At 40.0% G+C, this 57,671-nt stretch carries 53 protein-coding genes (2 of these 53 only partly in view); 4 read left to right on the top strand and 49 right to left on the bottom strand.

The window, feature by feature from the left end:
- The 29 genes from G593_RS0101360 to nadA form a co-directional block, all read right to left on the bottom strand.
- A protein-coding gene (locus G593_RS0101360; RefSeq protein WP_029730481.1) for an NAD(P)/FAD-dependent oxidoreductase crosses the window boundary here: on the bottom strand, nucleotides 1–761 show its 5' portion. 478 nt of this gene lie to the left of the window's left edge; the window shows 761 of its 1,239 coding nt (coding positions 1–761); the start codon lies at nucleotides 759–761; its stop codon lies off the left edge, out of view.
- 22 nt (nucleotides 762–783) lie between these two features.
- A complete protein-coding gene (locus G593_RS0101355) occupies nucleotides 784–2,070 on the bottom strand; it encodes a methionine gamma-lyase family protein (protein WP_005332713.1) in 1,287 nt (428 codons plus the stop codon).
- Entirely contained in the window at nucleotides 2,064–3,023 is a 960-nt protein-coding gene (gene miaA / locus G593_RS0101350; protein ID WP_029730480.1) for a tRNA (adenosine(37)-N6)-dimethylallyltransferase MiaA, read from the bottom strand. Before miaA ends, G593_RS0101355 begins: the two co-directional genes overlap by 7 nt.
- 34 nt (nucleotides 3,024–3,057) lie before the next feature.
- Nucleotides 3,058–5,121 carry a DNA mismatch repair endonuclease MutL gene (mutL, locus tag G593_RS0101345; RefSeq protein WP_029730479.1) on the bottom strand — a complete coding sequence of 688 codons (2,064 nt, stop codon included), beginning with the start codon at nucleotides 5,119–5,121 and terminating at the stop codon, nucleotides 3,058–3,060.
- A gap of 3 nt (nucleotides 5,122–5,124) precedes the next feature.
- The gene (gene mutS, locus G593_RS0101340) at nucleotides 5,125–7,767 is read right to left on the bottom strand and encodes a DNA mismatch repair protein MutS (RefSeq protein ID WP_330360776.1); all 2,643 of its coding nucleotides are present in this window, start codon (nucleotides 7,765–7,767) and stop codon (nucleotides 5,125–5,127) included.
- A 187-nt stretch (nucleotides 7,768–7,954) separates the two neighbouring features.
- Nucleotides 7,955–8,404, bottom strand: a complete 450-nt coding sequence (locus G593_RS0101335) for a putative ABC transporter permease (RefSeq protein ID WP_005336413.1) — start codon at nucleotides 8,402–8,404, stop codon at nucleotides 7,955–7,957.
- An 85-nt stretch (nucleotides 8,405–8,489) separates the two neighbouring features.
- On the bottom strand, nucleotides 8,490–9,929 hold the full coding sequence (gene miaB, locus G593_RS0101330; RefSeq protein WP_029730477.1) for a tRNA (N6-isopentenyl adenosine(37)-C2)-methylthiotransferase MiaB: 1,440 nt from the start codon (nucleotides 9,927–9,929) through the stop codon (nucleotides 8,490–8,492).
- A complete protein-coding gene (locus tag G593_RS19190; protein ID WP_005332682.1) occupies nucleotides 9,895–10,071 on the bottom strand; it encodes a DUF4250 domain-containing protein in 177 nt (58 codons plus the stop codon). Before G593_RS19190 ends, miaB begins: the two co-directional genes overlap by 35 nt.
- 8 nt (nucleotides 10,072–10,079) lie before the next feature.
- Complete coding sequence (locus tag G593_RS0101320; protein ID WP_005336416.1) at nucleotides 10,080–10,634, bottom strand: 5-formyltetrahydrofolate cyclo-ligase; 555 nt, start codon at nucleotides 10,632–10,634, stop codon at nucleotides 10,080–10,082.
- A complete protein-coding gene (locus G593_RS0101315; RefSeq protein ID WP_005336417.1) occupies nucleotides 10,612–10,833 on the bottom strand; it encodes a DUF896 domain-containing protein in 222 nt (73 codons plus the stop codon). The genes G593_RS0101320 and G593_RS0101315 overlap by 23 nt, the downstream gene beginning before the upstream one ends.
- Nucleotides 10,834–10,963: 130 nt before the next feature.
- Nucleotides 10,964–11,341: a hypothetical protein gene (locus G593_RS0101310; protein WP_005332679.1), complete on the bottom strand. Its 378-nt coding sequence runs from the start codon at nucleotides 11,339–11,341 to the stop codon at nucleotides 10,964–10,966.
- Between the two features lie 83 nt (nucleotides 11,342–11,424).
- Complete coding sequence (locus G593_RS0101305; RefSeq protein WP_022278502.1) at nucleotides 11,425–13,086, bottom strand: putative polysaccharide biosynthesis protein; 1,662 nt, start codon at nucleotides 13,084–13,086, stop codon at nucleotides 11,425–11,427.
- A 13-nt stretch (nucleotides 13,087–13,099) separates the two neighbouring features.
- Complete coding sequence (ybeY, locus tag G593_RS0101300; RefSeq protein ID WP_022278503.1) at nucleotides 13,100–13,594, bottom strand: rRNA maturation RNase YbeY; 495 nt, start codon at nucleotides 13,592–13,594, stop codon at nucleotides 13,100–13,102.
- Nucleotides 13,591–14,595: a PhoH family protein gene (locus G593_RS0101295; protein ID WP_005336426.1), complete on the bottom strand. Its 1,005-nt coding sequence runs from the start codon at nucleotides 14,593–14,595 to the stop codon at nucleotides 13,591–13,593. The genes ybeY and G593_RS0101295 overlap by 4 nt, the downstream gene beginning before the upstream one ends.
- Nucleotides 14,596–14,600: 5 nt before the next feature.
- A complete protein-coding gene (locus G593_RS0101290) occupies nucleotides 14,601–15,875 on the bottom strand; it encodes a sporulation protein YqfD (protein ID WP_022278504.1) in 1,275 nt (424 codons plus the stop codon).
- Nucleotides 15,876–15,892: 17 nt separating this feature from the next.
- Nucleotides 15,893–16,171, bottom strand: coding sequence for a YabP/YqfC family sporulation protein (locus tag G593_RS0101285; RefSeq protein ID WP_005336429.1), 279 nt, complete (start codon nucleotides 16,169–16,171; stop codon nucleotides 15,893–15,895).
- A gap of 149 nt (nucleotides 16,172–16,320) precedes the next feature.
- Entirely contained in the window at nucleotides 16,321–17,046 is a 726-nt protein-coding gene (pflA, locus tag G593_RS0101280; protein WP_005336431.1) for a pyruvate formate-lyase-activating protein, read from the bottom strand.
- 133 nt (nucleotides 17,047–17,179) lie between these two features.
- Nucleotides 17,180–19,432 (bottom strand): formate C-acetyltransferase, encoded by a 2,253-nt coding sequence (gene pflB, locus G593_RS0101275; RefSeq protein WP_029730476.1) that lies wholly within the window; start codon nucleotides 19,430–19,432, stop codon nucleotides 17,180–17,182.
- A gap of 413 nt (nucleotides 19,433–19,845) precedes the next feature.
- Complete coding sequence (locus G593_RS0101270) at nucleotides 19,846–20,058, bottom strand: FeoA domain-containing protein (RefSeq protein WP_005336435.1); 213 nt, start codon at nucleotides 20,056–20,058, stop codon at nucleotides 19,846–19,848.
- A 73-nt stretch (nucleotides 20,059–20,131) separates the two neighbouring features.
- A complete protein-coding gene (locus G593_RS0101265) occupies nucleotides 20,132–23,938 on the bottom strand; it encodes a penicillin-binding Tp47 domain C-containing protein (protein ID WP_029730475.1) in 3,807 nt (1,268 codons plus the stop codon).
- Nucleotides 23,939–23,991: 53 nt separating this feature from the next.
- Complete coding sequence (locus G593_RS0101260) at nucleotides 23,992–24,498, bottom strand: Gx transporter family protein (RefSeq protein ID WP_044993880.1); 507 nt, start codon at nucleotides 24,496–24,498, stop codon at nucleotides 23,992–23,994.
- Between the two features lie 28 nt (nucleotides 24,499–24,526).
- Nucleotides 24,527–24,916: a NusG domain II-containing protein gene (locus G593_RS0101255; RefSeq protein ID WP_005336440.1), complete on the bottom strand. Its 390-nt coding sequence runs from the start codon at nucleotides 24,914–24,916 to the stop codon at nucleotides 24,527–24,529.
- A 55-nt stretch (nucleotides 24,917–24,971) separates the two neighbouring features.
- Nucleotides 24,972–25,871 carry a 4Fe-4S binding protein gene (locus tag G593_RS0101250; protein ID WP_242827011.1) on the bottom strand — a complete coding sequence of 300 codons (900 nt, stop codon included), beginning with the start codon at nucleotides 25,869–25,871 and terminating at the stop codon, nucleotides 24,972–24,974.
- A gap of 1 nt (nucleotide 25,872) precedes the next feature.
- The gene (locus tag G593_RS0101245) at nucleotides 25,873–26,301 is read right to left on the bottom strand and encodes an FMN-binding protein (protein WP_005336444.1); all 429 of its coding nucleotides are present in this window, start codon (nucleotides 26,299–26,301) and stop codon (nucleotides 25,873–25,875) included.
- Nucleotides 26,301–28,025, bottom strand: coding sequence for an FMN-binding protein (locus tag G593_RS0101240; protein WP_029730472.1), 1,725 nt, complete (start codon nucleotides 28,023–28,025; stop codon nucleotides 26,301–26,303). Before G593_RS0101240 ends, G593_RS0101245 begins: the two co-directional genes overlap by 1 nt.
- 11 nt (nucleotides 28,026–28,036) lie before the next feature.
- Nucleotides 28,037–29,131, bottom strand: a complete 1,095-nt coding sequence (locus G593_RS0101235; protein ID WP_029730471.1) for an FAD:protein FMN transferase — start codon at nucleotides 29,129–29,131, stop codon at nucleotides 28,037–28,039.
- A 214-nt stretch (nucleotides 29,132–29,345) separates the two neighbouring features.
- Nucleotides 29,346–30,197, bottom strand: coding sequence for a carboxylating nicotinate-nucleotide diphosphorylase (gene nadC / locus G593_RS0101230; protein ID WP_029730470.1), 852 nt, complete (start codon nucleotides 30,195–30,197; stop codon nucleotides 29,346–29,348).
- A 43-nt stretch (nucleotides 30,198–30,240) separates the two neighbouring features.
- Nucleotides 30,241–31,470 (bottom strand): L-aspartate oxidase, encoded by a 1,230-nt coding sequence (locus G593_RS0101225; protein WP_029730469.1) that lies wholly within the window; start codon nucleotides 31,468–31,470, stop codon nucleotides 30,241–30,243.
- A gap of 10 nt (nucleotides 31,471–31,480) precedes the next feature.
- Nucleotides 31,481–32,386, bottom strand: coding sequence for a quinolinate synthase NadA (gene nadA, locus G593_RS0101220; RefSeq protein ID WP_029730468.1), 906 nt, complete (start codon nucleotides 32,384–32,386; stop codon nucleotides 31,481–31,483).
- A 207-nt stretch (nucleotides 32,387–32,593) separates the two neighbouring features.
- On the opposite strand from nadA, the gene G593_RS0101215 reads away from it, so the two are divergent.
- A complete protein-coding gene (locus G593_RS0101215; RefSeq protein WP_005336456.1) occupies nucleotides 32,594–33,949 on the top strand; it encodes a threonine/serine ThrE exporter family protein in 1,356 nt (451 codons plus the stop codon).
- Nucleotides 33,950–34,083: 134 nt separating this feature from the next.
- On the opposite strand, the gene G593_RS0101210 is transcribed toward G593_RS0101215, so the two are convergent.
- Nucleotides 34,084–34,842, bottom strand: coding sequence for a DUF4866 domain-containing protein (locus G593_RS0101210; RefSeq protein ID WP_029730466.1), 759 nt, complete (start codon nucleotides 34,840–34,842; stop codon nucleotides 34,084–34,086).
- A 121-nt stretch (nucleotides 34,843–34,963) separates the two neighbouring features.
- Here G593_RS0101210 and G593_RS0101205 point away from each other — a divergent pair, with 121 nt between their 5' ends.
- Entirely contained in the window at nucleotides 34,964–35,845 is an 882-nt protein-coding gene (locus G593_RS0101205) for a LysR family transcriptional regulator (RefSeq protein ID WP_029730465.1), read from the top strand.
- Between the two features lie 3 nt (nucleotides 35,846–35,848).
- Here the strand turns inward: G593_RS0101205 and G593_RS0101200 are convergent, their stop codons facing one another.
- The 4 genes from G593_RS0101200 to G593_RS0101185 all read right to left on the bottom strand — a co-directional run bounded on the left by G593_RS0101200 (nucleotide 35,849) and on the right by G593_RS0101185 (nucleotide 40,128).
- The gene (locus tag G593_RS0101200) at nucleotides 35,849–36,994 is read right to left on the bottom strand and encodes a glycerate kinase family protein (protein ID WP_022278914.1); all 1,146 of its coding nucleotides are present in this window, start codon (nucleotides 36,992–36,994) and stop codon (nucleotides 35,849–35,851) included.
- Nucleotides 36,995–37,044: 50 nt separating this feature from the next.
- Nucleotides 37,045–38,436, bottom strand: coding sequence for a GntP family permease (locus G593_RS0101195; RefSeq protein WP_005336469.1), 1,392 nt, complete (start codon nucleotides 38,434–38,436; stop codon nucleotides 37,045–37,047).
- 191 nt (nucleotides 38,437–38,627) lie between these two features.
- Nucleotides 38,628–39,755 carry a CdaR family transcriptional regulator gene (locus tag G593_RS0101190; protein WP_022278916.1) on the bottom strand — a complete coding sequence of 376 codons (1,128 nt, stop codon included), beginning with the start codon at nucleotides 39,753–39,755 and terminating at the stop codon, nucleotides 38,628–38,630.
- A 28-nt stretch (nucleotides 39,756–39,783) separates the two neighbouring features.
- Nucleotides 39,784–40,128 carry a cupin domain-containing protein gene (locus tag G593_RS0101185; RefSeq protein ID WP_022278917.1) on the bottom strand — a complete coding sequence of 115 codons (345 nt, stop codon included), beginning with the start codon at nucleotides 40,126–40,128 and terminating at the stop codon, nucleotides 39,784–39,786.
- Nucleotides 40,129–40,237: 109 nt separating this feature from the next.
- Here G593_RS0101185 and G593_RS0101180 point away from each other — a divergent pair, with 109 nt between their 5' ends.
- Complete coding sequence (locus G593_RS0101180) at nucleotides 40,238–40,516, top strand: type II toxin-antitoxin system HicB family antitoxin (RefSeq protein ID WP_022278918.1); 279 nt, start codon at nucleotides 40,238–40,240, stop codon at nucleotides 40,514–40,516.
- 112 nt (nucleotides 40,517–40,628) lie between these two features.
- On the opposite strand, the gene rlmH is transcribed toward G593_RS0101180, so the two are convergent.
- The 15 genes from rlmH to G593_RS0101105 form a co-directional block, all read right to left on the bottom strand.
- Nucleotides 40,629–41,108: a 23S rRNA (pseudouridine(1915)-N(3))-methyltransferase RlmH gene (gene rlmH / locus G593_RS0101175; protein ID WP_029730464.1), complete on the bottom strand. Its 480-nt coding sequence runs from the start codon at nucleotides 41,106–41,108 to the stop codon at nucleotides 40,629–40,631.
- Between the two features lie 14 nt (nucleotides 41,109–41,122).
- Complete coding sequence (locus tag G593_RS0101170; RefSeq protein WP_022278919.1) at nucleotides 41,123–41,896, bottom strand: ZIP family metal transporter; 774 nt, start codon at nucleotides 41,894–41,896, stop codon at nucleotides 41,123–41,125.
- 481 nt (nucleotides 41,897–42,377) lie between these two features.
- Nucleotides 42,378–43,766: an NADPH-dependent glutamate synthase gene (gene gltA / locus G593_RS0101165; RefSeq protein ID WP_022278972.1), complete on the bottom strand. Its 1,389-nt coding sequence runs from the start codon at nucleotides 43,764–43,766 to the stop codon at nucleotides 42,378–42,380.
- Nucleotides 43,766–44,653, bottom strand: a complete 888-nt coding sequence (locus G593_RS0101160; RefSeq protein WP_005336477.1) for a sulfide/dihydroorotate dehydrogenase-like FAD/NAD-binding protein — start codon at nucleotides 44,651–44,653, stop codon at nucleotides 43,766–43,768. Before G593_RS0101160 ends, gltA begins: the two co-directional genes overlap by 1 nt.
- A 218-nt stretch (nucleotides 44,654–44,871) precedes the next feature.
- A complete protein-coding gene (locus G593_RS0101155; protein WP_029730463.1) occupies nucleotides 44,872–46,053 on the bottom strand; it encodes an iron-containing alcohol dehydrogenase in 1,182 nt (393 codons plus the stop codon).
- A 123-nt stretch (nucleotides 46,054–46,176) separates the two neighbouring features.
- The gene (locus G593_RS0101150) at nucleotides 46,177–47,472 is read right to left on the bottom strand and encodes a chitobiase/beta-hexosaminidase C-terminal domain-containing protein (protein ID WP_029730462.1); all 1,296 of its coding nucleotides are present in this window, start codon (nucleotides 47,470–47,472) and stop codon (nucleotides 46,177–46,179) included.
- Nucleotides 47,473–47,494: 22 nt separating this feature from the next.
- Nucleotides 47,495–49,954, bottom strand: a complete 2,460-nt coding sequence (locus G593_RS0101145) for a DNA translocase FtsK (protein ID WP_029730461.1) — start codon at nucleotides 49,952–49,954, stop codon at nucleotides 47,495–47,497.
- Nucleotides 49,955–50,009: 55 nt separating this feature from the next.
- On the bottom strand, nucleotides 50,010–50,681 hold the full coding sequence (locus tag G593_RS0101140; protein WP_029730460.1) for a ClpP family protease: 672 nt from the start codon (nucleotides 50,679–50,681) through the stop codon (nucleotides 50,010–50,012).
- 49 nt (nucleotides 50,682–50,730) lie between these two features.
- Nucleotides 50,731–52,011: an O-acetylhomoserine aminocarboxypropyltransferase/cysteine synthase family protein gene (locus G593_RS0101135; RefSeq protein WP_022278969.1), complete on the bottom strand. Its 1,281-nt coding sequence runs from the start codon at nucleotides 52,009–52,011 to the stop codon at nucleotides 50,731–50,733.
- A 22-nt stretch (nucleotides 52,012–52,033) separates the two neighbouring features.
- Nucleotides 52,034–52,765 carry a YebC/PmpR family DNA-binding transcriptional regulator gene (locus G593_RS0101130; RefSeq protein WP_022278968.1) on the bottom strand — a complete coding sequence of 244 codons (732 nt, stop codon included), beginning with the start codon at nucleotides 52,763–52,765 and terminating at the stop codon, nucleotides 52,034–52,036.
- Between the two features lie 44 nt (nucleotides 52,766–52,809).
- Nucleotides 52,810–53,547 (bottom strand): hemolysin family protein, encoded by a 738-nt coding sequence (locus tag G593_RS0101125; RefSeq protein ID WP_005336489.1) that lies wholly within the window; start codon nucleotides 53,545–53,547, stop codon nucleotides 52,810–52,812.
- A gap of 26 nt (nucleotides 53,548–53,573) precedes the next feature.
- Entirely contained in the window at nucleotides 53,574–53,921 is a 348-nt protein-coding gene (locus G593_RS0101120) for a type II toxin-antitoxin system PemK/MazF family toxin (RefSeq protein ID WP_005336494.1), read from the bottom strand.
- A gap of 143 nt (nucleotides 53,922–54,064) precedes the next feature.
- Entirely contained in the window at nucleotides 54,065–55,234 is a 1,170-nt protein-coding gene (alr, locus tag G593_RS0101115; protein ID WP_022278966.1) for an alanine racemase, read from the bottom strand.
- Nucleotides 55,235–55,237: 3 nt separating this feature from the next.
- A complete protein-coding gene (locus G593_RS0101110; RefSeq protein ID WP_005336496.1) occupies nucleotides 55,238–56,752 on the bottom strand; it encodes a bifunctional ADP-dependent NAD(P)H-hydrate dehydratase/NAD(P)H-hydrate epimerase in 1,515 nt (504 codons plus the stop codon).
- An 80-nt stretch (nucleotides 56,753–56,832) separates the two neighbouring features.
- Entirely contained in the window at nucleotides 56,833–57,474 is a 642-nt protein-coding gene (locus G593_RS0101105) for a redox-sensing transcriptional repressor Rex (RefSeq protein WP_005336497.1), read from the bottom strand.
- Nucleotides 57,475–57,665: 191 nt separating this feature from the next.
- Between G593_RS0101105 and G593_RS0101100 the strand changes: the two genes are divergently transcribed.
- On the top strand, nucleotides 57,666–57,671 hold the 5' end (the start) of the coding sequence (locus tag G593_RS0101100) for an ABC-F family ATP-binding cassette domain-containing protein (protein ID WP_029730459.1). It continues 1,920 nt past the right edge of the window; the window shows 6 of its 1,926 coding nt (coding positions 1–6); it begins with the start codon at nucleotides 57,666–57,668; the stop codon falls past the right edge of the window.

The raw sequence follows: 57,671 nt of genomic DNA, 5'->3' as shown, positions 1-57,671 counted from the left end.
TCATATAAAGCCCTGGAAATATAGCGGCTGACTTGAAATACAGGAATTCCGGATATGCCATAATTGGTAATCTGAAGTTCACCGGTATCTGAGGCAGCCATACGCCCATGGATCAAGGCTGTTACTTTTGCATCTGTCCTGACTCCTGAAGCTTTTTGAAAGGCAAAATCCTTTACTTTTAACTGCACCAGTGCCGGAACAACCGGCACAACAGAATGCCCCAGTGATTTGACAAGGGTATAACCGCTGCCATCAGAGCCGAGTTTCGAAGAAGCCTTTCCGCCGGCTGATAAAATGATGCGGTCAGCTTGAATTTTTTCGCTGCCGGTCTCAATCTGGAATCCTTTTTTTGTCCGGCATATGGATGTCACTGCGTTCTCACGTCTGATGTCTGCGCCCAGCTCTTTTAAACGATTATCCAGAACAGAACGGACGACAGATGCCTGATCACATCTTGGATAAATGTATCCATTTCTGGATTTCATCAGAAGTCCCAGATTTTCGAAAAAACGAATGGTATCCGAATATCCAAAGGCTTTTAGAACAGAAGAAATCAATTGCGGCTCATCACTTCGGAAATAATCCAAAGACATGTTTTTATTTGTCAGATTACAGCGCCCATTTCCGGTAGACAAAATTTTCTTTCCAAGAATATCCTTCTGATCAAAGATAATGACCTGAATGTCTGGATTTGTCTCAAGGGCGGTGATGCCCGCCAACATACCGGAAGCACCGCCTCCGACAATTGCAAGTGTTTTCATATCTGAACTCCTTAACTTTATATTATAACTCTGTTACAAGGTCTTCTCTTACCAGATACTCTAAAGACATTAATATTCCAAGCTTTGCATGCTGCCATGTAAGTCCGCCCTGGAAATACACTGCATATGGCTCTTTGATCGGACCATCGGCACTCAGCTCGATAGAGGATCCCTGAACAAATGCTCCGGCTGCCATAATAACATCACTGTCATATCCTGGCATCGGCCATGGTTCTGGTGTGACATAGGAATCAACCGGGGCAGCAGCCTGGATTCCCTTACAGAATGCGATGACACCTTCCGGTGTTCCAAGTTCTACTGCCTGAATAATATCGTGGCGGCTCTCCGTACCATTTGGAATGACACTGTAACCTAATTTTTCGTAGATGTTTGCTGCAAAGATGGCTCCTTTTAAAGCACCTGCTGTCACAGTCGGTGCCAGGAAAAGTCCCTGGAAGAAGGACTGCATGACACCGAGAGATGCACCAACTTCCTTTCCAAGTCCTGGAGAAGTCAGGCGGTATCCACAATTATCAATCAGATCTTTTCGTCCTGCGATATATCCGCCAATTGGCGCAAGTCCACCGCCCGGGTTCTTGATCAGGGAACCAACGACCATATCTGCACCCACATCACTTGGCTCAATCGTCTCTACAAATTCACCGTAACAGTTATCGACCATACAGATAACGTCTGGTTTGATACTCTTTACAAATGCAATCAGTTCTCCAATCTGTGAGACGGAAAAGCTTGGTCTTGTCTGATATCCTTTGGAACGCTGGATTGTGACAAGCTTTGTCTTTTCATTGATTGCTTTTTTGATATTGTCATAGTCAAATGCACCGCCTTCCAGAAGATCTACCTGGCGATAGGAAATTCCGTACTCCGCAAGAGAACCGTTCGATGGGCGGATTCCAATGACTTCTTCCAATGTGTCATAAGGTTTTCCGACTGGAGATAGAAGCTCATCGCCCGGGCGCAGATTTGCAGCCAGTGCCAGTGCCAGTGCGTGAGTTCCGCATGTGATCTGCGGTCTTACAAGAGCACTTTCTGTATGAAAAATCTCTGCGTACACTTCTTCCAGTGTGTCACGTCCCGGGTCGTCATAACCGTATCCGCTGGCGTATTTGAAACAGCCGGCATTGACTTTACATTTCTGCATTGCATGCACGACTTTCAACTGATTGTACTCTGCCACTTTGTCGATGGCATCAAAACGTTCTTTTAAAGTTCCTTCAATCTGGCTTCCGAAATCGTAAACCTCTCTGCGGATTCCCATTTCCAGATACATATCTTCTATATTTAACATGATTGTTCCTCCAAAATATCTTTTTTAATGGATTCGAGCATCACTTCCAGAATCTTATCTTCATCATAATTGTAATCTTTTTTATTAATCCATGTCACATGCTTCTCTCGCTTGAACCATGTAATCTGACGTTTTGCAAAATGTCTTGTATCTCGTTTGATTTTGTAAATGGCATCTTCTAATGTGCATGCTCCGTCCAGATAGTCCAGAATTTCTTTATATCCAAGTCCCTGCATAGAAACCATACTGCGGTCATAACCACGCGCTTTTAAAGCCTTAACTTCTGCGACAAGCCCATCTTCTATCATCTGGTCGACTCGTAGATCTATACGGCGGTACAGGTTCTTGCGGTCATCATTTAAGATAAAATATACAAATTGATAGGGCGACTCTTTTTGCCGCTCTGTTTCATTGTGTTCAGAAATTTTCATTCCGGTTTTCTGATAAAATTCCAATGCCCGAATGACCCGCTTTATATTATTTGCATGGATAGTATCTGCCGACTTTGGGTCCACTTCGCGAAGTTTTTCATGAAGTGCCTTTGCGCCATGTCCTTCTGCAAATGTTTCTAATTCTGCGCGGAGCGAGGTGTCATTATCATTATCTGTAAAATCAATATCATAAAGTAGTGCCTGAATATAAAATCCGGTTCCGCCTACTACGATTGGAATATGCCCGGCAGCATAGATCTTTTTCATAGCTTCTTTTGCCATCTGTTGAAAACAGACAACATGAAATTCATCGTCTGGTTCCAGTTCATCTACTAAGTAATGTGGGACATGCTGCATTTCTTCCAGACGGATTTTTGCTGAACCAATATCCATATATTTGTAGACCTGCATGGAATCTGCAGAAATAATCTCACCACCGATTGCTTTTGCAAGACCAATGGAAGCCTTTGTTTTACCGACTGCAGTAGGTCCGGTGAGAATGATTAAAGGTTGTTTTTGCATGATATATCATCCCTTACATTTTTCATATTCGATATTAAACAATACGTTTGAATTTCTTTTCCAGTTCGCGCCTTGACATGGCGATAATGGTAGGTCTCCCATGTGGACAGTGATAAGGATTGTCCAGTGACAGAAGTTCCGTGATCAATGTGTCTACTTCTGCAGCGCTCAATCGCATATTTCCTTTGACAGCTGCCTTACAGGACATAGATGCAATCTTTTCGTCAATCAGATTAGATGGCGCATTTCGGTTGATTTCATCAGACAGACTGTCAATCATCTCCATGAGCAGTTCTTTTTTTGCAATACTGAACAGATTGTCCGGTACAGCGCGGACTGCATAGGAATCCTGTCCGAATTCTTCTATCTCAAAACCAATCCGCGTGAACTGATCCATATAAAGCCTGAGAAGTTCTGCCTCCTGCATAGACAGATTCAGTACGATTGGCGGACTAATAAGCTGAGAAGTAAACTCCCGTGTCTTCATGCCCTTCAATGTCTGTTCATACAGAACTCTCTCATGAGCTGCATGCTGGTCGATAATATATAAGTTATCATGAAATTCTACCAGCCAGTAAGTATCAAAGACCTGGCCGATAATCTTATGTTCCGCTTTTGCCTGTGGCTCCAGAAGTTTTTCTTCAAAGAAATTGAGCTGCTGTGGTTTTTCCGCAGGAACTTGTCTTGCAGTATAATTTGGCATCTCTGCAATCTGAGAGCCTTGTGCCTGCATATTTTGTTGTGGTTCATATGAGCTTTGTGCCTGCACATTTTTCTGTGGCTTACAGGAGTCAGGAGCTGGTATATTTTTCTGTGGTTTATAGGAGTCCTGCACTGATACATTTTTCTGCGGTTTACAGGAGTCTGTATAGGATGAAGCATGTGTTGTTTCTTGCTTGTTTTCGTGCAGCGCTTCATGGTAAGAATATACTCTCTTCTTCATCTCATTCATAAAGTATTGCAGCTTTTCATCTTCATTTTGTGGTGACTGCAAAGAAGTTCGCAGCTTTTCGGTATGTTCTGCCTCACTTTTTTTCGGCAGATCCTTCTTCGACTCTTTCGGTTCTTCTGGAATTTTTATATCATCCAATGTCACTTCGGGAATCAGCTCCCGTTCATGTAGTCCGTCATCGACAGCCGCAAACAGGGTATTATAAATCTCCTGCTGATTATTAAAACGGACATCCATTTTGGTCGGATGCACATTAACATCTACATGTTCTGTGTCTACGTCCAGGTAAAGTACGACAAATGGGTATTTGTGCTGCATAGTAAAATCTTTATATCCGTCTTCAATTGCCTTGGAGATGATACTGCTTTTAATGTATCTTCCATCTACGAAATAATTTTCAAAATTACGGTTGCCGCGGGAAATCAAGGGCTTTCCAAGATATCCGGTAATGTGGATTCCTTTTCTTTCAAAATCTACTTCAATCAGATTCGATGCAATCTCCCGTCCGTATATATGATAGATGACATCCTTCAAATTTCCATTGCCGGAAGTATGAAGTTTAACCTGACCGTTGTTGATAAAACGAAAGGAAACTTCCGGATGAGACAACGCCAGTCTTGTAACCAGGTCTCCGACGTGACTTGCCTCTGTCATAGCAGTTTTTAAAAACTTTCTTCTGGCAGGTGTGTTGTAGAAAAGCTGTCGGATCAAAAATGTCGTGCCATCCGGGGCACCGGCATCTTCAAGTGATTCTTCCTTTCCACCGGCAATCTTATATCGCACGCCAAATTCTGCTTCCTTTGTCTTGGTCAGAAGCTCTACCTGTGAGACCGCTGCAATACTGGAAAGTGCTTCACCACGGAAACCAAGAGATGAAATGTGTGCAAGATCCTCTGCACTTCGGATCTTACTTGTAGAATGGCGTAAAAATGCAGCACGGACATCTTCTTTATCAATTCCGATTCCGTTGTCAGCGATTCGCATAAATGTAATGCCACCTTCCTTGATCTCGACAGTTACAGCAGTCGCACCGGCATCAATTGCATTCTCAGCAAGCTCTTTGACTACGGATGCCGGACGTTCTATGACTTCCCCGGCGGCAATTTTATCAATTGTAATCTGGTCTAATACCTGTATCTTACTCATGGTCTACCACCTGTTTTTTAATTTGTTCTGAAGCTGATAAAGGGTATTGAGTGCTTCAATTGGTGTCAGGTTTCCAAGATCAAGCTCTTTTAACTCTTTTAATACGTCATCATCTTTCACTGTATCGAACAATGACATCTGAGCCAGATCCACGTCATCATATTTTTTCGCCTTAGGTTTTGGGGCACCCAGAACAGCAATATCTTTGATCCGGCTTGTAATATCCGTCTGAACCAGTTCTTCTACAATTTCCTTTGCCCGGTCAGTAACAGACTCCGGCACCCCTGCAAGCTTCGCTACCTGGATACCATAACTTTTGTCCGCACCACCTTTGACAATTTTTCTAAGGAAAATGATATCGTCGCCGTTCTCTTTAACCGCAATGCAATAGTTATTCACGTTATCTATTTTGCCTTCCAGCTCGGTCAGCTCATGGTAATGTGTGGCAAATAAAGTTTTAGCACCAAGAAGTTTGCTGTTACTGATATGTTCGATGACTGCCCAGGCAATGCTGAGCCCATCAAATGTACTCGTTCCACGACCAATCTCGTCAAGTATTAAAAGACTCTTGCTAGTGGCATTTCTTAAAATATTTGCGACTTCCGTCATCTCAACCATAAATGTACTCTGACCACTTGCCAGATCATCAGAAGCTCCTACACGGGTAAAAATACGGTCTACCAGACCGATGTCGGCTTTGGCGGCAGGAACAAAAGAGCCAATCTGAGCCATCAGGACAATCAGGGCCGTCTGGCGCATGTAGGTAGACTTTCCGGCCATGTTCGGTCCGGTTATAATGGCAATCCGGTCTTTTTTATCGTTCAGATATGTATCATTGGAAATGAACATATCATTTGGAATCATTTTCTCAACTACCGGGTGACGGCCCTCTTTGATGTCAATGACACCTTTTTCATTTATCTTCGGACGCACATAATTATTTTGCTCTGCAACAAGAGCCAGAGAAGCCAATGTATCAATCTGGGCGATCACTTTGGCAGTTTTCTGGACACGGACAACATCTTTGGCTACACGGCTCCGGATATCACTGTAAAGCTCATACTCCAGAGAATAAAGCTTATCTTCCGCACCGAGAATCGTATCCTCCAGTTCTTTTAATTCCGGAATAATATAACGCTCTGCATTGGCAAGGGTCTGCTTTCTTGTATAATAATCCGGAACCAGATCTTTAAAAGAATTGGTTACTTCCAGATAGTAGCCGAATACTTTATTGTATTTAATCTTTAGATTTTTGATGCCGGTTTTCTCACGCTCGTCACTTTCCAGTTTTGCAAGCCAGTCTTTCCCGTCAGACTTAGCCGAGCGGAGCTTATCGACTTCCGGATTATACCCGTCGCGGATAATACCGCCTTCCTTCATGGCAAGCGGCGGATCTTCTTTGATTGCATCTTTGATCAGTGTGCACAGATCTTCCAGCGTATCTAAATCTTCATAAAGTTCTTTCAAAAGCGGACTTGTCATCTCACTTAAAATATATTTGATATGAGGCAGCATAGAAAGAGAACTTTCAAATGCAATCATATCTCTCGGGTTCGCAGACTGATATGTAATCTTGCTGACCAGACGCTCAAGATCGTAGATTGGCGACAGATATTCCCGGATCTCTTCTCTTGAAATCGCGTTATCTAAAAGCTCATTGAGAGCATCCAGACGTTTCTCAATATCATATTTCTGAACCAGTGGCTGTTCAATATACTTTCGGAGATTTCTGGCACCCATGGCGGTTTTCGTCTTATCCAGTACCCAGAGAAGGCTCCCTCTCTTCTGCTTCTCTCTTAAAGTCTCACAAAGTTCAAGATTCCGTCTTGTAGCACTGTCGAGAAGCATATATTTTCCGGCAGCATATGGAATCAGGCGTGACATATGGGAAAGAGATGTCTTCTGAGTCTCTTTCAGATAGATCAAAAGGGCTCCGGAAGCAATGATCCCACAGTCATAATCTGCAAGGCCAAGACCAGTCAATGATCCGACTTTGAAATGTTCTTTTAATGTATCCTGACAGATCGCATCATCAAAATACCATGGATCCAGTGAATAAATGGTAATTCCAAGGCGGTTCTTCAAATCTTCGATGTTCATGCCACTCATGAAAAATGCTTCATTACAGATAAGCTCCGACGGCATAAGTTTATAAATTTCGTCAAACAGTTTTTCTTCTGTATTAATCTCCGTAACAAAATAATCGCCGGTCGTAACATCAGCGACAGACAACCCAAAACGATCTTCCATGTAAACAACACACATAATGTAGTTGTTCTTTGTCTCGTCTAATGCCTGCATATCCAGGTTCGTTCCAGGTGTGGCAATCCGGACAACCTCACGTTTGACGATTCCTTTTGCAGTTGCCGGATCTTCCATCTGTTCGCAGATGGCGACCTTGTAACCTTTAGATACGAGCCGATTCAGATAACCGTCTACTGCATGGAACGGGACACCGCACATCGGTGCACGTTCTTCCAGTCCACAGTTTTTTCCGGTAAGGGTGATGTCCAGTTCTTTTGATGCTACCAGCGCATCATCAAAGAACATCTCATAGAAATCTCCCAGTCTATAAAATAAAATGCAGTCTTTGTATTCTTCTTTTGTTTTCATATACTGCTGCATCATAGGTGTTAATTCAGCCACTTTTTTATCTCCTCTTGTGTAATACTTGTGAATTCAGGAATGCCATTGGCAATCTCGAAACTTCGGCATCTTTATATTATAACATCTCATCCTGTTTCATGAAAGTCGAAATTTTAGACAAACAGGAAAAAATTAGTTATCACTACCTGCCACATGTTTATCAAATATCAAAACGGATGATGTAATACTACCAAATGCGGTAATGTGGCATTGGTTCTTTATAGAACCAATGGAGCAGATATCCGGACAGAAGGATACCCATAGTACATAAAAAAGAAAAAATAAGCGCAAAGGGAAGGCAAATCTGCCCCCATAACTGCAATGGCATATCCGAATAATCCCAAACTGCCAGGTGATACCATTTGTTTACGATAATTCCAGTGATAAATTCCATACTCACAACAAAGATCGTACAACGTGTAATTTGTCTTGGCAGAGTGTCCTGCCAATTTGTCAGCCGCCCCTGCCATGTAAAAAACTGCATGCACAGTCCGCCAAGCATGAACATACTTATATGTGAAAAACCGCGAAATAAGACTTCAATCCCATAATAAATGCATCCTCCGACAGCCCATAGTACAAGATATTCACTTATATTTTTTAAATAAATGTTTTTCTTTGATAAGCTATTCTTCATATAAAAACGCCCTCACTATCTGTTCTTACAAAATAGTGTGAGCGTTTTCTACTCGTTTTATCAATAGCATCACTGGTATATTTTTCTATACCTGTTCTCCAATATAATAGAAGCCTTTACATTGATCCAGCTTCACATTGACATAATCGCCGATCATAGATGCATCTCCCTGGAAATGAACAAGAATGTTATTGCTGAGTCGTCCGGTCACCATATGATCATCATGGTCACTGACAGATTCAACCAGCACTTCCTGAATGGTTCCTTCGTGTACAGCACATACCTCTGCTGCAATTGTCTGAACCTCTTTCAGGAGACGGTCAAAACGATCTTTTACAACATCCTCCGGAACCTGATCTTCCATTGTGGCAGCAGGCGTTCCGGTTCTCTTGGAGTAGATAAATGTAAACGCACTGTCGTATCGCACTTTTCTTACGATATCTAAAGTTTCCAGGAAGTCCTCTTCTGTCTCACCAGGAAATCCGACAATAATATCTGTTGTCAGAGAGATATCCGGCACAGCGGCACGGATTTTATCTACCAGTTCCAGATACTGTTCTTTTGTATAATGGCGGTTCATCTTCTTTAAAATACGACTGCTGCCGGATTGTACGGGAAGATGAAGGTGTTTACAGATTTTTTCACTCTTACCCATCACTTCGATCAATTCATCAGAAAGATCTTTTGGGTGGGAAGTCATAAAGCGGATTCGATGAAGTCCCTCAATTTGCTCGATTTTTTGTAGTAGTTCTGCAAAGGACAACGGTTCTTCCAAGTTCTTTCCGTAAGAATTTACATTTTGTCCAAGAAGCATAACTTCTGTGACACCATCAGCTACAAGACGTTCGATTTCCCGTACAATTGCTTCTGGTTTGCGGCTTCTCTCACGTCCTCTTACATATGGCACGATACAGTAACTACAGAAATTATTGCAGCCAAACATAATGTTGACTCCGGATTTAAAGGAATATTTCCTGTCGTTTGGAAGATCTTCGACAATCTTATCAGTATCTTTCCAGATATCAATGACCATGCGGCCACTTTCGTAAACTGCAGTAATTAGTTCCGCAAATTTATAAATGTTATGGGTGCCGAAAATAAGATCTACGAAGCGATAGCTTGTACGAAGCTTTTCTACAACTTCAGGTTCCTGCATCATACAGCCGCACAGGGCAATCTTCATATGTGGATTTTTCTTTTTATGTGACTTTAACTGACCAAGGCGTCCGTAAACTCTTGTATTCGCATTTTCCCGGACGGTACATGTATTAAAGATTACAAAATCTGCCTCTTCTTCCGCCGCTTCTTCGTAGCCTATTTCAAGTAGAATTCCACGTAATTTTTCCGAATCGCGCGCATTCATCTGACACCCAAAGGTTGTGACGCAGAAAGTCATCGGCCTTCCTGCTTCTTCTGCTTCTTTTCTTACGTATTCTTTCGCTTTTTCTATGAAATAATATTGTCTTTCCGGTTCCTTATGCGGTGCAGGATCAGACAAATTGATTCCTGATGTTATCGTATTCATAATCAATCCCTTTCAACGTATCTGTAATAGATGTTTTCGTGATTTCGCGGTCTTCGCATAGTGCGTCCAGCGATGGATATTTATCTCTGAGTTCTGTATTGATCACGCTAAGAAGCATGACTGGATCTTTTGGTAATTCCATATATAATATTATCCTTCCTGATAAATGTTTGTTTCTGTCACAAGAAGCTGTGGCTTAATATCTTGTTCCTCTGCCGGGACTTCAAATAAGACTTGCATATCAAAAGCCAGTGCCAGTGTATGAAGCTGAGGATGTGACTCCAGATATCGGTCATAATAACCGCCTCCATAGCCGACACGATTGCGGTTTGTATCAAAGGCAACTCCTGGCATGATCATAAGTCCGTCGTCTGCCGATGCAGGTATTCCGGCATCGGGCTCGAGAATACCATAAGCACCAGGTTTTAATTCATCAAAAGAAGTAATTTCATAAAAATCCATTGTTTCGCCGTGAACTTTCGGAACCCAGACAGTTTTTCCGAGTTTCCAGGCTTCCAGCATAAGTGGCCGAGTCCCCACTTCCCCTCCAAAATCTATATAACAATAAATATCTGTTGCTTCCCGGAATATATCCAGTTCGCATGTCTTGCGACAGATTTCAGCCGTCTGTGACTGCCAGATCATAGGATCCAGTTCTTTGCGTTGCTTACGGATAATCTGCCTAATGGACTTTTTTGTTTCCATATTTTTCACCTAGATTCGTAATACTTCCATCTGCCTCTTTGACAGAAATGTTGTCAAGCTGTCCCCTAAGATTACGGCGGACGCTGTCAATATATTCTTTTCTTAAGATAAGCTGTTCTTTTAATTCTGCATCGCTTAATCCGACCTCTTTGGATTTGTGATAGAGTTCATTAATACGGGCAATTTTGCTTTCGTCCATGTGCTTTCGTTCCTTTCTTAATAAAGACGTCATCTATTTATCTTACACTATCCGGAACAAGAAGTCTACAGAAAAATCAACGATACATTTGTACATTCGTTGTATATTTACGATATTTCTGTTGTATACATTAACTGGAATAATTTTCGAGAAAGCCATAAAGCTCAGCGGTACTTTCAATGTACTTTCCATTTCTGATTTCCTGTCTTAAAAGTTCTGGAAGTTCATCATAATGAATGTCTGTATACTCATAAGGTGTTTTCTTATCGCTGAAATACACAACAATGTATCCGTTCACTTCCATCAGATAATAGCAGTCATTTTTGGAAGCCTTGCTGCCGGTCGTGACAGAAGATGAATCTTCATTTTCCATGGTCTGCTGCTCTTCTATTTTTAGTTTTTCAGCTCTCGCCTTTGCTTTTTGATAACTGAACTGATATGCAAATGTCATGGCAATGATCAGGCATGCACAACAACTTAAAAAGCCAATACTGTACTTACTTTTCATGGAAATATCTCCTTTTTAAGTACAGTATTGACTTTATTATTTACTTCTATTCATGATCCGTGTCATGCAGCATTAAGAACAGCCTAGGAACGGAATAAATGAGCTTTCTTGCATATTTTGACTAACATTGGTCCCTTTGGCATGGAAGATAGCTCTTTTTCTGTTACACCTCCAAGAAGTACAAGCGCAACGCCGTAAACTGCAACAGCAACACACAATGCAATGACAGTTGCAATTCTTGTTCCTACGAACAATTCAAATAACAAATGTACAACAAGTGTAACGATCCCCATAATGATCGATGCAATTGCCGGTATGACAAATGTTTTCTTCTGCTCCTGAACATATCCGATTCGTTCTCTCAATGCGTGTGCATTTAAAATACAGGTAGAAAGAGAAAAAACAATCTTGCTCAAAACAACTGCATAAATGCCCCATTTGAAAACAACCATCATAAGGAACAGGGAGATGATATGTATAACAAGAGAGATGGCGGCACTCTTTACCGGTACCATCATATTATCGAGTCCCTGAAGCACTGCATTCGTTACAGTAGAAAGATTGTAAAATACAACAGAGATTGCTCCCATCTGTAATAATACACCGCCAAGAGTATTATTCTCCGTAAAGAATAATAAATCCAGAAGTGGTTTTGCCAGTACGATAAATCCGGCTGCACATGGAATCGCAATAATCATATTAAAACGCGTAAAAATATCAATCTTTTCATGAACCTGTCTACGGTTTCCGGTCTTTGCAGTAAGAACAATGCTTGGAATCAAGGAAGATCCAAAGGCACTGGAAATCGCAAGAGGCACATTCATCAGTGTATCGTATTTTCCGGTTACAATACCAAGAAGGGCGGCATATTCGCTTTCTTTATGCCCCTGAATAGACATAATTGTCCCAAACATAGCATTATCTACAACACCACAAAGATTGTAGACCGTTGCACTTAAAATAACAGGTGCAATCGTTAACAGAAGCACTTTAAAAACTCTCTTATAACTTTCAGTTTTATTTCTACGATCACGCTCCATCTGACGGCGGAATTTCTTCCGGAAAGCTAAAAATAAGAAAAATAAAAATAATAACGCAGCAAGTGCTCCCATCACTGTACCTAGTGTACCGCCAGATGCTGCATAAGCCGCACCATAAGAATCGTTATTTTTCTGGGCAGCAACTTCTTTACCAACCTTAAGGAGCATGTAAGCACCGACTACGCTGACAACTGCATTGACAATCTGTTCGATGATCTGGGAAACAGCCGTCGGAACCATGGATCCATTTCCCTGGAAAAATCCACGGAATACCCCAAGAATTGCCACGATCAGAATGCACGGAGCCAGTACTCGCAAAGCTAACGCACTCATTTTCATTGCCATCAGATTCGATGCGATAAAATCAGCGCCAAAGAATATGATGGCACCGACGATACCGCCTGCTGCAATTGCAAATGTCATGGCACCCCGAAAGACGCGATATGCATTTTTATATTGTCCTGTTGCAAGTCTTGCAGAGACAAGCTTGGATACTGCAAGGGGCAGACTGTAAGAAGTCAGTGTAAGTGCGATCGCGTAAATCTGAAATGCGACTCCGTAGTAGCCCATACCTTTATCACCCAGTATATTTACGAGGGGAATTCGGTACACTGCTCCGATAATTTTAGTTATGACTCCGGCTATAGCCAGAATGGAACCCTGAACGAGAAAGTTCTTCCCGGTTTCACTTTTGTTTTTACTCATAATTTACTCCATGTTAACGTAATATATTTAGCTCATTTAAAATTTCACGCTGAAGAGTCTCCATTTCAATACGTTCCTCTTCTTCCATATGATCATAACCGGAAAGATGAAGGACCGAGTGTGCAATCAGGAAAGCGTATTCACGTTTGACGGAATGACCGTATTCTTCAGCCTGTGCGATAACTTTTTCTTTGGAAATCACAATATCTCCAAGCAGAAGCTCACCTGTCTCCGGATCGAAGCAGTCTTCTTCACTTTCAAAATGAGAGAAGTCTCCCGGAGTTTCATATTCCAGCATCGGGAAAGAAAGTACATCTGTTGCACGATCAATGTTACGGAAATCCAGGTTCATCTCATGAATCTCATCGTTCATAGTGAGTAAGAGATTGACCTGAACTTCATATGGACAATGAATATATTCCAATGCGCCATTTATGACTTCACGGGCAAGCGCCTGGCAATCAAAAGGGAGCTTTAATGCTCCTTCTTCTTCATAAAATAATGTCATGATTTTCTCCTTTTCTCTCGGCTGCGATTTCTTGATTTGTTCTGTGTCTTTGTCTCGTACTCTTCGTAAGCTTTTACAATTTTCTGGACAAGCGGATGGCGGACAACATCTTTGCTTGTAAGACGGCATACTCCAATGTCATTGATCTTGCCGACAACACGGACAGCTACATCAAGTCCGGAAGTCTGACCACCTGGCAAATCCTTTTGTGTCTCATCACCGGTAATTACAACTTTTGAGCCAAATCCAATTCTTGTTAAAAACATCTTCATCTGCGCCGGAGTTGTATTCTGAGCCTCGTCCAGAATGATAAATGCATTGTCTAATGTACGTCCACGCATGTATGCAAGTGGTGCAACTTCAATCAGCCCTTTTTCAGAATTTTTTAAAAAGCTTTCTGCTCCCATAATCTGATAAAGAGCATCATAAAGCGGACGCAGATAAGGATCGATCTTGCTTTGCAGATCTCCCGGAAGAAATCCAAGCTTTTCTCCCGCCTCAATGGCAGGCCTTGTCAGAATGATTCTTCCAACTTCATTATTTTTAAATGCAGTGATTGCCATAGCCATGGCCAGGTATGTCTTTCCTGTCCCGGCAGGACCTAGTCCAAAGACAATCATTTTTTCCCGAATTTCATCTACATACTGTTTTTGCCCAAGTGTCTTTGGTTTTATCGGCTTCCCCTGTAAGGTGTGACAGATAATATCTTTATCAATTTCCAAGACATTATCTTCACTGTCTTCCATGACAAGTGCCAGCGTATAATTCACATTTTGTTCTGAAATCGTGTTACCTCGACGGGATAATTCAAGAAGCTGTGAGAGTACATTTCTTGCGCGCTCTACAGCATTGCTGTCCCCCATGATCTTGACAACACCATCTCTGGAAATCAGTGTCACATGAAGGGAGCGCTCAATCTTTTTTGCAAAAGCATCAAATTGACCGAATACATTTGCTTCATGCTCAGCCGGGATTTCAAGAACAGTTTCCATAATTCCCATATATCTTATTCTCCTAATTGTTCAATTTGTTCTTCCGGATCATTCGGAAGCTGCGGAATCTCAGATTGTCGGGACTGTCCGGTATTGCAGATGATGGTCAGTGTACCAGATATAGCTCCCTCTTTTGACCCTGTGTCTATTTTAACATCATTCTGAATAATTTCTACCCCCTTTTTATCTAAATCTTCACAATATCTTAAGAAATATCTGTTCAATTTGTCTTGAAGCTGTTGATCTGTATATTTTTTCATAACAGGTTTATAAGGGGTCAGACCTACAACGCCGATATATACCGGCAGATAAAAATGATCTAGAAGTTTCAGCCGTGACTCCATTGTGCTTTTTGAATAATGTTCATACGGAGACCAGATGAAAAATGGTGACAGACGATATTTACCAATGCGAAAATACAGATAGAACAAACGGGGGAACTTTACACTTGTTTTTTTTACGTATTTTCTGGGCAAAGTATTCTCGTAATGAATCTGAGTCTGGATGAAAATATCAGCATCTGAATGACAGGACTCATATCCTGTGATCTCTTTTGCATCATTAAGAATAGGAATCTGACCGGAAACAAGAATATCACCTGGATTTACAGATGTTCCCTCCCGCACCATAGGAATACCTTTTCGAGTGATAATGCGTACAATAGTCCCTGTGCAATCTGAAACAAGGTCCGTCCCAGCATCAGAATTTGGATATATATCCTCTTTTATATCTGTTTTATTATCTATTTTAGCATCTTCGTTTTCTTTGATTTGAATGATCAGTCTGGTTCCCTCTATAGATGCAGATACCCAGATGATGTCGTCAAATCCTTTCCGAATATCTTTTACAATACGGTCGCAATCAATGTTTCCGCGCCGTATGCCGGTATTCACATGATTCTCCTTTAGAAATGTTCTTATGACTTCTTCGGTCTGTGTATGTGTGCCAAGGATTTCAATATCCCAGATATAACCAGACATTATCAATAGCAAAACGGTGGCAGCAAATATGCCAGCAAAGAAAAGCTTGCGTCTTCGATGGTCAAACAGATAAAAAGGAAGTCCATATTTTTTTACAATCGTAATTTTTGTGGAAGTTTTATGAGAAATGTGACGCAGCTTTTTGAAATCTTTTACCCATAGATTCATTTCGTAAGAGCCATCGCTGGCTGATAAATCCCAGATTTTTATTTTTCGGTAATTGCATGCGTTAATAAAACGTTCCATACGATGACCGGTAATCCGGATTCTTACATATCCGCGAATATATTGATATATTTTTAAAAGCAATGAATGAATCCTCCACCTTATGTCTGATATTCAATATTCTGAATTTTCCCCGTAATTTTCATATCATCATTTGTATAAGAATCAACTTGAAGGTGATTTCCGGTAATTCGTATCTGACCGATTTTTGTCTGAACTCTAACGAGTTGATCTGTATATTCAATCAGTCCCCGATAATTTTCAATTCGCATTTCAGAATGTCCCAGAATTTCAACATTAGGCATTCCAAGAACAACATCTTCTGGAAATTTGGATGCTTTGGCAGCTTTTCTTTTGCTATTTTCCAAATCTATACTCATAAAACTCCATTTTTCAGTTTATGAAAATATCGTTTGTAATAATGTATGAATGAAGGTATGTCTTTCATTACTGAAGTAAAAAAGAAACACACAGCTTTAAAATATCATAAGCTATATGTTTCTTTTATCAAATTATAAATTGGTATTATTTAAAATGCTCCAAGACGTTTTCTGGCATTCTCTACACGCTCAGCAGTCGGAGGATCAATTCCTTCTAATGGATACTCCATACCAAGTTCTTTCCATTTGTATGCACCAAGTGTATGATATGGTAGAACTTCTACGCGTTCTACATTATGAAGAGTCAGAATGAATTCATGCAGTCTGTCCAGATATTCATCTTTGTCGCTGCGCTTAGGAACAAGAACATGTCTGATCCAGACAGGCTTCTTCATATCAGACAGATAAGTTGCCAGATCTAAGATGTTTTTATTCGTATGCCCTGTCAGACGTATATGCTCCTTTTCATCAATGTGTTTGATGTCAAGCAAAATGAGATCTGTATATTGCATTAATTCATTAAATTTGCTAAAGAAAGGTTCTTCTCTTGTGAAAGGATTACCACTTGTATCTAGTGTTGTATGAATTCCATTTTCCTTTGCTTTTTTAAAAAGTTCAGTCAGAAAATCAATTTGAAGAAGCGGTTCACCACCACTGACAGTAATGCCACCTTCATCCCCCCAGTAAGAACGATATCTGAGGGCTTTTTTGATCAGGTCATCCGTAGAAGTCAGTGTACCCGCTTTCATATTCCATGTATCCGGGTTATGACAGAACTGACAACGCATGGGACATCCTGCAGTAAAAATGACAAAGCGAACTCCTGGTCCATCTACAGAACCAAAACTTTCTGTGGAATGAATGTATCCTTCCATAATAACAATCTCCTATCTATATATTTTTAAAAATGTATTTTCAATAATGGTTTATTATTTTGAAAATTTACATAATTAATTATAAGACCCCGCGAAGAGCATTGTCAAACACGAGGTCTTATATGTGTGAAAATTACATTTCTTTATGGCATGTTCTGGAAATTACATCTAACTGCTGCTCGCGAGTCAGGTCGATAAATTTTACAGCGTATCCAGATACACGGATTGTAAAGTTTGCGTACTCTGGTTTCTCTGGATGCTCCATAGCATCGATCAGTTTCTCTGTGCCAAATACATTGACATTCAGATGATGAGCTCCCTGATCAAAGTATCCATCTAATACGTGTGCAAGATTTACACTTCTCTCTTCATCATTGTGTCCAAGTGCTCCTGGGCTGATTGTCTGTGTATTAGAAATTCCATCTAATGCAAGTTCATATGGAAGCTTAGCAACAGAATTCAAGGAAGCAAGGAGTCCTGCTTTTTCTGCACCGTATGATGGGTTAGCTCCTGGAGATAATGGCTCTCCTGCTTTTCTTCCATCTGGAAGAGATCCTGTAGCCTTACCATATACAACGTTTGATGTAATTGTAAGGATAGATGTTGTCGGTGTAGACTCTCTGTAAGTATGGCATTTGCTTAATTTGTGCATAAATTTCTTCAGAAGCCAGATTGCAATGTCATCTGCACGGTCATCATCATTACCATATCTTGGGAAGTCTCCCTCAATTTCAAAGTCAACGGCAATTCCGTCCTCGTCACGGATTGGTTTAACCTTTGTGTATTTGATAGCGCTTAAGGAATCTACTACATGTGAGAATCCTGCGATACCTGTAGCGAATGAACGTTTTACATCTGTATCGATGAGGGACATCTGCGCTGCTTCATAGTAATATTTATCATGCATGTAGTGGATCATGTTCAGTGTATCAACATACAACTTGGACAACCACTCCATCATCTCGTCATATTTAGCAAGTACTTCATCGATGTCAAGGTACTCAGATGTGATTGGCTGATAGTTTGGTCCAACCTGTGCTTTTGTCTTCTCATCAACACCACCGTTGATTGCGTACATTAAGCATTTTGCAAGATTTGCACGAGCTCCGAAGAACTGCATCTCTTTACCAGTCTCTGTGGCAGATACGCAGCAGCAAATGCTGTAGTCATCACCCCATACCGGACGCATAACATCGTCATTTTCATACTGGATAGAACTTGTCTCAACAGAAATGCGAGCAGCAAATTTCTTGAAGTTCTCTGGCAGTCTTGAAGAATAAAGAACTGTTAAGTTCGGCTCTGGAGAAGGACCCATGTTCTTTAATGTATGGAGGAAACGATAATCATTCTTTGTTACCATAGAACGTCCATCTTGTCCAAGTCCGGCTACTTCCAGAGTTGCCCATGTCGGATCTCCTGAGAACAGTTCGTTGTAAGAAGGAATCCTTGCGAATTTAACCATACGGAACTTCATTACAAGATGATCAATCAATTCCTGAGCATCTTTCTCTGTAAGCTTACCGTTTTTAATATCACGATCAATATATATATCAAGGAAAGTAGACACACGTCCAACACTCATAGCAGCACCGTTCTGAGTCTTGATTGCTGCAAGATAACCAAAGTATAACCACTGTACAGCCTCTTTTGCATCTTTTGCAGGCTGTGAAATGTCATAACCGTAAGCAGCAGCCATTTCTTTCATATCACGAAGTGCTCTCATCTGATCAGCAAGCTCTTCACGAAGACGGAAGTCTGTACCTTTCATGCCGTGTCTTGCGTAACGCTCAAAATCATACTGTTTTTTCTCAAGGAGAAAATCAATTCCATACAGAGCTACACGACGATAATCACCAACGATACGTCCACGTCCGTAAGTATCTGGAAGTCCTGTAATGATTTTGTTATGACGAGCTTTTTTCATCTCTGGTGTATAGATATCGAAAACTCCCTGATTGTGTGTTTTATGATATTTAGTAAAGATTTCATGAAGTTTTGGATTTGGCTCATATCCATAAGTTGTACAAGCCTGCTCTGCCATCTTAATTCCACCGTAAGGCATGAATGCTCTCTTAAGAGGCTTGTCTGTCTGAAGACCTACAACCTGCTCAAGGTCTTTCATACTCTCGTCGATATACCCTGGGCCATATGCTGTCAGTCCGGATACTACATCTGTTTCCATATCAAGAACGCCGCCTTTTGCACGCTCTTCTTTCTGAAGCTCCTGAAGTCTTCCCCACAATTTGTTGGTTGCTTCAGTTGGTCCTTCCAGGAAAGAGTCATCTCCTTCATATGGAGTGTAGTTATCCTGGATAAAACTTCTAACATCTACAGAATGTGTCCAGTTTCTTCCTTTAAATCCTGCCCACTGTTCGTACTGTGCCATATCTTTACATCTCCTTTTCCTAAATATGTATTTCTTTTTACGGGCACAGTATAGCATCGGTTTTTTTCGATTGCAAGTATTTAAATGAGTACAATTAATCAAAAAGCTCTTGTACTTGATTTTGTGCAATTTCACTGAGAAATTGCATTTTAGAGAGTACAATTCATGTGTTTTGTATGTAATTTTATACAAGAAATAATTGTTAAACTATTGACAAATTCAAATAAAAGTAATACGGCTATCCTCAAAATATATGATATCATAATTTAGATTTTTCCTTGATATCTGCATATGTAAATGATAAAAATGCTGTTCAGATATAAGAAAAAGAAGCATGAAACACCTTAAATGGATTCACATACTTCTTTTTTCTTACGACAAATACTTTTTTAAGAGTATCATAAAATACAACTTTAAACCTGTATTCTTGCCGCTGCATCATCGCTAATTGCGATTCTTTTGTGTTTGTTCCCGATAATCAGACCACCATTGAACTTTTTAAAGACTCGGATTTCACTGCCCTCCTCAATCTGACAGTTACGGATGATATCCAGAACCTCGGGGAGGCCGAACATCCATTTGATGGTATATACTTTACCGGGTGCTGCTGTTGACAAAGCCTGCATACTCGCACCTTCTTTGCTTTTTTCTTATTGTAGATCGAGAAATAAATGTTAGTCAACAGCAACACTATGCATACTATTTATCATCTCTTCTTTTTCTTCTCTTCAGTGCAAATCCACCTGCTCCAAGTGAAGATACTGCCAGTGTCAGCCAGCCAAATACAGATGCCGGATCTCCTGTCTTAACTTTTCCACTTGTTTTTTTCGTATCAGTTCCAGAAGTATTCTTCAGTTCAGATGTCTGTGCTGCCGGAGTCTTTTTCTCCTTAGCAGAACCTGCTTTTACAAGTGCACTGATAGCTTTGTTCAGATTTTCTGTTGCAGCATCTACAGTTGCCTGATCCTTCTTCTCATTTAATGCAGCTTTTGCAGCACTAAGTGCATTCTGAAGTTCTTTCCAACTGTCTGCTGTATAGTCAGCTTTTTTTAAGTCTTCTGCTGCTTTGATTGCTTTTTCAAGTGAAGTTGTAGAAACTACATTCGGGTCAACAGGTGTTTCAGCTTTCGTAAGAGCATTGATAGCTTTGTTCAGATTATCCATAGCAGCATCTACATCGGACTGAAGAAGTGTATTTTCACTTGTTGTTAATGCTTTTGCAGCTGCTAATGCATCTGTGTAAGCTTTCCAGCTGTCAGCTGTATAATCTGCTTCATTGTAATTGGAACCTTCTGCTCTTCCGATTGCTTCATTTAATTTTGTAAGATCAGCCTCTTTTTGTACAAGTCTGTCAAGTGCATCTGTCATATGCTGGAGCTGGGTTTTAACTTCCGCACTTAATAAAGAATCTTTTTTCAACAATTCTTCCGATTCTGTCAGCTCCGTCTCCATAGAACTCCAGCTGTCAGCTGTATAATTTACTTTATTCAATCCTTTCGCTTCGTCTACTTTTGCCTGTAATGCATCAATATCTTTCTGATCAGCCGCTTTTGGCTGTGCGATATTTTCTTCTCTTACCTGGAATGTATAAGTGTAGTCTTCATATCCAAGTGCGTATATAGTCAAACTCCAGTAACCGGTCCCATCTGTTCCTGACGGGAGCTGGCAGCGGACGGAATCTGTCAGACCAAGCTGGATTCCCATGGATTTATGCATCCAGTTATCAGCAGCAAATTTAGTACCATAGCTTGCTTTAGCATTAGTGTAAGTTGCATCATCTCCATAATAAGTCCATTTTACTGCCTGCATATTAGCGCCAAGGTCACCATAATCTCCATTGAAATCAACACGAAGAAATTCTCCGAAGCTTCCATCTCCTTCTTTTACTGTCGGCTCAAGGTCTGTTGCAGTTTTTAACTGGATGTCCTTTAATCCGGAATAGGTTCCATTTGCTCTTTCGCTGAATGAGAATGTTCCATCCGCATTTTTTGTAGCAGTTTTCAAACCATTTGTATTTTCTGTCACATCAGCGGTTGCTGTATAAGACTTAAGATTTACTTCACCATATCCACCGGCTAATGTGCCATCTTTTTCTACAATAGTATATTTTTCTTTGAAAGCTTCATAATCAGAAGTCTTTACTTTTACAGGAACATATTTTAGCCCTGTAACTTTGTAATCTTTTATGTTTGCTTTCACATTTGCAAATGCAACTTCCTGTCCGTCTGTTGTTACAAAGGTGTCTTTATCCTTCCAGTATGCCAGATTATATGTAGTTCCATCTTTTGTCTCAATCACAGCTGTACACTGGAAACTTCCTCTATGCAGTCCGTGATTTGTAGTTGCTCTTGTTACAACGTCAAAAGCTCCCTTATCTGCTTCTCCACGGGAATCCAGCTCTTCGGAAGATTCAGTACTTCCGGCAGCTAGTACGCCTTCGGATGCCCAGTATTCAGACCAGCTAAGACCTGCATACACATAAGTATAGTCACTGCCTGTAACTGGTACCTGATATGTAAATGTATACGCTTTATATCCATCTTCTACGACGGTGATTGTAAAAGCATCTCCTGGTTTTTTATCTTTGAAAGCATCTTTTGTAAGGTCTAAGGAACCATCTTCATTAATTAGTTTCACAGCTCTTCTTCCACTTGCTGCATAGGACGTTCCATTCACAGTTACAGACTTAATTGATTTCAGATAAGTCTTAAAATCTTCATCGGATGCAGCATCTGTTTTCTCTAATGCCGGTGCATCGTTCTTTTCATTATACTGAACCGGAACAGCTTCTGTATACATATTAAATGTAGTAGAGATATCGGCATATTTTCCGGATTTATCTTTTAATGTAAGTGTATATCTTCCCTTTTTAGGCTTACTGTTAAAAACAAGTGTTCTTGTAACATTTCCTTTTGCATCAGTTGTCACATTTACAGTATAAGAATCTTTAGCAACAACCGTTTTGTCTGAATCTGTTAATTCATATTCCTCCTGAAAATCCTCTGGAAGATTCGTAACTGTAACAGAACTCTGAATATTTTCCACATCTATAGAAGCATCAGCAGCTGAAACTTCACCATCAAATTTTACTGGCACTTTCTGATCCATTGGAAGTTCATAAATACCGGCATCTGTATAATAAGTAACTTTGTTAATGGTCTGTCCCATCATAGCTTTGTACGGCTCATAGGAAAGTGTGCATCCATGTGTTGTTGTCACAAAGCCAGTACTCCATGCAAGTTCAGAGTTTCTCCAGATATTTTCTACCTGGCGAAGGCCATAGTTTCCACCTTCTTTTGTGCTGATCACAACACCAAAAACTGTTTTCATAGAATCTGGCAGATTATCGAAATTCAATTGATAATCTCCATACTTTGTATTTGTAGTGAATTCAGACTTTACATCATTCAGTGTTGTCTTAGAAGCACCTTTCACTTCACTAAATGACAATGTTCCATCTGCATTTACAGTTGCCTCTTTGTAATAAGATGGGGCTTCAGATAAAATATAATAAGAATAGGAGGCACTTTCAAACAAAGCATCTTTTCCTTTATACTCTGTTGTACTTGTCTTTCCTTTATTCGTTACAGTAATAGAAACAGAGCTTTTATCGGTAATCTGAGTATAATTTTTCAGAGCCTCCAGATTACTGATTTTAACCGGGAATGTAATACCTGTAATGTCGCTTCCATTCGGATCAACGTGATAAGAACCAGCTGCAAGATTTGAATTTCTTGTTTTGTTTAATGTTGCGGAAGATACACTATCAACGCTTGTTACTCCGTCTGACTCATAAAATGCAGCATAGGGAATGTTCATAAGAACATAACTTTCTGTTGTAACTTCAGCTTTTTTCAGTCCCTGAATCGCAGTATTCAAATCAGAAGCAGCTTTATCCACAGCATCCTGGGATTTCTTTTCAGAAAGTGCTGTTTTTGCAGATGCAAGTGCTGTTTTTAATGCACTCCAGGAATCTGCTGTATAGTCACTTTCAGTTAATGCCTCGGCACTTTTAATAAATGCTTCCAGGGATGTTGTGTCCACAGTCACTGCTACGCTCGCCTCAGGAGCTGACTGGATGGCTTCTAACGCAGCTTCTTTAATTGCCTTAGAAGTTCTGGTTGCACCAGATACAGTATCCCAGCTGTTAATGGAATCTTCTGTTGCGTCTGTGCCTGCTAATTTTGTTTTAATTCCTTTCGACTTGTTATAAGCCTTGTTGAAATATGAATCATTTCCAGAATCATATCCGGTTTTCGGTGATACAGAAATATCTTTCAGCTTACCATCTTCTACAGATAAAGTGACCTCAACATCATATTCATTCCAATTATCATCGACATCCTCTTCTGTTTTTGTAACGTGTGCTGTTTTTGTGTAGGTTCCGTCTGCAGCCACTTGATTCTTTGTAACAGCAAGTGCAGGTACTGCAGGGCAGATACTTGCTGCCATGGAAGCAGCCATCATAATAGTAATTACTTGGGTTTCGACATTTTTCTTCTTCATTGTCTCCTCCTTAAAATTAGTTATTGATAAAATTTATTAATAGTTAGAAACATCTAACCATTAATCAAAAAATTAGGCTTCAGGATTTTCAATATTCTTTCAGATACAATTCCAATCAATAAGCCTGTAATGGTTCCGGCAATCAGAAGTGCCGGGAAGTAATAAAAGATATGGAAATTACTTACTACAAGTGAAGCCGCTATTAACTGGCCGATATTGTGTGTAATTCCACCACTGATACTTATCACTAATACAGATAAGTTTGTTTTCTCTTTCATTAATATCATAATCAGATAGCTGAGCATTCCACCGGTAAGACTGTAGATCAAGGACATGCCATTTCCAAATAACAGCCCCATCAGTAAAATACGGGTCACGGAAATAATTAATACATCTTTTTCATTCAGATAATATAATCCCGCTACGATCACCAGATTCGCAAGTCCCAGCTTCATTCCGGGCACTCCGAAATTAATCGGCAAACTCGCTTCAACATAGCTGAATATCATCGCAAGTGCTGTAAAGACTGCACAGTAAGATATTTTTTGACTTCTTGTCATTCTCTTTTCACCCCATTTCGTTGAAAGATTAATTTGATACAATATCGATTTCCTCAGATGTCTCATTTTCAGAATCATTCGATATTTCTACGACCAGTTTGTGTGGCAGGCAGACCAGAGTCTGGTGACTATGGCTGATATGTCCCTGCTCCATACAGTAGCCGTCCGGACAGTCAGCCTCTTCCATCCAGACTTCATGATTCTGAATCCGGACTATATTCATTCCGTATTCATTTTTAATCTGTATGGTCTTGTCCTGATCGAGGCTAAAGGTGCCATATACTTTATGATTCACCGTGACCGTTACTGTATTCCCACTGCTTCCATATGCTTTCTGTATTCCCAAAAGCGCTACGGCAAGAAGTAATACACTGATAATGAGTATAAAATCTTTTTTTCTGTTTACAGTTATTTTCATTTTTCTTCTCCAGATGGATTCTTCATAGTGTCAGAATAAATCATCAAATAATTCTCTAGATTCCAAGCAAGATAAATATGCCGAGTAACAATAATGCCTTGAGTACAGTAAATATAATTTCGTTTCCGCGTAGAGTTATCTTTCTGAAGTGGTCATTTACAGCACAATGTACATTACTTTTCGGGCAGACATCCATACATTTCTGACATTGAAAACAATCAGCGCTGATTTCCCAGGAGCCATTATCCGGGAGCTGTATATCTGAAGGACATTTCCGTGTACATCCACTGCATTTTGGAATGCAAGAACTGCGGTCTCTTCTAAGTGAAAAAATCGGCAGTACCGGAAGCAGGGAAAAGATTGCTCCCATTGGGCATAAAAATCTGCAAAAAAAGCGTTCTTGTACACACATGCCAACTAAGATCAGTAATAAAATAATCAGTCCCGGTATATAGTTTGCGAGTTTCAGATTACCTGCATGGATCATGGAAAATACATCCCACGGGCTTGTTCCCTGTGCTTTGGAATAAATTCCGGCATAGCACATCAACACAATCATGAGTAATATCAAATATTTGCATACAGATAAGCGAGTACTTATCATCTGGCTGAGAACAACCGGTTTTTTCTTAAGCTTTTTGCAGCACCAGACATACCCTGTGTGTACTGCATCTCCCAATGTGCCAAATGCACAGGCAAAGCCACAGAAGAATCTTCCGAAAATAATCGTATAACCACAGAGGACGATCAGAACTGTAACAAAGGATGATACTGAAACCATTTCCCCCGCACCAATCTGGGTAAAAATATACTTAATTCCTGCAAAGGCCGCAGTATATGCAGAAGGAAACAATAAAAAGAAGAAAAGTTGTATTCCTGTCCGTAACCATATATGTATTTTTTTTACTTGTTTTATTGTAAATCTATCTGTCAGATATTTTTCTAATATATTCACATTAATTTCCTGCCTTTTGTAATGCATCTGCGACTGCATCCTTGATTCCTGTTGAGCTGAATGTTGCACCACTCATTACGTCAACTTCCGGTGTCTGGGCATCCAGAATTTTTGAGATGACACCTTTTGCAGTTTCCAGATAGGTTCCGTCTTCATTTTCAGCACTGATAATTTCTATATTTTTCAACTGACCATCTTCAATAGTTACTTTTACATCGATTGATCCACCAAATCCGGCTCCTTCTCCTTCATAAGTACCATCTGTATAAGAATTCTGTGACTGTCCAGTATTCGCTGTGTCTTCATCCAGTGATGCCTGAAGCTTTGCAATCTGTTCATCCTTTGCACGGACATTTAACACTTCATTGTAGCCGAATAGCATCAGTACAATCACTGCAAGTGAACTAGCTCGTATAATAAAATTTTTCATTATTTTTTTGCCCCTTCCAACGCATTTTTGCAAGCTTCCATAATTGCATTCGAAGAACAGGTCGCGCGAGATACTACGTCAATGTTGTCCGCAACACCAGAATTCAAAATCTGGTCTACTACACCGGTCGTTCCGCTTTTACCATAAGCAGCTTTCTGAATATAAGACTGATTATCACTGGCACCATCACCTTGAATATCTGTGATTGCGACAATTTTATCGTTTCGTACAGTAATCTTTAGTGTAAGATTATATGGTTCAAAATCCGCATCATCATCCGGCACACAAAGAGATCGTCCTTCGTAAATACCATTGTTATAAACAATGCCTTCGTCTTCTTTCCCATCTTTCTTCTCCAGAAGACGTATAGCCTGTTTCAGATTTTGAAATGCCTGATCAACTGTTGTCTGATCCGGCTCAGATTCCAGCACTGCTTTAGCATCCTGGATACGAACCGTAAGGACAGCCCATGTACTTTCTGTATATTGCTCTTCCTGAAGTGCTTCTGCTTCCTCCAGTGCTTTTTCTAATGCAGTAGTATCCGGTTTTGTATCTGCGGTTTCACCGTTTGTGACTTTTTCTGCCTCTTTCAGGGCATTTTTCACGGCACCGATCAAGCCGTTGGAACTGTAAGTTGCACCAGATACAATGTCTACATCTGTGCTCTGCTGCTTCATAATATTTTTAACAACTGTCATTGCACGGTTAAAGAAATCTGCATCATCATTTTTCTCCGTTACAAGAATCGCCTTTATAGTGTGATTCTGTATTACAACTGCAACCTTCACATCGCCATTGTAGCCTTCGGCAGATCCATAATAAATCCCTTCGTTATACGGAATCGTACCTGTGATTCCTTCGGTATTGTTATCCGTCGTGCTGTCGGTATCTAAGTTTGATGATGTATCTGCCAGGTCGATTGCAGCCTGCTTTAGCGCATCTCTCACTGCTTGAATCAATCCGGATGAGCTGTAGGTCGCGCCAGATACTGTGTCAACATTGGTTGTCTGCCCGGCTATGATCTTATCCAGAAGCACGGCAGCTTTTTTTATGTACTCACTGCCGTCTTTTGTTTCTACGATTTCAATTGCATTAATCTTTCCACCGGAAATGGTCACTTTTACTTTCAGTGTTCCACCAAATCCGGTTCCAGTTCCGTAATAAGCTCCGTCCTTATATGCGGCCGCATCCGTTACTGCTTCTACTGTTTTCGAACTTCCTTCTGCTGCCTGATTGCCGGATTGAGATTGCCCGGTTTCACCGCTGTCTTCTTCTCCGGTCAGCGCATTTTTTACAGCACCTATAATTCCATTCGAGCTATATGTGGCGCCCGAAACAACATCCACATCCAGAGATTGCTTTTCAATAATCCGGTCAATCACAGCTTTCGCCCGGTTAAAAAATGCTGCATCATCAGAGAAACTCAATATGTCAATGGACACGATTTCTTTATTCTGAATCTGAACTGCGACTGTAATCTCTCCTGCGTAACCGGTTCCGGTTCCTTTGTATACGCCGTCCGGTAGATTAAAAGAGCCTTTTACTGTCTCAGCTTCATCATTTGTCTGACCAGCCTGTTCTTCATTTACTGTTTCCTTCGCCTGAACTTCATAAGTCGGAGGTGAGTAGTTTCCAAGTGTAGTTCCAACACAGGCAGCTACCAGTACAATAGAAGCAGCCGGAGCATATTCTTTTATTTTCTTCATGATTTTTTCTTTTTCCATAATCATTCCCTTTACTTTTCAGATAATTTTTTGACAATATTCGTAGTCAGATCAGAACTGAATACATCTGCAATTCCCTCTGACACGTATAACTCGTTGTCATCTGTCATAAGAATCATATCGAATTTATCGCTGTGTTCTTTCCAGAAATCACAGGCTTTGTCTTTTCCCATTATGAATAATGATGTTGATAATCCATCTGCAAGGGTTCCGTCATCACTTACAATCGTCACAGACTTCAATCCATTTTCAGCCGGATAACCCGTTGCAGGATCAATAATGTGATGATAAATCTTTCCATTTTCTTCAAAATACCTCTCGTATCCGCCAGAAGTGATAACAGCCTTATCTTCCGCCTCAAGAACCCCCAGATAGTCATTGGTATCATCCGGGCTCTGTACTGCAACACGCCAGAATGAGCCGTCAGGCTTCGCTCCCAGCAACTGCACATTTCCTCCAAGGCTTACCATGCCGCTTGTAACGCCACATTTTTTGTAGATACCCATAATTCTTGAGGATGTATATCCTTTTGCAATCCCACCAAAATCAATCTTCACACCGGCTGGCAAAGCGACTTTCTTTGAAGCTTTGTCATATTGAATTTTAGAAGCATTCACATTTTCAAGAAGCCCTTTTAACTCTTCATCAGACGGGATTCTGTAATTCTGCGTTGTAAATCCCCATGCATCCATAACTGGATAAATTGTAATGTCAAACACGCCGTCAGTATCTGTATACAATTTTTCTGATTCATCTAACAGTATTTCTGTATCTTCTGAAATCGTTCCTGTACCGTTCTGATTCAGCGCATAGATTTCACTATTTCCATCACCTGTAGACAACAAATTATCTAGACGTTCAATCTCTGCTTCGGCTTTATCAAGCGCATTTTCGGCATTGTCACCATATGCAGTCAGTGTCATATAAGTATCCATCGCAAAGACATCTCTGCTTTGTGGTTCATCAGTACTTGAAGCCTGCGCCTCTGAAGAGGCGTTCTTGTCTGTGACAGATTGATCCACTATTGTATCAGAAGTTTTTGAATTGCATGAAGTTATCATAAAACAGACAATGGTAAATAAAATAATTTCTTTAATTCGTTTCATATAGTTCATATTCCATTCTTCTTTAATCATTTTCAAAAAAGTTAGTATTCTCTAACCATTAGACAATATAGCATATACTTAAAAAGGACGTCAAGAAAATACGCACTAATTGAAAACATTTCTCAATTAGCGCGTATTTTTCATTTACACTTATTAAAAATATTTATGGCTTGTGTAATAATTTCTGATTTGTGCAGATAAACAGACTTCTTTATTAAAGTACATGAAGTCCTTTTAAGGAAATATCAAGAATCGGTGCAGAATGGGTCAGTGCTCCACTGGAAATATAATCCACACCAAGTCCGGTCAGTTTTTCAATATTTTCCTTTGTAACATTTCCGGAACATTCTGTCTCGGCATGTCCATCAATGATTAATAAAGCTTCTTTCATCTCGTCATAAGACATGTTGTCTAACATAATGATGTCTGCACCTGCTTCTACCGCTTCCTTTACCATGTCAAGATTTTCTACTTCCACCTCGATTTTCCGAACAAACGGTGCATAATCCTTTGCCATCTGTATTGCTTTTGTGACGCTTCCGGCTGCACCAATATGATTATCCTTCAAAAGGACGCCATCAGATAGATTATAGCGGTGATTATATCCGCCTCCGACGCGAACTGCATATTTTTCGAAAATACGCATATTCGGAGTTGTTTTTCTTGTATCCAAAAGTTTCGTTTTAGTTCCGGCAAGCAATTTTGCAACAGTATTCGTGTATGTGGCAATTCCACTCATGCGTTGCAGATAATTTAAAGCTACCCTTTCTCCAGACAACAGAACTCGAATATCTCCGGTCACTACAGCAAGAAGCTCTCCCACTTTTACTTCATCACCATCTTTTTTATAAAATTGTACCTTTATTTTTTCGTCTAAAAGTTCAAAAACACGCTGGAACACATCCAGACCGGCTATGATTCCATCTTGTTTGCAGATCAGGTTAACTTCTCCTTGAACAGCTTCTTTCATGACTGAATTTGTGGTGACATCTTCGCTTGATATATCTTCTCTTAAGGCTTCTTCGATGAGATGGTCAGCCTGTAGTTTCATCGTAATTGTATTCATGACTCTCTGAAAATCTCCTTTTTTATAGCATTTTATTACTGTTTTATGCGGTTACCTTATTCATCTGTTTTTCAGACATGATTTTCCTGGCAGCTCTTTTAGCAAATACAAGACTCTCCAAAAGAGAATTGCTTGCAAGTCGGTTCTTTCCATGAACACCGTTGCAACTTGTCTCTCCTACTGCATATAAATTTGGCATAGATGTATGACTATCGGAGTCAACCCAGATTCCCCCCATAAAGTAATGCTGAGCCGGCACGACTGGAATCCACTCTTTTGTCGCATCATAACCTTCTTCCAGGCAATGCAGGTAGATATTCGGAAAATGACTTAGGATTATTTCCTTTGGAATCTTTTCTAATGACAGCCACACATGATCTGTCCCATCCTTCTTCATCTGTTCCTGAATGGCTTTTGTGACAACATCTCTTGGGAGCAGTTCATCTATAAATCGATTTCCGTTTTTATCATACAGAAGAGCGCCTTCACCACGCACAGATTCGGAAATCAAAAATCTGCGTCCCGGTTTTTTAGAATAAAGTGTTGTTGGATGGACCTGTACATAATCTAAATGTTCCAGTCTGATGCCATGCTTTTTTGCAATATCAATGGCATCTCCAGTTAAATGTGGAAAGTTTGTAGAATGCTTATAACGACCTCCGATACCGCCGCTTGCAAAAATAGTCTGATCAGCGCGGATATAAATCTTTTTATGATCAGATGTTTCAGCCTCAATCCCGGCACATGCCCCTTTGGAAATGAGGATGTCAGTCATCGTCGTATATTCCATAATCTGGATATTTTTACGTGTCTTTATCTGTGCAAGAAGCTTACTTGTGATTTCTTTACCAGTAATATCTTCATGAAACAGAATTCGAGGTCTGGAATGGGCGCCTTCTCTTGTGTACAGAAGTTTACCATCTTCCTTTGCAAAATCCACACCATACCCGATCAGATCATGAATTACATCCTGTGAACCGCGGATCATAATATCTACAGACTCTTTCCTGTTTTCATAATGACCAGCCCGCATTGTGTCTTCGAAATAACTGTCATAATCATCGTCATCATGTAACACACAGATTCCTCCTTGTGCGAGAAATGAATCGCTGCTTTCAAGATCTGATTTTGTAATCATAATAATGGATAAATCTTCGGACAGATTCAGGGCTGAAAAGCAGCCGCCTACGCCTGTGCCGACAATGACCACATCGGCTTGCAAATTATTTTCCTTACTTTTACTTACATTTTTCATATTATCTGTTTGATTCATATTCAAATGCCTACTTTCCAAGCTCTAACATACGTTCCAGAGGTTTTTTTGAATTTTCACGAAGGCTGTCACTGACATGAACTTCGTTCTTGCCGGTCTTCAATACATGAAGCACTTTTTCCAAAGTATTCTTTTTCATGTTCGGACATACTGGAACAGTCTTCGGATAGTAAAAATGTTTATCCGGATTATTCTGAACGAGTTTATAGTGTACACCCTCTTCTGTACAGATGATAAATTCATTACATGGACTTTCCGTTGCATATTTAATAATTCCTGAAGTACTTCCTATATAATCGGATAATTTTAATACTTCTGTATTACATTCCGGGTGAGATAACACCAGTGCATCCGGGTGTTCTTCTTTTGCTTCGCGGACTTCATCAGCTTCCATACGCTCATGTGTCGGACAGAATCCTTCATTATAGATAAAATGTTTCTCCGGAACTTGATCTGCTACAAAATGAGCCAGATTCCGGTCCGGAATAAAGTAGATATTCTTATTCGGTAACGCTTTTACTATCTTGACAGCATTTGCTGACGTCACACATACATCGGAATATTCTTTTAAAGCTGCTGTAGAATTAATATAGCAGACCACTGCTACATCTTCATACTCTTCGCGGACTTTTTTAATAGATTCTACATCTGCCATATGTGCCATCGGGCAGTCAGCAGCCGGATCCGGCATCAGAACAGTTTTGTCCGGATTTAAGATCTTTGCGCTCTCGCCCATAAAAGAAACGCCGCAAAATACAATCGTACTCTCAGAAAGCTCTGTTGCAACACGGCTTAGATAGAAAGAATCTCCTATGTAATCTGCAATATCCTGAACTTCAGGTCTGACATAATAATGAGCCAGGATCACTGCATTTTTTTCTTGTTTTAGTTTTTGTATTTCTTCTACAATTGTCATATGTTTTTCCTCCCATATGATCTGAAATTTCATTGCAGACAATTATAACACATGTTTTTACATGTGACAAGACAGTAAGTAATTATTGACAAACAAGAAATAAAGACTATACTAAAGCTGAACATAATATTCTATATATGTATAATTAAAATATCAAACATACATAATTTATATGGCTGAAGAAAATATTTATACTAAACTGACGATATGGTCAGTTCAATGAAGAAAGAAGTGATTTATATGCAAGTGATCCACAAAAATCACATGGAAATTTTATGGCATGATTATGCAGAAGCAATTGATGATATCCCGATTACAAGTGCTGGAATTATTGAAAAATCTTCTGTGATCGGACGGACAGGTCTTATGCTTCTGTCATGTGGAACCGGAGCATGGCGTGTCAGACAATCTATGAATACACTCGCAGAACAGTTAGGGTTGACTTGTACTGCAGACATCGGATTAATGTCCATTGAATACACCTGTTTCGATGGAGAGGAATGTTACTCGCAGTCCTTATGTCTTACAAATACAGGAGTAAACACATCAAAACTGAATCGTCTGGAACAGTTTATTAATAAATTTTCATCCGAAGGTGTATACATGACTGGTGAGGAATTACATTCTCATTTGGATCAGATTGAAAAAATACATGGTCTCTACTCTCCGACCGCACTTGGTTTTGCAGCCGCACTTGCCTGTGGCGCATTTACCTTTTTACTTGGAGGCGGACCGGTAGAAATGTTTTGTGCATTTGCAGGTGCCGGTATCGGGAATTTTGTCCGATGCAAACTGGGGAAGCATCATTTTACACTATTTTTATGTATCTTCGTTTCCGTAACATCAGCCTGTCTGGTCTATGCAGGATTATTTGAAGTGATGAAACTGATACTTGGGGTGTCAGAACAACATGAAGCAGGATATATTTGTTCTATGTTATTTATCATTCCAGGATTTCCATTCATTACCAGCGGTATTGACCTTGCAAAATTGGATATGAGATCAGGTCTGGAACGATTAACTTATGCAATCATTATTATCACTGTTGCAACAATGACTGCCTGGATTATGGCACTTATCTTAAAATTGCAGCCGGTGGATTTTCTAACATTAAATTTGCAAGTCCCGGTACAAATTCTCTTCCGACTGGCAGCAAGCTTTTGTGGAGTTTTCGGATTCTCTGTTATGTTTAACAGTCCAAGAAAACTGGCAGCTACAGCCGGATGTATCGGAGCAGTTGCCAATACTCTTCGTCTGGAAATGGTGGACCTTGCAAATATGCCCCCAGCTGCTGCTGCATTTATCGGCGCGCTTGTCGCAGGAATTCTTGCTTCTATGATTAAAAATGTTGCGGGATTTCCAAGAATATCCGTAACGGTACCTTCTATAGTAATTATGGTACCTGGCCTTTATTTGTACCGTGCTATTTATAATCTGGGAATCATGTCTCTGCATACATCAGCAGAGTGGTTCGCTGCCGCATTTATGATCATACTTGCATTGCCGCTTGGATTGATTTTTGCAAGGATTTTGACAGATAAAACATTTCGTTATTGCACGTAAATTCAAAGATTCGACTCTCAATTATATAAGTTCACTTGTCACTTATATAATTGGGAGTCTTCTCAACTGAACTAAAAGAGGAACCGTTCATTTTCAAGTGAATAGTTCCTCTTTCTTATAGATTATATGACAAATTATTCTTTATATTGATAAACAATCTTCTTCGCTGTCTCAATATGTTTTTCCAGTCGTTCTGAAAAATGTGTAAATGGAAGAAAAATTCCAAGTTCATCAAAATGCTCGCCTTTTTCTTCAAGACGTTCTTGTCCATAATAAACAATGGATTTTGGCAATTCTTCCTGCAATTGCATAACCAGATCCATAACGGCGACATAAGACTGAGCTTCAGTCTCTTTCATTTTGATAGTATCTGGCAGTTCATATACAAGCAAAACACCTAACTGCTCTCCCATTCGATAATCTTTTACTTCCATAGTCACTTCATCATAACAATGCCTTTTTCGATATCCTTCTGCCAGATACATTTTCACATCATCATTTTGTGCGTAGACTTTTTGGAATTTATGATACATTTTGTCAGGTACAGCTTTCTTGCAATCATTTAACAGATTGCCGGATCCATCCGTTAAAATATAAGGATTGGTATGTCCGTCAGCATTAAAACGAAACGGAACAAGGTATGCATTTCTAAGAAGATCGAACATGCTGTGCTGACAGATTGCCAGAAGGAAAGCGGTCAGATCTTTATTCTTATAAGCGTCAAATAAAGCTTTTGCAAATTTCTCCGGCGGCAATACTTCTCCTGAATATTCGCCGTCAGATTCTACTGATTCATAAAATGTTTCCATCAACCGTTCGCATGCCTGCGAATTTTCCAGAATTTTGTCAAATAAGTATTCTGCTTTTTCTTCTCTTGGAAATATGGTTGCCATTGTTATTCATCTCTTTTCTTATTGATTTTTTATCTGCTATATATTATAGTTGTCTTACGACAAAATGTAAAAGATATATTTAGTATCATGGATATATCAATTTGGAATGAGAGGACTAGATATGATTACTTACGATTATTACCGCATATTTTATTTTGTAGCACGTTATAAGAGCTTTACAAAAGCAGCAAAAATGCTTGGCAACAATCAGCCCAATATTACACGCTGCATGAATATCCTGGAGCAAGAATTAAAATGCACTCTTTTCCTACGGTCTAACCGTGGTATTTCGTTAACACCAGAGGGAAAGAAATTATATGAGCATGTAGCAATTGCATATGAACAGTTACAGATTGGCGAAGAAGAAATCCGTCAGAATGGTGAACTGGAGAATGGATTAGTATCCATCGGTGCCAGCGAAAACGCGCTGAGACTGGTACTACTTTCAAGACTTGAAAAATTTCATGAACAATATCCGCATGTCAGACTTCGTATTTCGAATCATTCGACGCCACAGGCAATTCAGGCATTAAGAAGTGATATTGTGGATTTTGCTGCTGTGACAACACCACTTGATATTAAAGGTCCACTTGAAAAAATCCCATTAGCTTCTTATCGTGAAATATTAATTGGTGGAAAAAAATATAAAAAATTGGCAGAACAGACGCAAAAACTGAAAGATATTGCTTCTCTTCCATTTGTCAGTCTGGATGAAAATAGTGGAACCAGAGAATTATACAATAGTTTCTTTTTAGAACATGGACTTTCTTTTGCACCAGATATGGAAACTGCAACTACCGATCAGATGTTGCCGCTCATCGTACATAATCTTGGCATTGGGTTTTATCCAAAAAAGATGGCAGAACTTGCTCTTGCAAAAGGCGATGTCTACCAGATACCGTTGGAAGAAAAGCTGCCACTTAGAAGAATCTATTTAGTTACAAACGGCAGTGCCGCCAAGAGTACCGCCGTTCGTAAAATGATTGAATTTATTCAACATTAATAATTAAGCTTTTGAAATCTGCATCCCGGCTTTCAAAAGCTTAAATAGCCTTCTGGCAGCCCCTAGATACAAATCTTCTGCATGTTCCAATGCATCCGAAAGGGGCATAATACCATTTACAGTAGTGATGATAGATTCGATTCCATACGCATAGATATCTTCCGCACCTTTTCCCATGCTTCCGACGATTGCAACAGCTGGTATATGGTGATCTTTGCAATGAACACCAACACCCTGCATGACTTTACCAAATACAGACTGCCAGTCTGTAGCGCCTTCTCCAGTTACCACGATATCTACATCTTTCAGATGTTCATCGAAATCTACAAGATCAAGTACAGTTTCTATTCCAGATTTCAATGTTCCGTTTAAAAATACCATAAGAGCAGTCCCGAGACCACCAGCTGCACCTGCACCTGCAATTTGATCCATATCCAGTCCAAATTGCTCTTTAATAATGTCCCGGTAATTACACATACCAGCTTCCAGATCATTTTGAATCTCGGGGGGTGCACCTTTCTGTCTTCCAAATGTATAAGTAGCTCCGTCTTTTCCGCAAAGCGGATTTGTGACATCACACATTACCGTGAATTTACATTCTTTTATCAATGGATTCAGTCCAGAAAGATCTATTTTTCTAATTTTCATCAAATCCTCGCCGCAACCCTTTAATTCCTGGTTATTCTCATCCAAAAATTTTCCACCAAGGGCGCGTATACAACCGATTCCACCATCGTTTGTAGCAGAGCCGCCGATGGCTATGGATATATCCCGGAATCCTCTTCTAAGAGCATCTGCGATCATTTCTCCAGTTCCATAAGAGGTAGTATAGCGTGGATCTCTTTTCTCTTCTGGAACGAGAGGCAGTCCGGAAGCTACAGCCATTTCCATTACTGCACGAGTTTCATCCAGCATACCGTAATTACTTGTAATATTTTCCCAGAGAGGTCCATGAACTTGCACAGATATTTTTTTTCCATTCGTAGCCGCAAGTACTGCGTCTGTCGTACCTTCACCACCGTCAGCAACCGTAATACTGTCACACTGACAGTCCGGGAATGTCTCCCGGGCTGACTGTGTTAAAAGTTCTGCAGTTTTTTGTGAGGATAATGTTCCTTTAAATGAATCTGAAGCAAATAAAAATTTCATAAGCTTCCTCCTGTAATTTTATAAATGTCTTTCGAATTCTAACCGCATTTTTATAAAAATAATGATAAAATAAAAATTTCTACCATAGAACTGATTCCAAGAATCAATGTAGCCACTGTCTGAGTTTTATATCCTTTTTCAGGTGTCATTGCACCAAAATTGGTAACTACCCAAAAATAAGAATCATTCGCATGGGATACAGTCATTGCACCAGCACCAATTGCCATTACAGCAAGAACTGTTCGAACCGGACTTCCAAGACCAAGAACCGGAAGAAGTGGTGCCACGATTCCTGCAGTTGTTGTAATTGCAACAGTAGATGAACCCTGTGCAGTTTTCAAAATAGCTGCTAATAAGAATGGGAAGAAAATTCCAATCTTTTCAAGTAACGTAGCATTTTGTGTAATATAATTAATCATATCTGTAGAGGAAATGACTTTACCAAGTACTCCACCAGCCGCTGTAACAAAAAGAATAGGTCCTACAGTTTTTAATGTCTCATTTGTCAGTTCGTAGAACTCATTCATTTTTCCGGCTCCTGACAACTGAATGATGCCAAAAATAGTTCCAACAGCAAGAGCAATAATCGGTGTTCCAAGGAACTGCAGAATGCTGTTTATTGTACCAGTAAGACCTGCCATACTTGCAATAGAACCAATTGCCATCAGAATAATCGGAACTATAATTGGTGCAAGTGCATTGAAACCATTTGGAAGTTTTCCATACTCAGCAACAAGTTCTTCATAAGTTTTATGAACTTCATTTTGGTTGGCTTCATCATTTGCTGTTACTTTTGTTCCAATATGTTTTGCAAAGAAATAACCTGCTATTAATGGAAAAACAGAACAAAGAGCACCCATTCCCATTACAAGTAAAAGATTATTTCCTACTCCCATCGTTGATGCAGCTGCAATTGGTCCGGGTGTAGGTGGAATAAATACGTGTGCAATATAAAGTCCAGATGAAAGCCCAATTGACATTGCTACGGAAGATGCACCTGTTCGGTTAACAAGTGCTTTACGAATTGGATTCAAAATAACAAATCCAGAATCACAGAATACCGGAATTGATACTACCCAGCCCATTAATTCCATAGCTAATTCCGGATGGCTCTTACCGACAAGGTGTATTACCATGTCTGCAAGCTTCAATGCTGCACCAGTTTTTTCGAGAATTGTTCCAATCAATGCTCCAAGAATAATTACAATACCAATGCTTGTAAATGTTCCTGAAAAACCTTGTCCAATTACATTCGCAAGACCCAGCGTTTTTACAGTTCCATCTGCTTCGGTTACATTTGTAAGCGGAATTCCCGCAACCAGACCAAGTATTAATGAAATAGCCATAATTGCAAGAAATGGATGAATCTTGAATTTTGAAATTGCCAAAATCATAAGAACTATCGCAATAATAAATGCGATGATAAGTGGTAAACCTGTCATATAAATCCCCCTTTTCTATTTGATATTTCCTATCATGTTTCTTAAGAAAGAGTTTAACAAAAAAAGATTCGAACAACAAAAGCTCTTACCACAAATCAAAGCATAAAAATTGTTACCATATCACAAAACATTTGTTCTTGATTTGACATTACATAAAGACTCAAGTTCATACGATTACATATATCGAATACTTATCTTCGTGATAGATATATATATAAGAATATTAAAAACCATTTATCTTTTGCTGAATTTTGAGGATTAACATCTAGCATATCTCGAAGTTTATTATATTGATATGCAAATGTATTTTTGTGCATAAAAAGCTCTTCGGAAGCTTTAGCTGTATTGAAGTTTGTATCTATCAACGTATCAACAAGTTCCAGACAGTGTTTTTGTATATCGATCGGCAAAAAGTTCCCAAAAACATTGAATATCTGATTCATTTCATTAATCGGAACAATTGCCTGAATATATTCAGAAATATAATCATAAAAATATATACTATTATGCTCAGTCTTGATATTATTTTCCAACCACTTGCAATGCCGATAAGCATAATAATACTGAGGAAAATTATTTTGAAATGTTCCTATGTAAAATTTGCAGGAAATCTCTTTTTTCTTAATCCATTGTAAGGTTGGCTGCAAATATTCTGCCAGCATATATTTGTATTCAGCAAAAAAACGTTTATTTTTTGAATCAATTGTTTTAAAAATTAATATATATTGATCTTCCAAAGGAAAACTGATGTCTTCGCTTTTATGCAGAATTCCTTGCTTTATGGATTCTAAAAGTACTTTTTGATATTTAGGATCTTCAAGATAACAAAGAATAGGTATACGTATAAGTTCTTCTTTGTAACTCAATTCTTCTGCAAGTCTTCGAAGACCATTCGGATCAGCATTTTGCTCACCTGTAATCATCTCTATAAAACGTTCTTTTTTTGTTTGTCTTCTGATAGATTGTAACTTCTGGGTTTCATACTTTAATAATGTTTCAATTGCAAGTTTCGTGATATTGGCAACTGGACGAATTTCATCTGGCTTCCCAGTTACGCCTACTACTCCTTCACGTTTGTCATCTATTTCAATGACCATGTTAATCCCCTTTAAAGTACCTTGATAATCCAAGTCATTTTCAACCGTAATTATATTTTCAGAGGTGTGAAGAATCTGATATGCTGCTTCGTGAAAAGAACCAACACGTTTGGGGTCACAACTGGCAATTATAATTCCTTTTTCATTCATAATATTAACATTATAAGTTGTATATTTTGTCACATGTTCTATCAGTTTTCGTGCGAGTGTTTCTTCTAACATGGTGTCTCCTGCTTAGTTGATATAATGACTATTTTTTTAACACAAGGGCGATGAATATAATTGGTTCTGTTCCATGATTTTTAATTCCATGACCATCCCCATCTTTACAAAATGTTACATCTCCTGCTTTGATTTCATATTCTTTATCATTATCGATATATGTTGCACTACCAGAAAGCACATAATAAGTTTCTGTCTCTCCATGATGTTCATGATATCCTAATTCACACCCTGGATGAATCGTTACCTGTGAAAAGATTCGGCAGTGCTCTGCTCGTTCTTCTTCATTCAAAAGAGCTTCCATAAGTACATAACCTGCTCCACCATTTACATTTTCCTTTTTGGCAATTTCACGTTCTCCGGTTTTAGTCATGATGATATCCTCCTGTTATCTAAAAAATTATGATCATTTCTTTTATCATAGCACAAATCATGCTATAATGGAAAAAGACTTGTAATAATATATAGAAAGGACATTAGATATGAAATTTATATATCCGGCAGTATTTCGAAAAACTGAAGAAGGAAGATACAAAAGCTATTTCCCGGATCTGGAATGTTGTTACGGCGAAGGCGACACTTTAGATGATGCAATTGATGATTCCAATGAGGCAGCCAGAAATTGGCTGAGTCTGGAACTTACAGAAGAAGATCCTTTCATTCCATATGTTTCCGACGAAGAAGATATCGAATTAAAAGATGGCGAGTTCATTCGTAATATTTCTGTTAATATTCGATTTTACGAAGGATGGGATGAATAAAAAATGGGGCTTTCAGTTAATACCGATTTTTAGGCTATAAACCTTAAAATACGAATCTTCCGTAGAAATCAGTATTTTTTATACTTCAACTTCTTCGAAAGATTCGTATTTCTTATTTGTGATATGGTTCTCCGTTTATAATTCTGTAACTGCGATAAATCTGTTCTAGCAAAATTACACGCATCAATTGATGTGGAAAAGTCATTTTCGAAAAGCTAAGTGCATAATCAGAACGTTTCAGAACTGCATTCCCAAGTCCTATAGAACCACCAATTATGAAAATAATATGACTTGTGCCCTGTACACCTAGTGTATCAATTTTTTCAGAAAGCTCTTCTGAGGTCAACATCTTACCGTTAATCTCCAGTGTGATTACATAAGCATCATCTTTTACGTATTTTAAAATTCGTTCGCCTTCCTTATCTCTGATTCCGGCTTCTACAATTTCACTGGCGTTATCTGGTGTTTTTTCATCTGCAACTTCTATAATTTTCAGTTTGCAATAGCGGCTTAATCTTTTTGAATATTCCGCAATTGCATCTTTTAAGTATTTTTCTTTTATTTTTCCGACGGTAATTAGTGTAATTTTCATATAAACTCCTTTATTTAACCAAATGCCACATCAAGCATCATCATCAGTACAAAGCCAAGTGCAAAACCAATGGTCCCGATGTTACTGTGAGTGCCTTCGGCAGATTCTGGAATTAATTCTTCTACTACTACATATATCATAGCTCCCGCTGCAAATGCAAGAAGATACGGTAATAATGGTGTAATTTTAGATGCAAGCAGAATTGTTATTCCACCGCCAATTGGTTCCACAATCCCAGAAAACATACCATATAAAAAAGCTTTTATCCGCCCTTTTTCACTTCTGACAGGCAGTGAAACAATAAAGCCCTCTGGTATATTTTGAATTGCTATGCCGATAGACAGTGCAAATGCTCCGGCAAGTGTCACTTTTGAATTATTCATAAGAAGTCCTGCAAATACTGCGCCACCAGATATTCCTTCCGGAATATTGTGAATTGTAACTGCCAAGATCAGCATCGTCGATTTCTTTAATGAAGCTTTAGGACCTTCTGATTCTTCACTCCCAAGATGCAGATGTGGAATGAGGCGGTCCAATGCAAGAAGAAACACAATGCCGACAAGAAAGCCAACAGCAGCCGGTAAAAATGCCAGTTGTCCAAGATAATCAGACATTTCCATAGCTGGAATTAAAAGTGACCATACAGAGGCCGCAACCATAACTCCCGCTGCAAAACCAAGTAAAGACTTTTGAATCACAGGTTTTAATTCATTTTTTATAAATAATACGCATAATGCCCCAAGAGTTGTTCCGATGAACGGTATCATTAGTCCCCAGAAAATTGTCATGTATCAAACACTCCTTTTTATTATCTATTAGTATTATATTCAGAATCTCGATATCCTAGAATAACAGTATTAAATTAATCTACGGAGGTTAGGCTAAACTAATTCTGATATTATTTTATACAAAAGACTTAGAAGTGTCAATAAAAAAGTCAACTTCATAAATTAAGGGCACCCCTTTTATGAAAAAAGGGACACCCTTCATCAATGATGGGGACGTAGTATTTTAAAGTTTTACTACGTCCCCATTCAAGAATGCCTCGGCATTCTTGCTGCGAGGTGCGCGTCATGCAATTGCATGACATACTTCTACTGCGCACCTCTGCAAGTCTACACTCCGTTTCGGTCGGCACAAAACCATTGTCCACCGGACAATGTGCGCCCTGCCGGAGGCTATATCAGCTGGGGGATTGACTCCCACCACTGATACCAGCTTGTTTCTCACCACCTATAGTGGTGGGAGTCATCTCCCGGCTGATATAATTTATTTGTTGCTTAATAATTCATGAATTCCCTTTGCTCCGGCTTTTCCGGCACCCATAGCAAGGATTACTGTTGCTGCTCCTGTTACAGCATCTCCGCCAGCGAATACGCATGCTTTTGATGTCTGTCCATTTTCTTCTTCTGCAACGATACATTTTCTCTTGTTTGTCTCAAGACCTTTTGTTGTAGAAGCAATCAATGGGTTTGGAGATGTTCCAAGAGACATGATAACTGTATCAAGTTCAATCTCGTACTCTGATCCTGGAATTTCTTCCGGACGTCGTCTTCCTGATGAATCAGGCTCTCCAAGCTGCATCTTAACAACCTTCATTCCTTTTACCCAGTCATTCTCATCTGCAAGAATTTCTTTTGGATTTGTAAGAAGATCAAAGATAACGCCCTCTTCTTTTGCATGATGTACTTCTTCAACTCTGGCTGGAAGTTCTTCCTCGCCACGACGGTAGATTATATGTACTTCTGCTCCAAGACGAAGTGCTGTTCTGGCAGCATCCATTGCTACGTTACCGCCACCGACAACTGCAACTTTCTTACCTGCTGCAATCGGTGTATCATAAGAATCATCGAAAGCTTTCATCAGGTTGCTTCTTGTCAGATACTCGTTTGCAGAGAATACTCCGTTTGATGCCTCTCCCGGAATTCCCATGAACATCGGAAGACCTGCTCCGGAACCGATGAATACAGCTTCAAAGTTTTCCTCTTCCATCAACTGATCGATTGTTGTTGATTTACCGATTACTACGTTTGGCTCAAAATGTACACCTAATTCTTTTACTTTTTCGATTTCTTTCTTTACGACTTTCTCTTTTGGAAGACGGAACTCTGGAATACCATATACAAGTACTCCGCCAAGCTCGTGAAGTGCCTCAAATACTGTTACTTCATAACCAAGCTTTGCAAGGTCTCCGGCGCATGTAAGTCCGGACGGACCAGAACCGATAACTGCAACTTTATGTCCATTTGTCTTCTCAGGTTTTGCAGGTTTAATGTCATGCTCAAGAGCGTAATCAGCAACGAATCTTTCAAGTTTACCGATCGAAATCGGGTCACCTTTGATTCCACGGATACATTTGCTCTCGCACTGGGACTCCTGTGGACATACACGGCCACAGATAGCAGGAAGTGCTGAGGACTCTCCGATTACTTTATAAGCTTCCTCAATATTACCTTCTTTTACATGACTAATAAATCCTGGAATATTGATAGATACAGGACAGCCCTGGATACATCTTGCATTCTTACAGTTGATACAGCGCTGTGCCTCTTCCATTGCTTCTTCTTTGTTATATCCATAACATACTTCTTCGAAGTTTGTTGCTCTTACTTTTGGATCCTGTTCTCTTACAGGAACTCTCTCTAATACATTTGCCATTATTTGTCACCTCCGCAGTTTCCGCATCCACCATGATGAGTGTCACCTTCCTGTAATTTCAGCATTGCACGACCTTCTTCTGTCTTGTAAAGCTGCTGTCTCTTCATAGCGTTATCAAAATCAACGAGATGTCCGTCAAACTCTGGTCCGTCTACGCATGCGAATTTCACTTCGTCTCCAACGATCAGACGGCAGGCACCGCACATTCCTGTACCATCAACCATGATCGGGTTCATGCTGACAACTGTCGGGATCTCCAGTTTCTTTGTAAGGAGACAGACAAATTTCATCATAATCATTGGACCGATTGCAATACATACATCATATTTGTTTCCATTATTTACAAGTTCTTCGACCATTGTTGTAACCATTCCGGCATGTCCGTAGGAACCATCATCTGTACATGGGTAATAGTTACCAGATACAGCTTCCATAGCATCTTCAAGGATCAGCATATCTTTTGTCTTTGCTCCGACAATAACATCTGCTGCTACGCCGTGTTCATGTAACCATTTTACCTGTGGATATACAGGAGCAGCTCCAACTCCACCTGCTACGAATAAGATTTTTTTCTTTTTCAAGTCTTCTATGTCTTCTCCAACGAGCTCTGAAGCACAACCAAGAGGTCCAGTGAAATCACGGAATGAATCCCCGGCCTTTAAGTCAGCCATCTTTACAGTAGATACTCCGACTTCCTGGAATACGATTGTAATAGTACCTGCTTCTCTGTCATAGTCACAGATTGTAAGTGGGATACGTTCTCCCTTATCGTCCATCTTAACGATAACGAACTGTCCAGGCTGGCAGTGTCTTGCAACACGTGGTGCCTCAACATCCATAAGATAAATCTTGTCAGCTAATTTTTCAGCTTTTAATATCTTATACATCTTGCTTCCTCCTAATTTTAACCCCCATTGAAATACCGGGAATAATAATAATCATCTATTTAATGATACAACATTGTTATGAAAATATCAAGTAACTTGCTGTGAATTTAATTTCTAAAATAAATTCAGAAAAACGCACCAAAAACGGCAAATATTATTACAATACCTGCCGTTTCATCATTATTTTATTAAAATTATTTTTTTAACATTATCGTTAATTAAAAATCAACTTCTGTTCCATAATAAATGCATGTAAACAGTCTTTCCATTGTAGCTGGATCAATTGTTCTTGGATTAGAACCTGTACAGGCATCACCCACAGCATTTTCAGAGATTGTAGCAATTTTTTCTTTAAATTCATCTTCTTTGATCCCGAAATCCTTTAATGTAGCCGGAATATTTAAGATAACATTGAATTCATTGATCTTCTCACAAAGACTGTTGATGAGTGCTTTTTCAGATGCTCCACCAAGTCCTACAAACCTTGCAATTTCAGCATATCTCTTAGCTGCTACAGGATCTTTTGCATTATATTTGATTACATATGGAAGATACATTGCATTTGCAAGTCCATGTGTAATATGTCCTGTAGAGAATGCAGCTCCTGTTTTATGAGCCATAGAATGTACGATTCCAAGTAATGCATTAGAGAATGCCATTCCAGCCAGGCACTGTGCATCGTGCATTTTTGCTCTTGCTTCCATATTGCATCTGTAGGATGCCGGAAGATAATCAAATACCATCTCGATTGCTTTGAGTGCAAGCGGATCTGTATATGGACAGTTCAATGTAGATACATATGCCTCAATCGCATGTGTCAAGGCGTCCATACCTGTGTAAGCAACCTGATTTACAGGAAGTTCAGCTACAAGAGCCGGGTCAACAATTGCCACATCCGGTGTGATGTTAAAATCTGCCAGTGGGTACTTGATTCCTTTTGCATAATCTGTGATAACAGAAAATGCTGTTACTTCAGTTGCAGTTCCGGAGGTTGAAGGGATTGCTGCAAATTTTGCTTTCTGTCTTAATTCCGGGAAACTGAATGGTGTAATCAGATCTTCAAATGTTATTTCCGGATATTCATAGAAAGCCCACATAGCTTTTGCTGCATCAATCGGTGATCCACCACCCATAGCTACGATCCAGTCAGGCTCGAATTCCTGCATAACCTTTGCACCTTTCATTACAGTTTCAACAGACGGGTCTGGTTCTACACCTTCGAAAAGAGCAACTTTCATTCCAGCTTCTTTCAAGTAGCCTTCAACTTTTGCAAGGAATCCCTGGCGTTTCATTGCGCCGCCACCGACAACAACGATTGCCTTTTTACCTTTTAAGTTCTTCAGCTCTTCTAAAGCGCCTTCTCCATGATAAATGTCTCTTGGTAATGTAAATCTTGCCATGATTTTTCTCCTCCATAAAATAATTGCGTTAAAAAATTATCACAGTTGCATTATAGCATTGATAATAATTTAACGCAATATTTTTCTGGTAATTTTTTCTTTTTTTACATAATAAGATTACAATTATTGGTTATCATACATATAATTTCTAGTGGTAATACCACTCATACGTCCCTTTCCATTGACAAGTACGACTTTAAAAAGAGTTTCTCCCTTTGGCATGTCGATTGGCCCGGTATATTTTGTAGATGCTGTTGTCGGGTCTGTACCGTCTGTCGTGTAATATGCAGTATATCCCTCCGGTACTTTTACTTCAATCTGAACTGCTTCATCGTACTGGCCTGTTGACGGGGAGACCGCCGGTGCATCTTCTACAGGGAATTCTACCGTATAAGTCTTCTTACCGATTGCACTCGGCACCCCTTTTTTGTTGACAGCAATTGCTTTTATGGTTGTCTCACCCTCGCTGATCTGTATGCCTTCACTAGTGTACTTCGTACTTGTCAGATCAGGATCTGTACCATCCGTTGTATAGTAGATTATATCTTTATCTGCAGTCAAAAGTAATTTTTGGACATCATCATAAGTCGTAGAATCCTCCAGACTGAACTTTGGTTCATCTACAACATAATCGCTTAATTTCTCCAACATGGAGTCACTGACAGAATCCAAAAGTTCTGGAATTTTCATGTTCTGATCTGATTTCAAATAAAAATCCATACAAGCTTTATAAAGTTCAACATTACCAGATTGCTTGCTAACTGCTTCTTCAAATAATGTTGTACCTTCATCGGCCTTATCCTGTAACAGATAGACATCTGCAAGACCTGTGTAAGCATCTGCTTTTTTAGTATTTTTGGAAATTGCCTGTTTATAATAAGCTTCTGCAGTGGTATAATCTTTTGACTGCGCGGCTTTTTGTGCTTTTTTCATAATCCCGTTATAGGAATTCTGATATACAACATAGAATCCGGCACCTGCCAATACTACGATTGCAGCCATAATAAGCAGGACGATCCGTCTTTTTCTGCGCAAAGCTTTCTTTCTTGCTGCTTTTGCGCTCTGCCGTTTTCTTCTTTCTTTTTCAGTTAGCATCTGCCCCGTAGTATTCCCGGTCATTCTTCTTCCAGTCATAGCCGCTGTTGTTCGTGATGCACTTCTTCCTGTATTTCTTCCTGCACCACGTCCAGTTGAACCTGTATTTCTGCCAGCAGATTGTCCTGTCCTGTTATTATTTCTGCGTTTTTGATTTATATATTGATCGAACTCCGATTCCTGCTCATTGCCATCTAATTGGATCTGAGCCGTTAGCATTTCTTCAAGTGGATTGTAATCTGGTACAATCTGTACCTCTCGCCCACATTTTTTACAATATAATTCCCCTTCTGGTATTTCTGCCTTACAATACCTGCATTTCATTGTCTATACTGACCTCCTCTGATTATTCAGTAGTATTTATATTTTGTATGTATTGTTCAAATTCTTCTAGTGTCATGAGGATTTTGCGCGGTTTTGTTCCCTCTTCGCCACCGACAATCCCCGCTTCACACAATTGATCCATAATACGTGCTGCACGGTTAAAGCCAATCTTGAACGCTCTCTGCAGCATCCCTATGGAAGCCTTGTCCTTATCAATGATAAGACGACCTGCGTCTATAAAATAGGCATCTCGCCCATTACTTTCATCGGCACCTGGTCCGTTTGAAGATACCATGCCAATATTGGATGTATTTACATGATTGACAACTTCTTCATCGTAATTGGCATTTCCATTTTTGTCAATTAAATAATCAACAACTTTCTGCACCTCTTTATCCGATACAAAAGCTCCCTGGACTCGTACCGGTTTCTGATAACCGGATGGATAAAAGAGCATATCTCCTTTTCCAAGTAATTTTTCAGCACCATTCATATCAATGATGGTTCTGGAATCAACTCCAGAAGTTACAGAAAACGCGATTCTTGACGGCATGTTTGCTTTAATCAATCCTGTGATAACATTGACAGACGGACGCTGTGTTGCAATGACCAGATGAATCCCTGCTGCTCTTGCAAGCTGTGCCAGCCGGCAAATTGCTTCTTCAACTTCGCCAGGAGCAACCATCATAAGATCTGCAAGCTCGTCTACAATAATGACAATCTGCGACATCTTATGTCCTTTTGCTTCATCTGCATGATCCGGCATAGATTCAATCTTCGCATTATATCCTTTGATATCACGTACATTCAATGACGCAAATGCCTGATAACGCCTTGTCATCTCAGCTACTGCCCAGTTCAGAGCACCAGCTGCCTTTTTCGGGTCTGTCACCACGTCGATCATCAGATGTGGAATGCCTTTGTAAACACTTAATTCCACAACTTTAGGATCGATCATAATTAATTTGACTTCATCCGGAGTTGCTTTATAAAGGATGCTCATGATCAATGTATTAATACAGACAGACTTACCGGAACCTGTAGCACCTGCGATCAGCACATGTGGCATCTTTGCTATATCTGTAACGACAACCTTACCTCCGATATCTTTTCCAACTGCAAACGATATTTTAGAGGTACTGTCTTTAAATTCTTTGGACGCTAGAAGATTCCCAAGCATGACTGTAGAATTTTCCTTATTTGGAACTTCAATTCCTACAGCTGCTTTTCCCGGAATCGGTGCCTCGATTCGAATATCTGCGGCGGCCAGGTTCAGCTTGATATCGTCTGCCAGTCCGACAATCTTACTTACTTTCACACCCATTTCCGGCTGAAGCTCATAACGCGTGACAGCAGGACCACAGCTTACATTTGTAACTGTTACATTTACTCCAAAATTCGCCAGAATCTCCTGAAGCTTCATAGCAGTTTCCCGAAGCTTTGCATCCGATTCCTGACGTCCTTCACTACCACGATTCAGAAGTGATACCGGTGGCATTTTATATGCTTTTGTTCTTACAGCCGCTGTTGTCTTCGCAGCTTCTGCTGCAACACGCGCAACTTCATCGGCAACCGGAGCTGCCCCCATCTTACTTTTACGCACAGAACTTCCCGAAGAAGAGTCTGTCGGATTCTTGTCTGCCTGTGTAAAATCAAAAGCTTCCTCCGTCACATCTGATTCTTCCGGAATATCTTCTATTGGAATATCGGGAGCCCTGTTGATCACAAAATCCGGATGTTGTTTTTTATCTTCTGCCGATATCATTTCCGGATTACTCTTTATTTCCTTCATCTCCGGTGACTGGAACTTATCAGAAAGTCTGGTTGCCAGAGAAACTCCCGTTACGCGGTGATCCGATCGTTTTTCGTTAGAGTTTGTGTTTTTGGCAGCTTTTTGTTCCTGCTCACGCATCTTAGCACGCTTGGCTTTACGTTCTTCTGAAATTTTACGTCTTCTTTTGGCATCTTCTCTTGCGCGGCCATAGGCCTGATCACCTTTTGCTTTTACTCCCTTTAAAGCAGATTTACCTGTAATGATCACTCCGCAGATAATCATACAGATTATTACAATTACATATGTACCTGCCACTCCGACTGCGGGTATAAGAAGGTTTGCAATAAAGCTACCAAGTCTTCCGCCCATCTCATGGATCAGGTCTAAAAGTGTACAGGTAAGGATCATAAAAACCAGCGCAAGCGCAGATTTTATATATGCGATTCTATTTTCTTTATTTGATATTAAAAATGATACGATTCCAAACAGTAAAAATGGGACAAAATAGGCAACGATCCCAAAGCCGCGCTTTAGAGCCCCGGATACATGATCGCCAATGTTTCCGCCAAATCCAAAATTACTGATCAATAGCAAAATACTGACTGCCAGAGTAACCCAGACAAAGATTTCCTCCCCTAAAAAACTTTGTTCGGTCTTTTTTTTCTTTGTCTGCTTTCTGCCAGTTTTCTTTTTTGACTTTGCAGCCATATTTTTTACTCCCCCTTATGCGCAAAACATATCACATTATAGTATACATGAATGATTATTTTTCGTCAATCATCTGGTGAAGTTTCCTTAATGCATGGCTCATTCCTCCAACTTCATCAATCAGACCTTCCCTGACCGCATCTTCTCCTTCCAGAAGTGTGCCGACATCTTTGACAAGTTCCGTCGGATTAAGCATCAGTTCTTCGATACGTTCTTCGTTCATATGGGAATGAGCTGCAAGAAACCCTGTAATACGTTTTTGAGTCCGGATCATATTTTGGAGACTTTGCTGTACTCCAATAAACATGCCATTTGATCTGACCGGATGTATGATCATAGTTCCGCTCGGGACGATAAACGAGTAATCTGCCGCCACTGCCAGCGGTCCTCCGATAGAATGGCTGCCTCCAAGGACTAGAGAAACTGTCGGTTTACTAATAGAAGCAATCATCTCTGCAATAGATAGTCCTGCTTCCACATCCCCGCCCATTGTATTTAAAAGGATCAGAAGTCCATCAATCTCTTCGCTGTCTTCTACTTCAGCCAGCATCGGCAAAAGATGTTCGTATTTTGTCGCTTTTGTATTCCCGGATACTGCTTCATGACCTTCAATCTCTCCAATAATTGTCAGAAGACGTACATTATGTTTCCGGTTATTAGAGTCAAGTTTCATGCTGCCGGTTTCTTTCATTTCATTTCTTTTTTCCTCAGTTGTTTCTTTTCCCATAAAAAATACCTCCATACTTTTTTCTTAGTATGGAGGTATTTGAATACTTTTATACCTGTTCAAGTGCCTGACTTAAATCAGCAATAATATCATCAATATTTTCAATTCCAACACTGAAACGGATCAGATCCGGCTGTACTCCAGCTTCTTTTAACTCCTGATCATTCATCTGACGGTGTGTGTGACTTGCCGGATGGAGAACACAGCTTCTTGCATCTGCAACATGAGTCACGATTGCAATCATCTTCAGGCTGTCCATCATGCGGACTGCTTCCTCTCTTCCACCCTTCAGACCAAAAGTAATCACTCCACAAGTTCCGTTTGGCATATATTTCTTAGCAAGTGCATAATGTTTATCACCTTCTAGCATCGGACAACTTACCCACGCTACTTTTTCATGTGCCTGCAGATATTTTGCAGCTGCCAGAGCATTTTCACAATGACGCTCCACACGTAATGGAAGCGTTTCAAGCCCAAGATTCAGAATAAATGAATTCTGAGGTGATGGAATGGAACCTAAATCTCTCATTAACTGAGAAGTCGCCTTTGTAATATACGCAGCTTTTCCAAATTTCTCTGTGTATACGATTCCGTGATATGTCTCATCCGGAGTTGTAAGTCCCGGAAATTTATCTGCATGGGCAGCCCAGTCAAAGTTACCACTGTCAACGATAGCTCCTCCGACACATGTGGCATGTCCATCCATGTATTTTGTAGTAGAATGTGTTACGATATCTGCACCCCACTCGAACGGACGGCAGTTGACCGGTGTTGCAAATGTATTATCCACAATAAACGGTACGCCATGTGCATGAGCAGCCGCTGCAAATTTCTCGAGATCTAATACTACAAGAGCCGGATTGGCAATGGTTTCACCAAATACAGCTTTTGTATTCTCTTTGAATACGGCATTTAACTCTTCTGTCGTACATTCCGGATCAACAAATGTTGCATCAATACCCATCTTTTTGATTGTATGGGCATACAAGTTATAGGTACCGCCATATAATGCAGAAGCACATACAATATGATCTCCTTCTTCACAGATATTCATAATGGCATAGAAGTTCGCTGCCTGACCAGAAGATGTCAGCATTGCTGCAACTCCGCCTTCCAAATCGCAGATTTTTGCTGCCACTGCATCATTGGTTGGATTCTGCAGTCTTGTATAAAAATATCCGGATTCCTCCAATGCGAACAGACGACCCATCTGATCGCTGCTATTGTATTTAAATGTTGTACTCTGATAAATCGGAAGTACACGCGGCTCTCCATTGCCCGGCTCATAACCGGACTGGATGCATTTTGTTTCAATCTTGTAATGACTCATAACCTTATCCCCTTTTTATGTTTTACTCGTCCCAGTTATGATAAACATCCTGAACATCATCATCATCATCAAGCATATCCAGAGTCTTCTGAATATTTGCGATGTCTTTCTCATCTGTCAGTTCGACATATGTCTGAGGGATCATTGTAACCTCTGCACCTGCCATTGGAATTCCAGCTTCTTCAAGAGCCTGACGTACAGCACTGAAATCTTCCGGTGTTGTAAAGATCTCGAAGCTGTCTTCTTCCTCTGAGAAGTCCTCTGCTCCGGCATCAAGTGCGGTCATCATGAGTTCATCAGAATCCCCGTTGAACTCTTCCTTATCTACAATGATCTGACCTTTTTTATCAAACATAAAGGATACACATCCAGGTGTTCCTACATTTCCCTTACCTTTTGTAAATGCATTCTTTACATTCGTAGCTGTACGGTTTCTGTTATCTGTCAGAGCCTCTACGATGATAGCAGTTCCGTTCGGACCATATCCTTCATATGTAATGTGCTCGTAGTTTGCTGCATTGGCATCCCCTTCGGCTTTTTTGATATTTCTGTCGATGGTATCATTCGGCATATTGTTAGCTTTTGCTTTTGCAATAACATCACGCAGACGGCTGTTGTTAGCCGGATCAGCGCTTCCACCTTCTTTTACGGCAACTGCAAGTTCTTTTCCGATTTTCGTAAAGATCTTACCCTTTGCTGCATCATTTTTCTCTTTCTTATGTTTAATATTGGCAAATTTTGAATGTCCTGACATTTCTATTCCTCTTTTCTATCTGTTTTCACACGTTCTTTATTCTATCACGCCATCAGAAGTTTTTCAATCTTTACTCTTTGAATTGTGTTATCATTCACTTCCAGAACGGTAAATCGGTAGTTCTTATATACTACAATACACTCTTCGCCTTCATTCGGGATACGTTCCAGCTTGTCGATCATAAAGCCATTGAGTGTTCCGTACTCCTCCGTGTCAAATGTAACATGCAAAAGGTCTCCCAGTTTTTCCAGCTCCAGCATACCGCTCGCGATATAGGAACTGGCAGAAAGTACAATGATCAATTCTTCTTCCACATCATGCTCATCCATAATATTTCCGACAATTTCTTCCAGTATATCTTCCAGTGTCACAAGACCGGAAGTCTGCCCATATTCATCCATAACAATTACGATGTGGTTTTTCTTTGCCTGCATCTCCTTAAAAAGGCGGTCAATATTCTTAGACTCCGGTATAAAATCTACAGGTCTTATGTAAGAATGTAATTCTTTGACCGGAACATTTCTGTAATTGTTTTTCAAATAGCATGTCATGGCCTCACGCAAATGCATAAAACCGATGATCTCATCAATACTTTCTCTGTAAATCGGAAATCTTGAATAATTCGTCTCCAGCATAAAATGCAGTGCATCTTCCAGAGATTCCTCCTCATCTATCGCCACAATATTCTTCCTGTGAGTCATGATATCCCGGGCATTCTTATCCATGTATCGGAACACATTACGGATCAGCTTATCCGTGGTCCCCTGTCTGGCCTCGTCCATAATTCTACTTTCTTTCACTCCTTTGATTATGTATGAAGCTCAAAACTGACTTTGATTGCTTCATCTACTTTGTACATCATTTCTTTATCCAGGTGACAAACCATGTCCTTTAAGCGCTGTTTGTCTATGGTTCGGATCTGTTCTAATAATACCACAGAATTCTTTACAATCTGATATTTTCTTGCATCTATCTCTACATGAGTCGGCAGCTTCGCCTTATTCATACGGGAAGTAATCGCCGCACATATGACAGTCGGGCTGTGACGGTTTCCTACGTCATTCTGAATGATCAGCACCGGACGAATCCCTCCCTGTTCTGAGCCGACCACCGGACTCAAATCTGCATAATAGATATCACCACGTCTTACCTGCACAATGTCCACACTCCGATTTTACTATGATACTACAAGTATTTCCAGCTTTTTCGGAAGTATTCTTATATTTCATGCAAGAATAAAGCAAAATCCATTCACAGGCATCCCAGTCTGGGCTTTTACCCTTTCTTACTATTACACATCTACACATCAAAATAATCGACCTGTTCTGTGACCTGCCCATTCTGAATGTATTCTCTTGGAATTCTCTTTCCGAGATCACAGACAAATTCATAGTTAAATCTTCCAGACAGATCACTTAAAGTCTCCACCGGAAGAAATTCTTCACCATCTTTACCGACCAGTGTTACTTTATCACCAAATTTTACATCTGGAATATCTGTCACATCGACCATAAACTGGTCCATACAAACTCTTCCGCGGATTGGTGCTTTTTTGCCATGGATCAGTACATAACCTTTGTTAGAAAGACTTCTGGGATATCCATCTCCGTAGCCGACCGGAATGGTCGCAAGAGAAGTCTCTTTTTCTGTCACATAGGTTCCGCCATAGCTGACCGGAGTTCCTTCCGGAACTGTCTTTACATAAGAGACATGACTGATCAGTTCCATGGCCGGTCTTAACGGAACATTCTTTTTTTCTACCTCCTCGGAAGGATACAATCCATAAATGGATATTCCGGCACGTACCAGATCCATGTTCGCTTTCTTAATATCAATGATACCGGCACTATTTGAGCAGTGGTAAATCGGAAATGTGACACCTCGCTTTTTAAGTTCATCACGCATATAGTTGTATTTTCCAATCTGAACATCTGTATATGCCTTGTCTGTTTCATCTGCTTTTGCAAAATGTGTGAACATTCCTTCTAATTTAAGTCCCGGCATTTTTGAAATTTCTTCAATTGCATCTACACTGTCTTCATGAATCTGGAACCCAAGTCTTGACATTCCGGTATCCAGCTTAATATGAATATATGCATCTTTTCCCATTTTGACCGCAAGATTCGAAACTCCTTTCGCCATTTCTACTGTGTAAGTGGTCATCCGGACTTCATTTTCAATCATTGCTTCCCACTGATCCGGGAAAATGCATCCAAGCACAAGAATTGGTTTTTTTATTTCATTTTTTCTCAAGACGACAGCTTCATCCAGTGTTGCAACCGCGTAGCCCCAGATATAGTCTACCGGTTCCAGTAACCGGGCAATCTGGACTGCACCATGTCCGTATCCATCTGTTTTGATAACTGCAATCATCTGTACCCCATCTTTGATATTTGCTTTCATCATCTGGAAATTATAAAAAATTGCATCCAGATCCACTCGTTCACATACTCTGCTGTATTGTTTCATAATCTAGTTTTCCTCCTGTATCGTCATGGCTGTTCCTGCCTTTTGTGCAAGTTCCCTTGCGAGAAGACTGTATGCGCCTTGTTCCTTCTCTATAATCTCACCAGCTCTTCCGTGAATATAAACACCGAGAAGCGCTGCTTCCCATTCAGAAAGTCCCTGTGCGAGATACGATGCGATAATGCCTGCCAGCACATCCCCGGATCCGGCTTTTGCCATAGCCGCACAGCCGGATAGATTTACCGCTACCCGCTCTCTCGGCTTTGCAATGGTTGTTCTGGAATCCTTCAGTACACAGGTAACGTCATATTCTTTAACAAATGTACGAAGTGCTGCAATACGATCTTTTTTTACTTCAGCAATCTTCAAACCGCTGATCCGTTCAAATTCTTTCATGTGCGGTGTAAAGATAAAATGTTCACAATCTGCACCACACAGATAATCCATATGTTCAGACAAAATATTGAGTCCGTCTGCATCTATGACACAAGGTTTCTTTGTATATGCAATGGTTTCTTTTAAAATCTTCCTTGCAGTCTTCTTTGTTCCAAGTCCGGAACCTATAGCTACGACATCTGCCCAGTCAATCAAGCGATGTAGTTCATTGACATCATATTTTTCATAAGTTGTAATGATTGCTTCCGGAATCTGACTCTGTAAGATCACGCGATTCTCTTTAGCAGTATAGATCTGCACCAGCCCGGTACCTGTCCTGTAAGCTGCAAGTGCGCCAAGATATGCAGCACCTGACATACCTTTGCTTCCGGTGATCATAAGAAGCTTTCCGTAAGTTCCTTTATTAGAGTCCGCATTTCGTTTTGGAAGAAGTGCTGCATAATCACTTCCCTCCAGTGTACAAACTGTTTCCTCATCTCTTTCCAGCGGAAGTGATACAATTCCGATATCCTCGGATACACAGATTCCTGCATAACTTCTTCCTGGATCAAGTACAAGACCAACTTTCGTCTCCTGAATTGTCACAGTATAGTCTGCACGCACTGCAGTTCCTAATACATTTCCTGTAGTTGCGCAAATTCCGGAAGGAATATCCACGGACATACGGACTGCATCAGACTGATTCACACACTCTATAATCTGCACATATCTGCCTCCAACCTCCCGGCAAAGTCCAACTCCAAAAATTGCATCGATAATTAAAGTATACGGTTCACTTTCAAATGCTTCTTGCTCAAACTGCTCCTTAAACTGTGCTCCTGTATTTTTCAACTGTTCTATCTGATAGGCAGTCTCTGGTGTACAGTGATCTCTGTTTCCGACCAGAACTGCTGTTACGTCACACCCTTCCCATGCAAACATTCTGGCAATCGCAAAGCCGTCCCCGCCATTATTTCCAGAACCACAGAGGACACATATTTTATTTAAATTAATTTTCCAGTCTTTAATGTGATCTACACATGCTCTGGCAGCCCGTTCCATAAGTTCCAGGGACGGGATTTTAAGTTCATTTATCGTAAATGAATCTGCCGTTTTCATCTGTTTAGCATCTGGCAAATATCTCATAGTTTTGATTCCTCCTGATAGAAAGAAACGTGCAAAGCCAGGATGCTATCTGAACAAACCTGTCTTTACACGTTATCTCCTTAATTATGTTCTTCCTTGTAGCGGCATATATTATATGACAGCCTCATCAGACTCTCGGATAAATGTACATTCTCAACAATCACACTTTCCGGGAGATTCAGATCTGTATGTGCAAAATTCCATATTCCGTGAACATTGTGATCTGCCAGAAATTTTGCGACTTTGATTGACTCATCCTTTGGAATCGTCAATGCTGCAATATCGATACTGTTCTCATCTACAAATTTCGGAAGCTCGTCCATCATATGAATTGGAACACCACGAACTTCCTGCCCGTCAAGCTCCGGATTGATATCAAACAATCCTTTTAAGATAAATCCCCGCTTTTCAAATGATGCATAGTTCGCAAGTGCACGCCCCAAATTACCAGCACCAATAATAATAATATTATGATCCTGTTCCAATCCAAGAATTTTTCCGATTTCTGAGTACAGATATTTTACATTATAGCCATACCCCTGTTGCCCGAATCCGCCAAAATTATTAAGATCCTGACGAATCTGGGAAGCTGTTACTTTCATTCTTTTACTAAGCTCATTGGAAGAGATTCGTTCTACTCCCTGCTCGATCAGCTCCCCAAGGTATCTATAATATCTGGGTAATCTACGGATAACTGCCTGTGAAATTCCCCTGTTTTGCATGATCCGCACCTCCTTCCTTCAAAAATTTCTACTCATTATTATAGGCAATCGTTAGTATAATGTCAAACTTTTTAGTTGTTTTTTGTAGTATTTTCGTTATAATAGTATAAGATGATGCCAAAATTATGCGGTCGCAGCCCTGCGGCATCTTTATTTCTCAAAATCACAGGATTTTTATCAAGGAGGATAGGATGATA

Origin of the sequence: Dorea sp. AGR2135, from assembly GCF_000420885.1 — a bacterium.
Lineage (GTDB): Bacteria > Bacillota > Clostridia > Lachnospirales > Lachnospiraceae > Dorea > Dorea formicigenerans.
Note: the sequence above shows the minus strand (reverse complement) of the source record. Positions and strands in the feature narration are given on the sequence as shown.

Coding starts and splice junctions, on each gene's coding strand:
- G593_RS0101215 (WP_005336456.1), top strand. CDS start 32,594: ATGGTCAGTTCAATGAAGAAAGAAGTGATTTATATGCAAGTGATCCAC.
- G593_RS0101255 (WP_005336440.1), bottom strand. CDS start 24,916: ATGAAAATAACTGTAAACAGAAAAAAAGATTTTATACTCATTATCAGT.
- G593_RS0101185 (WP_022278917.1), bottom strand. CDS start 40,128: ATGACTAAAACCGGAGAACGTGAAATTGCCAAAAAGGAAAATGTAAAT.
- G593_RS0101125 (WP_005336489.1), bottom strand. CDS start 53,547: ATGGACGAGGCCAGACAGGGGACCACGGATAAGCTGATCCGTAATGTG.
- G593_RS0101200 (WP_022278914.1), bottom strand. CDS start 36,994: ATGAAATTTTTATTTGCTTCAGATTCATTTAAAGGAACATTATCCTCA.
- G593_RS0101305 (WP_022278502.1), bottom strand. CDS start 13,086: ATGAGTAAAAACAAAAGTGAAACCGGGAAGAACTTTCTCGTTCAGGGT.
- G593_RS0101260 (WP_044993880.1), bottom strand. CDS start 24,498: ATGACAAGAAGTCAAAAAATATCTTACTGTGCAGTCTTTACAGCACTT.
- G593_RS0101155 (WP_029730463.1), bottom strand. CDS start 46,053: ATGGCAAGATTTACATTACCAAGAGACATTTATCATGGAGAAGGCGCT.
- G593_RS0101335 (WP_005336413.1), bottom strand. CDS start 8,404: ATGAAGAATAGCTTATCAAAGAAAAACATTTATTTAAAAAATATAAGT.
- ybeY (WP_022278503.1), bottom strand. CDS start 13,594: ATGACATTATTTTATGAAGAAGAAGGAGCATTAAAGCTCCCTTTTGAT.
- G593_RS0101195 (WP_005336469.1), bottom strand. CDS start 38,436: ATGACAGGTTTACCACTTATCATCGCATTTATTATTGCGATAGTTCTT.
- G593_RS0101145 (WP_029730461.1), bottom strand. CDS start 49,954: ATGGCTGCAAAGTCAAAAAAGAAAACTGGCAGAAAGCAGACAAAGAAA.
- G593_RS0101190 (WP_022278916.1), bottom strand. CDS start 39,755: ATGTTAGAAGAAACACTCGCACGAAAACTGATAGAACATGTGACAAAA.
- G593_RS0101245 (WP_005336444.1), bottom strand. CDS start 26,301: ATGAAAAATTTTATTATACGAGCTAGTTCACTTGCAGTGATTGTACTG.
- G593_RS0101210 (WP_029730466.1), bottom strand. CDS start 34,842: ATGGCAACCATATTTCCAAGAGAAGAAAAAGCAGAATACTTATTTGAC.
- nadA (WP_029730468.1), bottom strand. CDS start 32,386: ATGACAATTGTAGAAGAAATACAAAAACTAAAACAAGAAAAAAATGCA.
- G593_RS0101225 (WP_029730469.1), bottom strand. CDS start 31,470: ATGAATCAAACAGATAATATGAAAAATGTAAGTAAAAGTAAGGAAAAT.
- G593_RS0101110 (WP_005336496.1), bottom strand. CDS start 56,752: ATGAGATATTTGCCAGATGCTAAACAGATGAAAACGGCAGATTCATTT.
- G593_RS0101355 (WP_005332713.1), bottom strand. CDS start 2,070: ATGTTAAATATAGAAGATATGTATCTGGAAATGGGAATCCGCAGAGAG.
- G593_RS0101135 (WP_022278969.1), bottom strand. CDS start 52,011: ATGAGTCATTACAAGATTGAAACAAAATGCATCCAGTCCGGTTATGAG.
- G593_RS0101105 (WP_005336497.1), bottom strand. CDS start 57,474: ATGCAAAACAGGGGAATTTCACAGGCAGTTATCCGTAGATTACCCAGA.
- G593_RS0101240 (WP_029730472.1), bottom strand. CDS start 28,025: ATGGAAAAAGAAAAAATCATGAAGAAAATAAAAGAATATGCTCCGGCT.
- G593_RS0101140 (WP_029730460.1), bottom strand. CDS start 50,681: ATGGGAAAAGAAACAACTGAGGAAAAAAGAAATGAAATGAAAGAAACC.
- G593_RS0101270 (WP_005336435.1), bottom strand. CDS start 20,058: ATGCAGGCTTTGTCAACAGCAGCACCCGGTAAAGTATATACCATCAAA.
- G593_RS19190 (WP_005332682.1), bottom strand. CDS start 10,071: ATGGAATTACCAAAAGATCCAGTCATGCTTCTTAGCGTGATCAATACA.
- G593_RS0101320 (WP_005336416.1), bottom strand. CDS start 10,634: ATGGAAACAAAAAAGTCCATTAGGCAGATTATCCGTAAGCAACGCAAA.
- G593_RS0101160 (WP_005336477.1), bottom strand. CDS start 44,653: ATGTATAAGATATTAAAAGCTGAAAAATTAGCTGACAAGATTTATCTT.
- nadC (WP_029730470.1), bottom strand. CDS start 30,197: ATGAATACAATTACGATGAAACTACAGGCTGACCATCTCATCGAAGAA.
- miaB (WP_029730477.1), bottom strand. CDS start 9,929: ATGAATACGATAACATCAGGAATCAATTTGTCTGATCCTGCACCGCAT.
- G593_RS0101130 (WP_022278968.1), bottom strand. CDS start 52,765: ATGTCAGGACATTCAAAATTTGCCAATATTAAACATAAGAAAGAGAAA.
- G593_RS0101310 (WP_005332679.1), bottom strand. CDS start 11,341: ATGAAAAGTAAGTACAGTATTGGCTTTTTAAGTTGTTGTGCATGCCTG.
- G593_RS0101235 (WP_029730471.1), bottom strand. CDS start 29,131: ATGAAACGAATTAAAGAAATTATTTTATTTACCATTGTCTGTTTTATG.
- pflA (WP_005336431.1), bottom strand. CDS start 17,046: ATGGAAGGATACATTCATTCCACAGAAAGTTTTGGTTCTGTAGATGGA.
- G593_RS0101315 (WP_005336417.1), bottom strand. CDS start 10,833: ATGGACGAAAGCAAAATTGCCCGTATTAATGAACTCTATCACAAATCC.
- pflB (WP_029730476.1), bottom strand. CDS start 19,432: ATGGCACAGTACGAACAGTGGGCAGGATTTAAAGGAAGAAACTGGACA.
- miaA (WP_029730480.1), bottom strand. CDS start 3,023: ATGCAAAAACAACCTTTAATCATTCTCACCGGACCTACTGCAGTCGGT.
- G593_RS0101295 (WP_005336426.1), bottom strand. CDS start 14,595: ATGGGAATTATGGAAACTGTTCTTGAAATCCCGGCTGAGCATGAAGCA.
- G593_RS0101170 (WP_022278919.1), bottom strand. CDS start 41,896: ATGACAATTTTCTGGGGACTAATGATACCGTTCATCGGAACAACTCTT.
- rlmH (WP_029730464.1), bottom strand. CDS start 41,108: ATGAAAATTACACTAATTACCGTCGGAAAAATAAAAGAAAAATACTTA.
- gltA (WP_022278972.1), bottom strand. CDS start 43,766: ATGGCAAATGTATTAGAGAGAGTTCCTGTAAGAGAACAGGATCCAAAA.
- G593_RS0101205 (WP_029730465.1), top strand. CDS start 34,964: ATGATTACTTACGATTATTACCGCATATTTTATTTTGTAGCACGTTAT.
- G593_RS0101150 (WP_029730462.1), bottom strand. CDS start 47,472: ATGAAATGCAGGTATTGTAAGGCAGAAATACCAGAAGGGGAATTATAT.
- G593_RS0101285 (WP_005336429.1), bottom strand. CDS start 16,171: ATGAGTATAGATTTGGAAAATAGCAAAAGAAAAGCTGCCAAAGCATCC.
- alr (WP_022278966.1), bottom strand. CDS start 55,234: ATGAAACAATACAGCAGAGTATGTGAACGAGTGGATCTGGATGCAATT.
- G593_RS0101265 (WP_029730475.1), bottom strand. CDS start 23,938: ATGAAGAAGAAAAATGTCGAAACCCAAGTAATTACTATTATGATGGCT.
- mutL (WP_029730479.1), bottom strand. CDS start 5,121: ATGAGTAAGATACAGGTATTAGACCAGATTACAATTGATAAAATTGCC.
- G593_RS0101180 (WP_022278918.1), top strand. CDS start 40,238: ATGAAATTTATATATCCGGCAGTATTTCGAAAAACTGAAGAAGGAAGA.